The organism is Shewanella sp. DW31, from assembly GCF_015767295.1.
GTDB lineage: Bacteria > Pseudomonadota > Gammaproteobacteria > Enterobacterales > Shewanellaceae > Shewanella > Shewanella oncorhynchi.
This window is the reverse complement of record NZ_JADWMP020000001.1, coordinates 345,599-403,269: the sequence shown is the minus strand read 5'-3', so window position 1 is coordinate 403,269 and position 57,671 is coordinate 345,599. Positions and strand designations below refer to the sequence as shown.

The 57,671-nt window shown below is 46.6% G+C and carries 47 protein-coding genes (2 of these 47 running past the window's edge); 38 read left to right on the top strand and 9 right to left on the bottom strand.

Annotation, left to right across the window (positions count from 1 at the left end):
* The 23 genes from GWI56_RS01695 to GWI56_RS01585 form a co-directional block, all read left to right on the top strand.
* A protein-coding gene (locus tag GWI56_RS01695; protein WP_028761762.1) for a hypothetical protein crosses the window boundary here: on the top strand, nt 1-350 show its 3' portion. It extends 106 nt beyond the left edge of the window; the window shows 350 of its 456 coding nt (coding positions 107-456); the start codon falls outside the window, past its left edge; the stop codon is at nt 348-350.
* A gap of 268 nt (nt 351-618) precedes the next feature.
* A complete protein-coding gene (locus GWI56_RS01690) occupies nt 619-2,103 on the top strand; it encodes an NAD(P)H-hydrate dehydratase (RefSeq protein WP_198571957.1) in 1,485 nt (494 codons plus the stop codon).
* A 102-nt stretch (nt 2,104-2,205) separates the two neighbouring features.
* On the top strand, nt 2,206-2,664 hold the full coding sequence (gene tsaE, locus GWI56_RS01685; protein WP_198571956.1) for a tRNA (adenosine(37)-N6)-threonylcarbamoyltransferase complex ATPase subunit type 1 TsaE: 459 nt from the start codon (nt 2,206-2,208) through the stop codon (nt 2,662-2,664).
* A gap of 8 nt (nt 2,665-2,672) precedes the next feature.
* Entirely contained in the window at nt 2,673-4,130 is a 1,458-nt protein-coding gene (locus tag GWI56_RS01680) for an N-acetylmuramoyl-L-alanine amidase (protein WP_198571955.1), read from the top strand.
* 10 nt (nt 4,131-4,140) lie between these two features.
* Nucleotides 4,141-6,057 (top strand): DNA mismatch repair endonuclease MutL, encoded by a 1,917-nt coding sequence (mutL, locus tag GWI56_RS01675; RefSeq protein ID WP_198571954.1) that lies wholly within the window; start codon nt 4,141-4,143, stop codon nt 6,055-6,057.
* Nucleotides 6,050-6,976 (top strand): tRNA (adenosine(37)-N6)-dimethylallyltransferase MiaA, encoded by a 927-nt coding sequence (gene miaA, locus GWI56_RS01670; protein ID WP_198571953.1) that lies wholly within the window; start codon nt 6,050-6,052, stop codon nt 6,974-6,976. Before mutL ends, miaA begins: the two co-directional genes overlap by 8 nt.
* Before the next feature lie 92 nt (nt 6,977-7,068).
* Nucleotides 7,069-7,341 carry an RNA chaperone Hfq gene (gene hfq, locus GWI56_RS01665; protein WP_006084207.1) on the top strand — a complete coding sequence of 91 codons (273 nt, stop codon included), beginning with the start codon at nt 7,069-7,071 and terminating at the stop codon, nt 7,339-7,341.
* A 23-nt stretch (nt 7,342-7,364) separates the two neighbouring features.
* Complete coding sequence (hflX, locus tag GWI56_RS01660) at nt 7,365-8,672, top strand: ribosome rescue GTPase HflX (RefSeq protein ID WP_028761769.1); 1,308 nt, start codon at nt 7,365-7,367, stop codon at nt 8,670-8,672.
* A 36-nt stretch (nt 8,673-8,708) separates the two neighbouring features.
* Entirely contained in the window at nt 8,709-9,848 is a 1,140-nt protein-coding gene (gene hflK / locus GWI56_RS01655; protein ID WP_028761770.1) for an FtsH protease activity modulator HflK, read from the top strand.
* Between the two features lie 3 nt (nt 9,849-9,851).
* Entirely contained in the window at nt 9,852-10,745 is an 894-nt protein-coding gene (gene hflC / locus GWI56_RS01650) for a protease modulator HflC (protein WP_113939145.1), read from the top strand.
* A 370-nt stretch (nt 10,746-11,115) separates the two neighbouring features.
* Nucleotides 11,116-11,706, top strand: a complete 591-nt coding sequence (gene petA / locus GWI56_RS01645) for a ubiquinol-cytochrome c reductase iron-sulfur subunit (protein WP_006080059.1) — start codon at nt 11,116-11,118, stop codon at nt 11,704-11,706.
* Nucleotides 11,706-12,920 (top strand): cytochrome bc complex cytochrome b subunit, encoded by a 1,215-nt coding sequence (locus tag GWI56_RS01640; RefSeq protein WP_105250274.1) that lies wholly within the window; start codon nt 11,706-11,708, stop codon nt 12,918-12,920. Before petA ends, GWI56_RS01640 begins: the two co-directional genes overlap by 1 nt.
* Nucleotides 12,920-13,618 carry a cytochrome c1 gene (locus GWI56_RS01635; protein ID WP_198571952.1) on the top strand — a complete coding sequence of 233 codons (699 nt, stop codon included), beginning with the start codon at nt 12,920-12,922 and terminating at the stop codon, nt 13,616-13,618. The genes GWI56_RS01640 and GWI56_RS01635 overlap by 1 nt, the downstream gene beginning before the upstream one ends.
* 96 nt (nt 13,619-13,714) lie before the next feature.
* Nucleotides 13,715-14,344 (top strand): stringent starvation protein SspA, encoded by a 630-nt coding sequence (gene sspA, locus GWI56_RS01630; RefSeq protein ID WP_006080065.1) that lies wholly within the window; start codon nt 13,715-13,717, stop codon nt 14,342-14,344.
* Nucleotides 14,344-14,781, top strand: coding sequence for a ClpXP protease specificity-enhancing factor (locus GWI56_RS01625; protein ID WP_105250272.1), 438 nt, complete (start codon nt 14,344-14,346; stop codon nt 14,779-14,781). The genes sspA and GWI56_RS01625 overlap by 1 nt, the downstream gene beginning before the upstream one ends.
* Before the next feature lie 179 nt (nt 14,782-14,960).
* Nucleotides 14,961-15,545 (top strand): aminodeoxychorismate/anthranilate synthase component II, encoded by a 585-nt coding sequence (locus GWI56_RS01620; protein WP_198571951.1) that lies wholly within the window; start codon nt 14,961-14,963, stop codon nt 15,543-15,545.
* Between the two features lie 179 nt (nt 15,546-15,724).
* A complete protein-coding gene (locus tag GWI56_RS01615) occupies nt 15,725-18,205 on the top strand; it encodes a prolyl oligopeptidase family serine peptidase (protein ID WP_198571950.1) in 2,481 nt (826 codons plus the stop codon).
* A 205-nt stretch (nt 18,206-18,410) separates the two neighbouring features.
* Nucleotides 18,411-19,556 carry an HDOD domain-containing protein gene (locus GWI56_RS01610; RefSeq protein ID WP_198571949.1) on the top strand — a complete coding sequence of 382 codons (1,146 nt, stop codon included), beginning with the start codon at nt 18,411-18,413 and terminating at the stop codon, nt 19,554-19,556.
* 54 nt (nt 19,557-19,610) lie between these two features.
* Entirely contained in the window at nt 19,611-20,522 is a 912-nt protein-coding gene (locus GWI56_RS01605) for an alpha/beta hydrolase (protein WP_198571948.1), read from the top strand.
* 308 nt (nt 20,523-20,830) lie between these two features.
* Nucleotides 20,831-22,048 (top strand): aspartate aminotransferase family protein, encoded by a 1,218-nt coding sequence (locus GWI56_RS01600; RefSeq protein WP_105250267.1) that lies wholly within the window; start codon nt 20,831-20,833, stop codon nt 22,046-22,048.
* A gap of 127 nt (nt 22,049-22,175) precedes the next feature.
* The gene (gene astA / locus GWI56_RS01595) at nt 22,176-23,195 is read left to right on the top strand and encodes an arginine N-succinyltransferase (RefSeq protein ID WP_198571947.1); all 1,020 of its coding nucleotides are present in this window, start codon (nt 22,176-22,178) and stop codon (nt 23,193-23,195) included.
* Between the two features lie 9 nt (nt 23,196-23,204).
* Entirely contained in the window at nt 23,205-24,665 is a 1,461-nt protein-coding gene (gene astD, locus GWI56_RS01590; RefSeq protein ID WP_173247537.1) for a succinylglutamate-semialdehyde dehydrogenase, read from the top strand.
* A gap of 209 nt (nt 24,666-24,874) precedes the next feature.
* Complete coding sequence (locus GWI56_RS01585; RefSeq protein ID WP_173247534.1) at nt 24,875-25,678, top strand: DUF1338 domain-containing protein; 804 nt, start codon at nt 24,875-24,877, stop codon at nt 25,676-25,678.
* 103 nt (nt 25,679-25,781) lie between these two features.
* On the opposite strand, the gene GWI56_RS01580 is transcribed toward GWI56_RS01585, so the two are convergent.
* From GWI56_RS01580 to crp, 4 genes are all read right to left on the bottom strand, one after another.
* Nucleotides 25,782-27,110, bottom strand: a complete 1,329-nt coding sequence (locus GWI56_RS01580; protein ID WP_131523982.1) for an ATP-binding protein — start codon at nt 27,108-27,110, stop codon at nt 25,782-25,784.
* Entirely contained in the window at nt 27,107-27,781 is a 675-nt protein-coding gene (locus GWI56_RS01575; RefSeq protein WP_131523983.1) for a response regulator transcription factor, read from the bottom strand. Before GWI56_RS01575 ends, GWI56_RS01580 begins: the two co-directional genes overlap by 4 nt.
* Nucleotides 27,762-28,109 carry a hypothetical protein gene (locus GWI56_RS01570; protein WP_105250261.1) on the bottom strand — a complete coding sequence of 116 codons (348 nt, stop codon included), beginning with the start codon at nt 28,107-28,109 and terminating at the stop codon, nt 27,762-27,764. Before GWI56_RS01570 ends, GWI56_RS01575 begins: the two co-directional genes overlap by 20 nt.
* Nucleotides 28,110-28,191: 82 nt before the next feature.
* Nucleotides 28,192-28,827: a cAMP-activated global transcriptional regulator CRP gene (gene crp / locus GWI56_RS01565; protein WP_006080082.1), complete on the bottom strand. Its 636-nt coding sequence runs from the start codon at nt 28,825-28,827 to the stop codon at nt 28,192-28,194.
* A gap of 431 nt (nt 28,828-29,258) precedes the next feature.
* Between crp and GWI56_RS01560 the strand changes: the two genes are divergently transcribed.
* Entirely contained in the window at nt 29,259-30,038 is a 780-nt protein-coding gene (locus GWI56_RS01560) for a tetratricopeptide repeat protein (RefSeq protein ID WP_105250260.1), read from the top strand.
* Nucleotides 30,039-30,150: 112 nt separating this feature from the next.
* On the opposite strand, the gene thpR is transcribed toward GWI56_RS01560, so the two are convergent.
* Nucleotides 30,151-30,696 carry an RNA 2',3'-cyclic phosphodiesterase gene (gene thpR / locus GWI56_RS01555; protein ID WP_198571946.1) on the bottom strand — a complete coding sequence of 182 codons (546 nt, stop codon included), beginning with the start codon at nt 30,694-30,696 and terminating at the stop codon, nt 30,151-30,153.
* A 200-nt stretch (nt 30,697-30,896) separates the two neighbouring features.
* Between thpR and GWI56_RS01550 the strand changes: the two genes are divergently transcribed.
* From GWI56_RS01550 to GWI56_RS01520, 7 genes are all read left to right on the top strand, one after another.
* Nucleotides 30,897-33,116 (top strand): EAL domain-containing protein, encoded by a 2,220-nt coding sequence (locus GWI56_RS01550; protein ID WP_198571945.1) that lies wholly within the window; start codon nt 30,897-30,899, stop codon nt 33,114-33,116.
* 127 nt (nt 33,117-33,243) lie between these two features.
* The gene (gene hrpB / locus GWI56_RS01545) at nt 33,244-35,793 is read left to right on the top strand and encodes an ATP-dependent helicase HrpB (RefSeq protein ID WP_198571944.1); all 2,550 of its coding nucleotides are present in this window, start codon (nt 33,244-33,246) and stop codon (nt 35,791-35,793) included.
* A 91-nt stretch (nt 35,794-35,884) separates the two neighbouring features.
* Complete coding sequence (gene mrcB / locus GWI56_RS01540) at nt 35,885-38,203, top strand: penicillin-binding protein 1B (protein ID WP_198572030.1); 2,319 nt, start codon at nt 35,885-35,887, stop codon at nt 38,201-38,203.
* A gap of 159 nt (nt 38,204-38,362) precedes the next feature.
* Nucleotides 38,363-38,641, top strand: coding sequence for a peptidylprolyl isomerase (locus GWI56_RS01535; RefSeq protein WP_006084190.1), 279 nt, complete (start codon nt 38,363-38,365; stop codon nt 38,639-38,641).
* Between the two features lie 79 nt (nt 38,642-38,720).
* Nucleotides 38,721-39,116, top strand: coding sequence for a DUF2391 family protein (locus GWI56_RS01530; protein WP_105250257.1), 396 nt, complete (start codon nt 38,721-38,723; stop codon nt 39,114-39,116).
* 159 nt (nt 39,117-39,275) lie between these two features.
* Entirely contained in the window at nt 39,276-39,506 is a 231-nt protein-coding gene (locus GWI56_RS01525; RefSeq protein ID WP_105250256.1) for a hypothetical protein, read from the top strand.
* A gap of 424 nt (nt 39,507-39,930) precedes the next feature.
* On the top strand, nt 39,931-40,632 hold the full coding sequence (locus GWI56_RS01520; protein ID WP_198571943.1) for a DUF3581 domain-containing protein: 702 nt from the start codon (nt 39,931-39,933) through the stop codon (nt 40,630-40,632).
* A gap of 83 nt (nt 40,633-40,715) precedes the next feature.
* Here GWI56_RS01520 and GWI56_RS21780 read toward each other — a convergent pair whose 3' ends face one another.
* From GWI56_RS21780 to dsrO, 4 genes are all read right to left on the bottom strand, one after another.
* Entirely contained in the window at nt 40,716-42,020 is a 1,305-nt protein-coding gene (locus tag GWI56_RS21780) for a PAS domain-containing methyl-accepting chemotaxis protein (RefSeq protein ID WP_168827655.1), read from the bottom strand.
* A 303-nt stretch (nt 42,021-42,323) separates the two neighbouring features.
* Nucleotides 42,324-45,431 carry a tetrathionate reductase subunit A gene (locus tag GWI56_RS01510; RefSeq protein ID WP_198571942.1) on the bottom strand — a complete coding sequence of 1,036 codons (3,108 nt, stop codon included), beginning with the start codon at nt 45,429-45,431 and terminating at the stop codon, nt 42,324-42,326.
* A gap of 35 nt (nt 45,432-45,466) precedes the next feature.
* On the bottom strand, nt 45,467-46,549 hold the full coding sequence (gene nrfD, locus GWI56_RS01505) for an NrfD/PsrC family molybdoenzyme membrane anchor subunit (RefSeq protein WP_198571941.1): 1,083 nt from the start codon (nt 46,547-46,549) through the stop codon (nt 45,467-45,469).
* Nucleotides 46,539-47,321, bottom strand: a complete 783-nt coding sequence (dsrO, locus tag GWI56_RS01500; RefSeq protein WP_011790755.1) for a sulfate reduction electron transfer complex DsrMKJOP subunit DsrO — start codon at nt 47,319-47,321, stop codon at nt 46,539-46,541. Before dsrO ends, nrfD begins: the two co-directional genes overlap by 11 nt.
* Nucleotides 47,322-47,602: 281 nt before the next feature.
* Between dsrO and GWI56_RS01495 the strand changes: the two genes are divergently transcribed.
* From GWI56_RS01495 to GWI56_RS01465, 7 genes are all read left to right on the top strand, one after another.
* Nucleotides 47,603-49,621: a sensor histidine kinase gene (locus tag GWI56_RS01495; RefSeq protein ID WP_198571940.1), complete on the top strand. Its 2,019-nt coding sequence runs from the start codon at nt 47,603-47,605 to the stop codon at nt 49,619-49,621.
* A complete protein-coding gene (locus GWI56_RS01490) occupies nt 49,621-50,232 on the top strand; it encodes a response regulator (protein WP_198571939.1) in 612 nt (203 codons plus the stop codon). Before GWI56_RS01495 ends, GWI56_RS01490 begins: the two co-directional genes overlap by 1 nt.
* Before the next feature lie 367 nt (nt 50,233-50,599).
* On the top strand, nt 50,600-54,274 hold the full coding sequence (locus GWI56_RS01485; protein ID WP_113939125.1) for an ATP-binding protein: 3,675 nt from the start codon (nt 50,600-50,602) through the stop codon (nt 54,272-54,274).
* A complete protein-coding gene (locus GWI56_RS01480) occupies nt 54,274-54,927 on the top strand; it encodes a hypothetical protein (protein ID WP_006080105.1) in 654 nt (217 codons plus the stop codon). Before GWI56_RS01485 ends, GWI56_RS01480 begins: the two co-directional genes overlap by 1 nt.
* A 48-nt stretch (nt 54,928-54,975) precedes the next feature.
* On the top strand, nt 54,976-56,196 hold the full coding sequence (locus GWI56_RS01475) for a hypothetical protein (protein ID WP_011790750.1): 1,221 nt from the start codon (nt 54,976-54,978) through the stop codon (nt 56,194-56,196).
* Nucleotides 56,184-57,056: a Wadjet anti-phage system protein JetD domain-containing protein gene (locus GWI56_RS01470; RefSeq protein ID WP_173496285.1), complete on the top strand. Its 873-nt coding sequence runs from the start codon at nt 56,184-56,186 to the stop codon at nt 57,054-57,056. Before GWI56_RS01475 ends, GWI56_RS01470 begins: the two co-directional genes overlap by 13 nt.
* Before the next feature lie 401 nt (nt 57,057-57,457).
* Nucleotides 57,458-57,671, top strand: the 5' end (the start) of a protein-coding gene (locus GWI56_RS01465; protein WP_173496286.1) for a dicarboxylate/amino acid:cation symporter. Its footprint extends 1,031 nt past the window's final position; only the first 214 of its 1,245 coding nucleotides appear in the window; its start codon is at nt 57,458-57,460; its stop codon lies off the right edge, out of view.

The following is a 57,671-nucleotide window of genomic DNA, read 5'->3' as shown; positions in this document are numbered from 1 at the left end:
TGAAAATGATGTTGGAGTATTTTGAATCACACCAAAAAACCATGGCAGAAAAACTGCGTGATTATATGGATGAAGCACCACATCGTATTCTGGATACTTGGTATAAAGACTTCACTTTTGAAGACTTTACTAAGCGTTGCCAAGATACTATGTTGCCCGCAAACATGAATGAAGATGATGTGCTCAACTTACATTTAGACCTAGAGAATCGTCTGATTGGTTTGTTAGAAAAAACAGTTAACTCAACCACGGCGGAAGATGCGCGCAATGCGTTAGCCAATTTGATCCGAGTAGAGAAAACTCAGCAGCAACGTCTAGTCCATAGTACGATTCGGATGGACGATATCTAAACCGTCATTTCTTCTTGATTCTCAAAGCCAGCCCAGCGCTGGCTTTGGTTTTTATGTCGACTTTGTATCGGCAACTTTTACTCTACTTTGCTCCATTTGGGCGGGTTTCTGCGCCTGAACTGATTTACGTCATAATTTCTCGCTGCTTTTTTTGCTACTTTCTTGATCTATTGGCTGATTTTTATTGGCCTTGCTCAATTCTGCCAAGACTTCTATGGTGAGATTACTCATTGTGAAATGGAGTCATTGGTGTCTAAGGAGATCCTTCATGGCACAAGATCTATCGCAATTTCCCAAAGCTCTATACACCCAAACACAAGTTCGCGAAGCGGAACTGAGTGCAGTGTCTCAGGGAGTATCTAGTCTCTATGAATTGGTCGAGCGTGCTGGCGCGGCGGCTTTTGAGTGTTTAGCGAAACATAGCTCCAAAGTATTACCTGTGTTAATTCTTGCTGGCAGCGGTAACAATGGTGCCGATGCTTTAGTGTGCGCCCATCTAGCCCGTGCCAGTGGTATGGACGTTTCTGTGATGATGACGTCAGCGGCAGGTACACCTGAGTGTCAGCAAGCATTGACCCATTATCTTGCTGAAGGTGGAAAATTACTGCCGTTAGAGGTTGAACCTATTCTCGCTGCGAAAATCATAGTCGATGGTCTGTTAGGTACGGGTGTACGTGATGCTGTGCGCGACGATATGGCTAAATATATCCGTGCCATCAATGACAATTCGGCTTGGGTATTGAGCCTTGATTTACCCTCTGGAGTCATTGCTGATACAGGCGCCGTAGTAGGTGTTGCTGTGATGGCGGATATCACCTTATGTTTTGGTGGTGTAAAGCAAGGTGTGTTAACAGGTAAGGCGCGGCATTACAGTGGCGAGCTTGAATTTGCAGATTTAGGATTAACGCCTTTCTTTGCTGAAGCGAGCGCACAAAGAGTTGGAAGAGAGACTCTTAAGGACTATTTTGCCGCCCGAGCACGGGATAGCCATAAAGGCCAATCGGGAAAAGTCACTGTCATCGGCGGTGATATAGGCATGGCTGGTGCTGTGAGACTGGCAAGTGAGGCTTGCCTACGTGCAGGCGCGGGATTAGTCACTGTGATCAGTCGACCTGAGCATCAACTGACGGTGAATGTCTCCCGTCCTGAACTGATGTTTTGGGGTTGTGATTTAGTCGATATGGAAGTGTATCTGCGCCTTGGTTGGGCGCAGGTTATCGTGCTTGGCCCTGGTTTAGGTAAGCATGACTGGGGGTATAACTTGTTTAAAGCCGTGGGCTTGAGCGATAAGCCTTGTGTTTTAGATGCAGATGCGTTGAATCTGCTCAGTAACGAACCAAGGCGCCAAACGAATTGGGTATTAACACCACATCCGGGTGAGGCGGCGCGTTTACTTGGTTGTACCGTGGTCGATATTGAACAGGACAGATTTGCCGCTGTTCGCGCGATACAGCAAAAGTACGGCGGTGTTGTATTGCTAAAGGGCGCAGGAACGGTCATTTTTGATGGTCAGCAAATGGTAGTGGCACCAGTCGGCAACCCTGGGCTTGCCAGTGGTGGGTGTGGCGATGTGTTATCTGGTATTATAGGCGCGCTCATGGCTCAGGGAATGGATAATATGCAGGCAACTGTGCTTGGCGTAGTCGTACATGGTTGCGCCGCTGATCTTGCGGCAATACAGGGAGAACGTGGCATGTTAGCGAGCGATTTAATGCCTTTTATTCGCCAATTAGTGAATAGTGATTTACTCTAGGCGGAATGTGAGACTCAAGCGGGGCTGGACTTTGTTATGTGCCCTGTGCCTTTTTAGGATTGAGTCGCTTCTCCATCAATAACAGCAGTGATATAAGCGGATATGACAGAGTTAACTTTTTTCTTAGACAACGAAGACGACACTATTGCGGTTGGGCAAAAATTAGCCCGCCATGTCCAAGCGCCTTTGACTCTGTATCTTACGGGTGATTTAGGAGCCGGTAAAACGACGCTGAGTCGTGGCTTAATTCAGGGATTGGGCCATAAAGGTGCCGTTAAAAGCCCGACTTACACTTTAGTTGAACCATATGAGCTAGAAGATGTCGAAGTTTATCATTTTGATTTGTATCGTTTAAACGATCCAGAAGAACTCGAGTTTATGGGGATCCGTGATTACTTTACGGATAAGAGTCTGTGCATTGTTGAATGGCCAGATAAGGGAGAGGGTTTACTGCCCGCTGCCGATGTCCATATGCATTTAAGTTATCAAAATAGTGGGCGAGAAATACGTATAGAGGCCTTGTCTGAGCCAGGTGAAAAGTTATTAAAAGCGATAAAATAAAAACTAAAATGATAAAAAATAACCCGTATTTTCAAATTATTATTCTTTCTTTATGTTCTTTTTTCTCTGTGGCGGCCCATGCTGCTAATCAGTTAGAAAGCGTACGTATTTGGGCCGCGCCTGAGTCAACTCGAATCGTGTTTGACTTGAGTGGAGTGCCTGATTACACCTATTTCTCTTTAGATGGCCCTAATCGTTTAGTGGTGGATTTAAAAAAGACCACTGCTAAAGTTGTGCTTAAAAATCTTGAAAACAACAGTAAGTTGGTTAAGGGCGTGCGGGTCAGTAAGTCACCGACTAAAGGTGATTTGCGTTTAGTGATCGATCTCGTAAAACCATTGAATGCAAGCTTGTTTTCTTTGCCTGTTACTGCGCCCTATGGCAATCGTCTAGTGGTTGATTTAGAAGATAAAACGTTAACTACTGCAACGGCTATCGTGTCATCTACACCCGTCAAAACTGTCACCCAAGCGGCGCAATCATCCCGCGATATTGTCATTGCTATTGATGCGGGTCATGGTGGCGACGATCCTGGCTCCATTGGTCCTTCTGGTGTTTATGAAAAAAAGGTCGCCCTAGAAATCGCCAGACGTGTTTCCAGCAAAATCAATGACACGCCAGGCATGCGTGCTGTGATGATCCGTACTGGTGATTATTTTGTGAATTTAAATAAACGCTCTGAACTGGCGCGCAACAGTAAGGCAGATCTGCTGATTTCTATCCATGCGGATGCCTTTACCTCGCCCAATCCACGTGGCGCCTCCGTATGGGTGCTATCAATGCGTCGTGCTAATAGTGAAATTGGTCGTTGGTTAGAGCAAAAAGAGAAGCATTCTGAGTTGCTGGGCGGCGCGGGTGAGATTATCCAAAACACGGATAATGAACAGTATTTGGCTATGACGCTGCTCGATATGTCAATGAACAGTTCGATGGCAATTGGCCATTCTGTAGCGGGGGATATTTTAAAAGATTTAGGTGGCGTGACTCAATTGCATAAAAGTCGCCCTGAGTCCGCCAGTTTAGCTGTGCTGAAGTCACCGGATATTCCTTCCATCTTGGTTGAAACGGGCTTTATTTCAAACCCTAAAGAAGAGCGTTTACTGTCGAGTAGTCGTCATCAAGAGAGCATTGCCAATGCTATTTATAAGGGTGTGAGCCGTTACTATCACAACAATCCGCCAGCGGATACTTTGCTTGCCCAAAGAAGGGGAGGAAGCTCTAGCAGTGCTAAGCCAGCCAAAACCACAGCAAAAGCATCAGCAGAAAGAACCTCAACTGAAAGAACGCCTACAGCCTATGTTGGTGATGCAGTATCGACAAAGGTTAAACATAAGGTCCGTCGCGGAGAATCTTTATCTGCAATCGCGCAACGTTACAGTGTGCCTATGTCCAGCATCAAACAAGCGAATGGAATGAAGTCCGATGTGGTGCAGTTAGGGCAAACGCTAGTCATACCCCAGAGTTAAATAGGAAAGCATGATGGGCATTCAGATCCTGCCTCCGCAATTAGCCAACCAAATTGCGGCGGGGGAAGTGGTTGAGAGACCCGCTTCCGTAGTCAAAGAATTGGTCGAGAATAGCCTTGACGCAGGAGCGAGCCGAGTCGATATTGAAATCGACAAAGGCGGCAGCAAGCTGATTAAAATTCGCGATAACGGCTCTGGCATACCTAAAGATGAACTCGCGCTGGCCTTATCGCGCCATGCGACCTCAAAGCTGCACACTTTAGACGATCTCGAAGCGATCCTTAGTTTTGGTTTCCGTGGTGAAGCGCTAGCCAGTATCAGCTCAGTCTCACGTTTAACTTTAACGTCACGCACGGCTGAGCAAACCGAAGCGTGGCAAGCCCATGCTGAAGGTGCCGACATGGCAGTTAAAGTGATGCCCGCCGCGCATCCTGTTGGTTCGACGATTGAAGTGGTGGATTTATTCTTTAATACACCGGCTCGCAGACGCTTTTTAAAGAGTGACAAAACTGAATTTACCCATATCGATGAATGGTTAAAGCGCATTGCATTAGTGCGCGGCGATATCCATTTCACGCTGACGCATAACGGTAAGATAGTACGTAATTATCGTCCCGCCGTGAATGAAGCCCAGTATTTACAGCGTTTGACGCAAGTGTGTGGCCGTCCATTTGCCGAGCAAGCGCTTAAGATTGAATGCCAACACGATGATTTGCGCCTCAGTGGCTATTTGCAGTCACCTTGGTCACCGGTTATCAGTGATACCCATTACTTTTATGTCAATGGACGCCTTATCCGTGATCGCTTGGTCAATCATGCAGTGCGTCAAGCCTTTGCCCAAAAAGCAGAACTTGAACAACCCGGCTACGTGCTGATGTTGGATATCGATCCCCATCAAGTGGATGTTAACGTACATCCCGCTAAGCATGAGGTGCGATTCCATCAGAGTCGCTATGTGCATGATTATATTCTGCAAGCATTGCAATCGGCGCTGGAAGAAGCAGGAGAGCTCAACTTCGTTCACTCTAGTTCTTTGGATGAGGTTGAAGATGTGTTTGTGGATGCTCCAACAAGCGCAGCTGAAATATCTGCTCCTTTTGCACTTGGCGCTGATTCAGCTCAAGTTAATGCGCAAACTGATACACTTGAGTCTGCTCAAGATGCAGTTGCCCCTGCCGTTCAAGTAAAGTCTGTAGGCGCAGGACGAGAAGGCGCCAGTTTTGGCACTCAAACCAATGCTTTTGGCAGCATGACAACGCCAAAGGACAGCAGCCGTGGCAGTTATTCTGCAGGTGAATCTCGACAACGTACTGAATTACCGTCAAAGGCGGCAATAGCAAGTTATGGTGCTTTACTGCAAACCCCTTCTTACAGTGTAAAAGATCAAGATTATCAGTCTGTGTTACCTATGCCATCGATATTAGATGGGCAATATTGGGTGATGACGTCGGAAGATAAACTCAGTCTATTATCAATAAAATCAGTAGCATTGGCGACGCGATGCCAAGAGATTGAAGCTAAACTAGCGACTGGGTTAATTGGTCAGCCTTTATTGATGCCAGTGTCTGTCGCGGCTGATGCGGATTGGCAGGCTGTGCTCACTGAACACGACACGCTGATCCGCCAATTAGGTTTAGAACTAACAATTCGTTACCAGCAGTTGATTATTAAAAAAGTGCCCCCATATATCAGAGAGAGCCAGTTAGCCAAAGTGATCCCTGAATGGCTACAATCACTACGTTTTGAAACACCTGCGCCGAGCGCATTGGCGTTTTGGTTGACAAAACACAGTTTAACGGGATTCGTTTCGGCACCAGAAGTCTGGGCAGCATTTTCGCAGTTAGCTGAAGAGAAAAAACAGCTTATTGCCAACAAAGCGATATTCTTACCTTGGCAATCGTGGCTAGAAGAGCAAGCAAGTGAATAAAGAATTACAGCCTAAAGTGTTATTTTTGATGGGGCCAACGGCCTCAGGTAAGACAGCTTTAGCATTAGAATTGGCCGAAAAGCATAACTGTGAAATTATTTCGGTCGATTCGGCATTAATTTATCGTGGTATGGACATTGGCAGTGCCAAGCCTTCAGCAGACGAACTGGCTCGCGGGCCGCACAGATTAATTGATATTCGTGATCCCAGTGAAAGCTATTCGGCAGCCGACTTTAGAGCCGATGCCATAGCCCAGATAGAAGAGATTGTCAGCATGGGGAAAACGCCAGTATTAGTTGGCGGAACCATGATGTATTTCAAAGCGTTACTCGAAGGTTTGTCACCTTTGCCGAGTGCGGATGAGGCCATTAGGGCCGAGATCCAAGCGGAGGCGGATGAAAAGGGATGGGAAGCACTGCATGACCAATTAAGGGTGATAGATCCCGTGTCGGCAGAAAGAATTCATCCTAATGATCCACAAAGACTTTCAAGAGCGCTGGAAGTCTATAGAATAAGCGGCAAGAGCATGACTGAGTTGACTCAGACCAAGTCAGCTCCCTTGCCCTATGACGTAGTGCAGTTTGCTATTGCACCGCGCGAGCGCAAAGTGTTACATGACTTAATAGCGCAACGTTTTGCGATTATGCTCAAACAGGGCTTTATTGAGGAAGTCACAGAGCTAAAAGCCCGCGGAGACTTGCATTTAGACTTGCCTTCAATGCGTTGTGTCGGTTATCGACAGTGCTGGCAATACCTAGATGGTGAGTTTGACTATGATACTATGGTCGAAAAAGCGGTTGCTGCTACTAGGCAATTGGCTAAGCGTCAATTAACATGGTTGCGGAGTTGGCCAGAGTTGAATTGGCTTGAAAGTGGTGCTGAGGGGAATTTAGTTATACTTATGCGTCAATGCCGCTAGCTTATTAGCCCTTGCTGTATAATACTAAAACTAAACAAAAAACTATCACTGATATCGATTTATTTTATATAAATTAAAAAGGAAATAATAAAATGGCTAAGGGGCAATCTTTACAAGACCCATTTTTGAACGCATTGCGTCGCGAGCGCGTTCCTGTATCAATTTACTTGGTTAACGGCATTAAACTCCAAGGACAGGTAGAGTCGTTTGATCAATTTGTCATTCTGTTGAAAAATACAGTGAGCCAAATGGTTTATAAACACGCTATTTCTACTGTCGTGCCGGCACGCCCATTCAACGTTACTGGTCACCAAAATGCCCAAGGCGGATATGGTGCTCAAGATGATGCGCCTAGTGGCGAATAAGTATTATCTGAGGAGTTTGCTTCTTGTTTGATCGTTATGAGGCGGGAGAAACTGCGGTTCTTGTCCATATCGACTTTTCCGATGAGGAACGCCGAGAAGATTTAGTCGAGCTGCAGCTATTAGTAGAATCAGCTGGGGCAAGATCAGTCGGGGTGATTACTGGAAGTCGACGTTCACCGGATCGCAAATTTTTTGTGGGTTCTGGTAAAGCCGAAGAGTTAGCTGCATTAGTGGCGGCGACTGAAGCCAATGTGGTGATTTTTAATCATGCATTGAGTCCAGCCCAAGAGCGTAATCTTGAGCAAGTGTGTCAGTGTCGTGTGCTCGACCGTACGACACTTATTCTCGATATTTTTGCCCAAAGAGCGCGAACTCACGAAGGTAAGTTACAGGTGGAGCTAGCGCAATTGCGCCATATGTCGACTCGCCTGATCCGTGGTTGGACGCATCTTGAAAGGCAAAAGGGCGGTATTGGTTTACGTGGTCCAGGGGAAACCCAGCTCGAAACCGATAGACGTTTGCTCAGAGGACGAATTAAAAATATCAACAAACGCTTAGAGCGAGTTGATAAGCAACGTGAACAGAGTCGACGTGCACGTAAGCGTAGTGATTTGTCGACAGTTTCATTAGTCGGCTACACAAACGCGGGTAAATCAACGCTGTTTAATGCCCTAACATCATCTGATGTTTATGCTGCAGATCAGCTATTTGCCACACTCGATCCTACGCTAAGAAAGTTAGATTTACCTGATGGTGCCGTGATATTAGCGGATACTGTCGGGTTTATTCGTCATTTGCCCCATGATCTCGTTGCTGCATTTAAGGCAACCTTACAAGAGACAAGGCAAGCTGAGTTATTACTACACATAGTTGATTGTGCAGATGAAAACATGGCGGATAATTTTGATCAGGTTCAATCTGTACTGAAAGACATCCAAGCCGATGAAGTCATGCAACTCGTGGTCTGTAACAAAATCGATTTACTCGAAGATGTGACGCCAAGAATTGAATATAACGACATAGGCAAACCCGTTCGAGTTTGGGTTTCAGCACAGAAGCGTTTAGGATTTGATTTGCTATTGAAAGCCATCACTGAGCTTATTGGTGAGGTGATTAAAGAGCTAACACTTAGAATTCCGGCAACTGCTGGACATTATCTTGGCCAGTTTTATCGACTGGATGCGATACAGCAGAAAGAGTACGACGATCTGGGGAACTGTATTTTGTCTGTTCGTTTATCGGACGCCGATTGGCGCCGATTAACAAAACAGAGTCAGGGTGAGTTAGAAACCTTCATCTTCGAAGATTCGATAGATGAAGCTGTTTGTTAATAATCTAATTTATTTCATCCACTTATGGAGTGCTAAATGGCTTGGAACGAGCCCGGTAACAAGGGTAATGATCCTTGGGGAAATAAAGGTGGTAACGACAAAGGACCACCGGACCTTGACGAGGTTTTTCGTAATCTTTCAAAGCGCTTTGGCGGCAAAGGAAATGGCTCAGGCCAGTCTTTTAGTTCGTTTAGCCTAATCATCATTCTTGCTGTTGCTGTAGTTGTTTGGGGACTTTCGGGTTTTTATACAATTAAAGAAGCTGAGCGTGGTGTGGCACTGCGATTTGGTAAACACGCTGGCGAAATTGGCCCTGGACTTCATTGGAAAGCCACATTTATCGACCAAATTTATCCCGTCGACATTCAATCGGTTCGCTCTATTCCTGCGTCTGGTAGCATGCTGACATCCGATGAAAACGTCGTGAAAGTTGAGCTTGATGTTCAGTATCGTATTTTAGATGCTTACTCATATCTATTTAGTGCCGTCGATGCGAACGCCAGTTTGCGTGAAGCGACTGACAGTGCACTGCGTTATGTCATTGGACATAACAAGATGGATGATATTCTGACTACGGGCCGTGATGCTATTCGTCGCGATACGTGGAAAGAGTTAGAGCGCATTCTTGAACCGTACAAATTGGGTCTTGCTGTTGTTGACGTAAACTTCTTACCGGCACGTCCGCCAGAAGAAGTGAAAGACGCCTTCGATGATGCGATTTCTGCCCAAGAAGATGAACAACGTTTTATTCGTGAAGCTGAAGCTTATGCCCGTGAAATTGAACCAAAAGCTCGTGGTGAAGTTGAACGTATGGCACAACAAGCGAATGCTTACAAAGAGCGTGAAGTCTTAGAAGCTCGCGGTAAAGTGGCTCGTTTTGAGTTGTTATTACCAGAGTATCAAGCTGCGCCTGAAGTGACTCGTAAGCGTTTGTATCTTGATACAATGCAGCAAGTGATGACAGATACGAATAAAGTGCTGATTGATGCTAAGAACAACGGCAACTTAATGTACCTACCGCTAGATAAGTTAATTCAGCAGAAGCCTGCGACAAATGAGCTGGAAGCTAAGCCACAGCAAAATGTTAATTCTTCATCTGTATCAACGACTCGCGCGAATGAGCCTTTGAGTGGACGTCCATCCCGCGATGATCGTACTCGCCAAGGGAGGGAGTAATCCATGGGTAGATTAAGCGTTATTCTTATCGCCGTGCTCTTAGGTATTGGTTTGTCATCTTTAATGGTGGTGAATGAAGGCGAGCGCGCTATTGTGGCGCGTTTCGGTGAAATTTTAAAAGACGACGTTGACGGTAAGCAAGTCACCCGCGTCTACGGCCCAGGCCTGCACATGAAAGTGCCTGTGATCGATAAAGTAAAATTACTCGATGCCCGTATTCAAACACTTGATGGTGCAGCTGATCGTTTTGTAACTTCAGAGAAGAAAGACCTTATGGTCGATTCCTATGTGAAGTGGCGCATTATGGATTTCGAAAAATATTACCTGTCTACAAACGGTGGTATTAAGTCGAATGCAGAATCGCTATTACAACGTAAGATCAACAACGATTTACGCACAGAGTTTGGTCGTCGCACTATTAGAGAGATTGTTTCTGGTAAGCGTGATGAACTGCAAAATGATGCGTTATCCAATGCCTCAGAAAGTGCAAAAGACTTAGGTATTGAAGTTGTTGATGTGCGTGTAAAGCAAATCAATCTACCGGCTAACGTCAGTAACAGTATTTACCAGCGTATGCGTGCAGAGCGTCAAGCTGTGGCAAAAGAGCATAGAGCGCAAGGTAAAGAACAGTCTGAAATTATTCGTGCAACGATAGATGCCAATGTGACGGTGAAGATTGCCGAAGCTGAACGTAAAGCCTTAACCATTCGAGGTGAAGGAGATGCGTTAGCAGCGAAGATATATTCTGATGCTTACAACAAAGATGCTGAGTTCTTCGGTTTTGTTCGTAGCTTAGAGGCTTATCGAGCCAGCTTCTCAGGCAAGTCCGATATTATGGTGTTAGAGCCTGATAGCGAATTCTTCAAGTATATGAAGAGCACTGCACCTAAGAAGTAATGCATTAAAAGTATTGATTTAATAGGTCCTGTTACTCAGGGCCTATTTTTTTATCTGGCGATTGTTAACTTAGTTTGAAAAGTCTGGGCTAATTTATATTAGCGATGCATGCTTTATGCCGATGTCACAGACAAGAAGCTTAAAATATGATCCAAATGAATTAAAATGGGTTAATAGTTGGGTCTTTTTTAGGCTTTTTTTAAAAAACACGCAATCTCCCTAACTTACTTGCGTGTTTTCACTATGATCTGCTTCTAATTTTTAGCTATAATGAGCCCCGCTTCAAACTTCGATTTTTGACCCTAGTGATGACTAAGGGCTGAAAGTCTTTGAAATATAAAAATTCCAACACCCTCTGGGAGATAAGTGGATGAGCAATGCGCCAGTCGATACCGGACGTCGCAGATTCCTGACAGCCGCAACCGCCGTAGTAGGTGGTGCTGGTGCCGTCGCTGTAGCGGTTCCTTTCATCAAGTCATGGAATCCGAGTGCCAAAGCGAAAGCTGCAGGTGCACCGGTCGAAGTAAATATCAGTAAAGTAGAGCCAGGTCAGCTGATCCGTGTTGAGTGGCGTGGAAAACCTGTATGGGTTGTCCGTCGCACAGATGCTGTGATCAATGAACTGCCAACACATGATGATAAGTTAAGAGATCCTGCTTCTGCTGAGATGCAGCAGCCTGATTATGCAACAAATCCTTTGCGCTCAATTAAGCCAGAGTATTTTATTGCTGTCGGTATTTGTACCCACCTCGGATGTTCACCTACTTATTTGCCAGATTCATTTGGTGAGCAAGTTGAAGGTGTCACTTCTGGTTTCTTCTGTCCATGTCATGGCTCTAAGTTCGATATGGCTGGTCGCGTTTTCCAAGGCGTACCTGCTCCATTGAACCTAGTTATCCCTCCACATCAATACGTTGATGATGGCACCGTGATTATCGGTGTAGATAAAGGAGTGGCGTAATGGTTAAGAATTTAATTAATTGGATTGATGCGCGTATCCCAATGACGGCGACTTATAACCGTCACGTGGGCCAATACGCTACGCCAACTAACTTTAACTTTTGGTATTTTTTCGGTTCGCTAGCGATGTTGGTATTGGTTAACCAATTACTGACAGGTATCTGGTTGACGATGAACTATGTACCAACAGCAGAAGGCGCATTTGCCTCTGTTGAATACATAATGCGTGATGTTGAATACGGTTGGTTGCTGCGTTATATGCACTCAACGGGTGCATCAGCCTTCTTCGTTGTGATCTATCTGCACATGTTCCGTGGTTTAATTTACGGTTCATATCAGAAGCCTAGAGAACTACTGTGGCTGTTCGGTATGTTAATTTTCCTCGTGTTGATGGCCGAAGCCTTTATGGGTTATTTGCTGCCATGGGGTCAAATGTCATATTGGGGCGCGCAGGTAATTATCTCTCTGTTCGGTGCGATTCCAGTTATTGGTGACGACTTAACCCTGTGGATCCGTGGTGACTACGTGATCTCTGGCGCAACGCTGAACCGTTTCTTTGCGCTGCACGTTATTGCTCTGCCGCTAGTATTAGTCGTACTCGTGTTTTTACACTTAATTGCGTTGCATGAAGTGGGTTCTAACAACCCTGACGGTATCGAAATTAAGAAGAACAAAGACGAAAATGGCTGGCCAGTTGACGGTATTCCATTCCACCCATATTACACTGTAAAAGACATCATGGGTGTCGCGGGCTTCCTGATAGTGTTCTGCTATGTGTTGTTCTTTATTCCTGAAGGCGGTGGTTACTTCCTTGAAAAGCCAAACTTTGAAGCGGCTAACTCGATGAAGACTCCTGAACACATTGCACCCGTTTGGTACTTCACTCCTTTTTACGCCATTTTACGTGCTGTGCCTGATAAATTGGGTGGCGTGATAATGATGGGTCTATCGATTGCAGTACTGTTCGTATTGCCTTGGTTAGATCGCTGTAAAGTGAAGTCAGTTCGCTACCGTAGTACGCTACATAAGCTGAACATTGCTCAATTTGCTATATCTTTCATAGTATTGGGTTATTTAGGGGTAGTGCCTGCCACGCCGACACTGACGATAGTTGCACAGGTGTTTACTTTCACTTACTTTGGTTTCTTTGTGGCGCTGTGGGTATACAGCAAGAATGAAAAAACTAAACCTGTTCCAGCGAGGTTGACACACTAATGAAAAAATTATTGATTGCATTAGTTACCTTGTTGCCGACGTTGGCTATGGCCGCGAGCGGACATAAAATTCATTTAGAAGATGCCAATGTTGATCTGCATGATAAAGCTTCTTTAGAGCGTGGTGTGGACCTGTTCCAACATTACTGTTCTGGTTGCCACAGCACTCAGTATCAACGTTATGAACGTGTAGCGACCGATATCGGTATCTCTGCGGATGATATGCGTAATAAGTATATGTTCACCGATGCTAAAATTGGTGAGTTGATGCAAAACGCTATTCCACCTAAAGATGCTGCTAAATGGTTTGGTGCTACACCGCCAGACTTAACTTTAGTTGCTCGCGTGCGTGGTGAAGATTGGGTTTATTCCTATCTGAAAGGCTTCTATAAAGATCCAAGTCGCCCATTTGGTGTGAATAACACAGTATTCCCATCTGTTGGTATGCCACATGTACTCGAAGAGTTACAAGGCACACCAGTTAAACAAGAAGATGGCACTATTGTGGTGACTGGCGGTAAATTGAGTGCGGAAGAATACGACCAAGCAGTACGTGATATCACTGGCTTCTTAGTTTATTCGGCTGAACCTGTTAAGCTAGAGCGTCAAGCTATGGGCTGGTGGGTACTCGGATTCCTATTTATATTCTTTATTGTGGCCTACCTCTTGAAGAAAGAGTATTGGAAAGATGTACACTAGGCACCAATAACGGGTAAAATGTAATATCCGCATAGTGTAAACGGGGGGCTTTGCCCCTCGTTTACTTTTGTTTTATTTCGATTCTGGAGGGTATCAATGGCTGTTGCTGCCAACAAACGCTCTATCATGACACTGTTTTCAGGTGCTGATGATCTGTATAGCCATCAAGTACGTATCGTGTTAGCTGAGAAAGGGGTTACTGTTGATGTTTTACAGGTCGACCCTAACGAAATGCCTGAGGATTTGCTCGAAGTAAATCCATATAACTCAGTGCCAACTTTGGTAGACCGTGAACTCGTTTTATACGAATCACGCATTATCATGGAATATTTGGATGAGCGTTTTCCTCATCCGCCTTTGATGCCAGTTTATCCAGTGTCTCGCGGCCAAAGCCGTTTGATGATGCATCGCATCGATACTGACTGGTATTCGCTCGTTGACCGTATCCGTAAAGGTGATCGTGTTGAAGCGGCTCGTAAAGAGTTGACTGAAAGCCTGATCGCAATTGCGCCTATCTTCGGTGAAGTGCCTTACTTCATGAGCGAAGAATTTGGTCTAGCGGATTGCTACCTTGGCCCATTGTTGTGGCGCTTACCTGTATTAGGTATTGAGCTAGATAGCCGTGTAGCTAAAGATATCAAAGCGTATATGACACGTATTTTTGAGCGTGAATCGTTTAAAGCTTCTTTAACTGAAGCCGAACGCGAAATGCGCATGGGTATGTAATGAAACCTTTGACTCCAAATCGTCCTTATTTACTAAGGGCTTACTATGATTGGTTGATGGACAACCAATTGACTCCTCACGTTGTGGTTGATGCCTTTGTTGAAGGCACTCAAGTACCGCAGCAATACGTGAAGGATGGCCAGATAGTGTTGAATATTGCTGCTGGCGCAGTGGGCAATTTGCAAATTAGCAATGAGTGTGTGGAGTTCAATGCGCGTTTTGGTGGTGTTCCTCAGCAGGTGATGTTGCCAATGGCGTCGATTGTCGCTATTTATGCCCGTGAAAACGGTGCTGGCACTGTCTTCGATATCGAAGATGCTTATCTGATGGACGATGAAGTCGATTCATCTTTATCTGTTGTTGAAACAACAGATAAAGCGTTTGAACCGACAGATGAGCCCCCTAAACGTCGCAGTCATTTAACTGTGGTTAAATAACTGTGGTGAAATGCCCAAGTCGTTTAAAAACTAAGCCAGTCTAATGACTGGCTTTTTTGTCGCTGTATTTTAATCCCCACAATTGGTTAAACCTTAAGTACAAGGTGTGATAGCATTTGCGCCCGCATTCATCCGTTAGATATGCGTTACCTTTACCCATTTAGACCAATGGATCTTGTATGTTGCTAATGATCGATAATTACGACTCTTTCACCTTTAACTTAGTGCAGTATTTTCAGCAGCTAGGGCAAGAGATAGTGGTTAAGCGTAATGACGAAATTAGCCTAGCCGACATAGAAGCACTTGCGCCGACTCATCTGGTGATTTCGCCCGGCCCTTGCACTCCCAATGAGGCGGGAATTTCCCTTGCGGCGATTGAGCATTTTGCTGCGCGCATGCCAATCTTAGGTGTCTGTTTAGGGCATCAGGCGATGGCGCAGGTTTTTGGTGCCAATGTGGTGCGTGCCGAACGGGTGATGCACGGCAAGGTCAGTGCCATTACGCACACTGGACAGCGGTTATTTAAGGGATTAAATCAGCCTTTAACCGTGACACGTTATCACTCGTTACTGGTTGATGCTGTGCCTGAAGGTTTTGTACTCGATGCTTGGTTTGACGATGCAATTCACGGCCGAGAAATCATGGCCATGAGCCATCAAGACTTACCGCTTTATGGAGTGCAATTTCATCCCGAATCAATTCTCACCGAGCAAGGTCTCGAACTGTTAGCCAATTTTTTAGCGCAACCGGCTGTGCCCGTATAATTTCCTCGCCTTAAAAACTCTCCACACTATCAATTTCTGTTACAAGATTTATCCTTCTTTTAAGCAAGTTTAGCGATTAACTATGCTATAACTGCCGCAAAACTACGCGAATAGGCGAAACCAGCAGATAAGTAGACTGGGTCATTTAGTCATTGCGATAACAATAAAAGGAAGGATAAATGAGAAGCGTAATGCGAAATTTGGGTTTTAGTGCGTTAGCGGTTGCCGTATTGGCAGGGTGCGCAGCGACATCGACTGAAACTGCAACTCCCGTAATAGCTCCGCCAGCATTCCAAGTTCCCTTAGCCCAACCGCCACAAGTTTCACAGGCGCTTACGCTTAATCAAATTATGGCAAATCCTGATTGGATGGGGATCTTTGCCAAAGAGGCTTACTGGAGCGACGATAGCCAAAGCGTGCTATTTGCCCGCCAAGCGAGTGCTTCACCTCTGCGTAGCTATTATCAGCAAGGCATCAATGACAGTCGCGCCGTCGAGCTAGCGCTCGATAAGTTACATGCAGCAGATCAGCAGTTTGGCGTGTTCGATCGCATTAAGTCCCACAAGGCTTACCTATATCAAGGCAACATTTTTGTTAAGCAATTAAGCACGGGTAAGATCAGCCAATTGACTCGCCAGCGCACCGCCATCGATGGTGTGCGTTATCTCAATAATGGCGATATTGCCTATTGGCAGGGCGACAATGTTTTCCAAATTCATCAAGATTCAGGCTTAGTCGAGCAACTTGCTGAAATTAAAATGGCGAAAGCACCAGAAGCGGTAAAAGAGCCGACGTCTTATATTGCAAAACAACAGCACAGATTGATTCAGTATGTAGCGCTGCAGCAAGAAAATGCTAAAGCTAAAGCGCAGTACCAAGATGAATTACAAAAAAACGATCCAACGCTCGCCGCCAGCACTTGGTATTTAGGTGATAGCGAAGTGGTGTCAGAGCTGAGTTTATCACCCGATGGCCGCTATATTTTAGTCGCGCTTACAGATAAAAATTACACAGGTAGCAGCGAACACGACATCATGCCTAATTACTTAGGTAGCGAAGGTTATATCGACCCTGTGCCAGTGCGTGCGCGCGTGGCTGAAGATACGCCACCAGGGCAACGTTTTGCTGTGCTTGATTTAAACCAACATAAAAAAGTCGATATCACAATCGAGGGCCTTACTGGTTTTGATGAAGATGTGCTAGCCAAAGTGAAAGCTGAAAATGCTAAAGCGAAAGGCGAAACTTATCAAAGTACTAAATCGCCACGTAAAATTCAGTTGATGCAGGATTGGGGCTGGACTCAGAGTGCGATTCAATGGCATGAGTCGGAAAATAAATTAGCCCTGATGCTAGAAGCAACTGATAACAAAGATCGCTGGATCGCCAGTGTCGATCTTGCTAAGGGTAAATTCATTACCGAACATCGTTTGCATGATGATGCATGGGTGAATTACGACTACAACCAATTCGGTTGGTTACTGGATACGGATACCTTGTATTACTTGTCAGAAGAGTCCGGTTATTCGCAGCTTTATATTAAAGCTCAAGGCGAAAAGCCGCGTGCGTTAACCCAAGGCAAGTTTGTGGTGAGTGATATTACGCTGTCACCAGATGCCAATTACATCTATTACAAAGCGAACCAGAGTCACCCCGGCATTTATAACGTTCACCGCGTGAATCTTGCCACAGGTAAAAATGAGCAACTAACCCAGTGGGATGGCAACTTAGATTACAGCTTAAGCCCCGATGGCACTCAGCTATTACTCAATGCTTCACGCCGTACTCAGCCAAATGAGCTTTATGTTCAACCCATTGGCGGCGAGTTAAAGCAGCTGACGTCTTATACCAGTGATGCCTTCAAAAATTACCCATGGCAAGCGCCAGAAGTGGTAGCAGTACCTTCAAATCATGGTGCTGGCAATGTGTACGCTCGAGTTTATCTGCCGCAAGGCTATGATAAGTCCCGCGCTGAGAAATATCCTGCGGTGATTTTCAATCACGGCGCAGGTTATCTGCAGAATGCCGATTATGGTTTTAGCGGTTATTTTCGCGAGTTTATGTTCCACAACCTGCTGACTCAACAAGGTTATGTTGTGATGGACATGGATTACCGTGGCTCTAAAGGTTACGGCCGAGATTGGCGCACCGCTATTTATCGCAATATGGGTCATCCAGAAGTGGAAGACTTAAAGGATGGCGTTACGTGGATGGCGACTCATACCCATGTCGATACTAAGCGTGTCGGGACTTATGGTGGCTCTTACGGTGGGTTCTTAACCTTCATGTCTTTGCTTACCGCGCCAGACTTGTTCCAAGCTGGAGCGGCATTGCGTCCTGTGGCGGACTGGGCACATTATAATGCGCCTTATACCTCTAATATCTTAAATACGCCTGATGTCGATCCTATCGCCTATGAGCGCAGCTCTCCTATTGAGCATGCCCAAGGATTAACGAAACCACTGCTTATCATGAGTGGCGTAATGGACGACAACGTTTTCTTCCAAGACAGTGTGCGTATGGTACAGCGCCTCATTGAACTGGAAAAACCAACCTTTGAAATGGCGATTTATCCTGTTGAGCCCCATGGTTTCCGTCAACCTTCTAGCTGGTTAGATGAATACCGCCGCATCTATAAGTTATTTGAACAAGAACTCAAATAATTCAGTTCGATTTCTTTTAAAGGTCTCCTAGTCGAGGCCTTTTTATTGGGTAACTGACTAGGAAATATCCGATATAACTCTTTGTTTGCGTTCTGCGACTTTGCATTATTGCTAAGATTAAGTGTATGTGCTGAAATTGTAATGATTTTGAGAGTTTGATTGTGTTGACGTCACTCGGGCATTAGCGATATAGGAAAGATTTATAGTGGCGATTTCGGTTGCGGGCGGTGTAAGACCCGGCAAAATTATAGAGATAGAGCATAGACTCTATCAACAATTGATCCTCGGAAAGCAAAAAGCGAGCCCGACTCTTTTGGATGAACTCGACCTTGAATTAGAGGCCGATGCAAATAAGTTAGATGTTGAACGCGAAGCGATTTTGGTGCGTTTGATGAAACAAATTAAAGCTAAAGAAGTGTTTGAAGCCGTATCGAGCCAGTTGCATGAAACTGTCATTAACGCCATCGAGCATCAACTCGCGTCCCCTGAATCTGTTCTGGCTAAGTCAGATATCAATGAGTCGCAAATCCTCTTGCTGGAATTATTGCTGGCAAAAAATCTCGATGCAACGCGATTAAGACCACTGATCAGTAACTTAAGTTGGTTGTGCCGCGACTTAACCAACATGGTCAACAGCCCATCTTTTCGCGCTCGCCGGTCTCAGAGCTCAGATGTGCGGGTCACTGATATCAAATTAGTGATGAATTACATCGGTATCGAAAACCTTCGCACCATTATCCCTTACTTTTGTTTGCGAAATTGGCTTCCTAGTGGCAATGCTAAGTTGTTATGGACTACCCGTAAATTATGGCGCTACAGCATAGTCAGTGGCATAGCTGCAAATGCTTTAGCTCAGCTTCATAATACTGACTCAGCCTTGGTTTATAGTAGTGCCTTACTTAATCAGTTAGGCACATCCGTTGTATTGAGTTTAAGTGCCCGTTTATTTGATCAAACATGGGGATCTTGGATAAGAGAAGCCAGTAGCAGCCGTGATAAGGAAGTGTATGATGCGGTGATTGCCACTGAGTTTCCTGCTAAGGCCGTGTTTGAACAAGTGTTAAGCCATGGTCTTAAACTTAATTGGCAATTATTAGAGTTACTTAAGTTTGAAGCGAGTCCCTTAACTCGGTTGTTAAAGGAGTTAGATCAAACCTTAAGTTATCGAGAATTGTCGCCTCAGTCGGCATTAGTCGCACGGGCAAACTGTTATGCTAAAGTGGTATTGCTCGAAGAAATGCGTCAAATCGATCCCCAAGAAAAGCACTTAATGTTTGATTATTATGAGTTAACTGAGCAAGAAGTACTGCGCTTAAAAGCACAAAACTATAGGAAGTTAGATCTGCTGTAATCCACGGTCTGCTACGTAGCGCCATGATTGCGGCGTTTAAGTAGAGGAAGGGATATGCCAAGCTGGCAAGCATCTGTACTAAATACCATTTTATCCTATGTCGCTAGGCCATCCATCAGTCGTGGACAGGCCAAAATGCCCTTAGCGCAAGTGCGTGAAAAGTTGCTTGAGCTTGATAGACGTTGGCTCCCTTGGCCGGATAAGTTAGTCAGCGCTACCATCCCCTTACAACACTCAAACTTGTTACATTATGTGCTTCTCAACGAACCTCCTCACCTTGGAAGTCTGTTTTATATCCGTGGCGGAGGCTTCTGTTTTAAAACGCCCCATGCCCATGCAAGACTGGTCGCAGATATCTGCCAGCGTTGTCAATTAGATGCTTATATTCCTGATTATCGTCTCGCACCTGAGCATCCTTTCCCTGCGCCATTTGATGATGTGCTTGAAGCCTATAGGCGGTTAATTGAGCTGAAAGGCACGGAGAATTTGATCCTCATGGGTGACTCGGCGGGCGGCAATTTAGCACTGAGTTTGTTGCTGGAATTAAAGCGTTTAGGCCTGCCTTTACCGACCGCCTGTATCTTACTATCGCCCGCGTTAGACTTAGCTCTTACGGGGGATACTGAGTTGATACTCGCAGCCGACGATCCCTTCTTCACCATAGAGGCATTGCTGCGCTTACGTGGCGCTTATCTTGCGGGGGCCGATCCTATGTCGGCAAAAGTTTCCCCCTTACAGGGGAACTTGGCAGACCTGCCGCCTATCTTAGTGATTGCGGGTACGCGGGAGTTATTATTACAGGATTCTGAACGTTTAGTCGCCCAAATAAAAGCCTGTGGTGGTGAGATAACGGGCTGCTTTTACCCTAACATGCCCCATGTGTTTCCTCTGTTCAATTTATTACCCGAAGCCCTTGAAGTGAGGTCGAAAATTGGCCATTTTGTGCTTTCACACTTGATTCGTTAAAATGGTGTAGTTATTCACATTCAGTGAATAGCTAGCAAAATGAGGGGTAAATAACTTTTTTTCTGACTAATTATGCTGTAAGCCACGGGCTTAACCGCTTGTATAGTTCTTAAACTGCAATCTTTATGCACTTTGGGTGGAAGTGCGTGGATTGATGTTTGTGAAAAACTGGTATTTTGATCACATTTTCGCTAATAATGGTTATTAATAGACACAAGCAATCCCAGTATCACTAACTCTAGATAAAGATACCTATGGGACTCTGACGGTGCAAGGCGCCGTTAAACAAACACAAAGGACGAAGAAGAATGAGCGTTGATATGAAGTTGGACCGTGCCCAGTTTGACGCAGTGATGGTGCCTAATTATGCGCCTGCTGCTGTGATCCCTGTTCGTGGCGAAGGAAGCCGAGTTTGGGACCAAGAGGGTAACGAGTTTATCGATTTTGCTGGCGGTATTGCGGTAAATTGCTTAGGTCACTGTCATCCAGCCCTTGTGAATGCCCTTAAGACACAAGGTGAAAAATTATGGCATCTGTCAAACGTAATGACGAATGAGCCAGCCTTGGCATTAGCGACTAAATTAGTTAATAGCACGTTTGCCGACAAAGTGTATTTTGCCAACTCTGGCGCCGAAGCCAACGAAGCCGCATTAAAACTTGCCCGTCGTTATGCCTTAGAAAAACATGGCGTTGAGAAAGATGAAATCATAGCGTTCGATAAAGCTTTCCACGGCCGTACATTCTTCACCGTCAGTGTCGGTGGACAAGCTGCCTATTCCGATGGTTTTGGTCCTAAGCCGCAGAGCATTACTCACCTGCCATTTAACGATGTTGCCGCCTTAGAAGCCGCAGTGACGGACAAGACTTGCGCCATCATGCTTGAGCCGCTGCAAGGCGAGGGCGGTATTATCGATGCCGATCCTGCATTCCTAAAAGCCGTGCGTGAATTGGCTAATAAGCACAATGCACTAGTGATTTTTGATGAAGTCCAAACGGGTGTGGGCCGTACTGGTGAACTGTACGCTTACATGGGTACTGAAATCGTGCCTGACATCTTAACCACAGCTAAAGCGCTCGGCGGTGGTTTTCCTATCGCAGCTATGCTGACAACGGCTGAGATTGCCGAGCATTTAAAAGTGGGCACTCACGGTTCTACCTACGGTGGTAACCCATTAGCCTGCGCTATCGGTAATGCTGTGTTAGATGTAGTGAACACACCTGAAGTGTTAGATGGCGTAAAACATCGCGAGCAGTTATTGCGTGATGGTTTGAACAAAATCAATGAAAAATATCATGTTTTTTCAGAAGTACGCGGTAAAGGTTTACTCTTAGGGGCCGTTCTTAATGAACAATACCAAGGTCGTTCACGCGACTTTTTGGTGGCCTCTGTCGCTGAAGGCTTAATGAGCCTGATGGCGGGTGCTAACGTGGTGCGTTTTGCTCCTTCTCTGGTGATCCCTGAGGCAGATATTGCTGAAGGTCTAGCTCGTTTTGAACGTGCTGTGGCGAGCATAGCTGCCGCCTAAATGACCAAAGGAGTGCTGAATTTATTCGCACTCCTTTTTTGTCAGGGAATACTTACCTGCATCACTGCCTGTCTTTTTAAAGAGAGGTGCCTTGATGCACGGTAAGCTAAAGTGAGGAGACACTAAGATGTTAATCATACGTCCTATTCAGGCTGGTGATTTTGAGGCCTTATATCAAATTGCCGAAGAGTCTGGTCATGGTTTTACGTCATTACCTGTGAATGCGGATTTACTCAGGCATAAGATTGCTCGGGCCGAAGCCTCATTCGTCAAAGCCGTAGAGACTCCCTTCGATGAAGGTTATCTGATGGTGCTGGAAGATACCGACAGCCGTGAAGTGGTGGGAACGTGCGCCATCGAAGCGGCGGTGGGAATGGAAGATGCGTTCTACCATTATCGACTCGGTACCGAAGTCTATCATTCTGAGCAAATTGACGTGCGTAACGAGGTCGAAACCCTCACCCTTTGCCATGACTACACGGGGGCTGCTGAGATGTGCACGCTGTTTTTGCGTGAAGCGTATCGCAAGGGCAACAATGGCCGTATGTTATCCCGCAGTCGCTTTCTGTTTTTAGCGCAACATGCGAAGCGTTTTGGCGAAACTGTGATTGCCGAAATGCGCGGTGTAAGCGACGCCGAGGGGCATTCACCTTTCTATGGTTGGTTGCAAAAACACTTTTTGGGCATAGATTTTATTCAGGCGGATTATCTTTCTGGCTTAGGTAAAAAGGCATTTATGGCCGAAATGATGCCACGAAATCCTGTCTACGTTTGTCTGTTGCCGGAAGAAGCGCAGAAAGTGATTGGCGAAGTGCATACCAATACCCGTCCCGCATTAAGTCTACTGCAGGCCGAAGGCTTTCGATGCCGCGGTTACGTGGATATTTTCGATGGTGGTCCAACGGTTGAGTGTCGTTTATCGGACATTCGCGGCGTGCGTGAAAGCCGTTTATTGACCGTCGATATTGGTGACATGGTCGAAGCCGACACTCAATTTATTATCTCAAATACCCAATTAGCCAATTATCGAGCGACGTCTGCTGCACTGGCCGTGGACGACAAATCCGAACATATCATCATTAGCCCTGAGCTGGCCGCGGGTTTGTTACTCGCAAAAGGCGATCAAATCCGTATTTTGGCAATGTAGGAATAACCAATGACACATTATATTCAAGGCCAGTGGCATGCTGGCAAAGGTCATGACGTGACCTCAATTAACCCTGCCAATGCACAATCTATTTGGACCGGTAAAACGGCCACTGCAGAACAAGTTAATGCCGCCGTTGATGCCGCGCGCGCCGCACAGTTTGATTGGTTTATGTTAGGTTTTGATGCGCGTTTAGCCATAGTTGAAGCGTATCGCAGCCAACTCGAAGCCAATAAAGCGGAACTGGCTGAAACAATTGCCCAAGAAACCGGTAAACCTCAGTGGGAAACCGCGACTGAAGTCGGCGCCATGATAGGCAAAATTGCTTTATCGGCTGCGGCTTACAATAAACGTACGGGCACAGAAGCCAACGATACGCCAGCAGGACGTGCGGTTATCCGCCATAAGCCCCACGGTGTTGTGGCTGTCTTCGGCCCTTACAACTTCCCTGGTCATTTGCCGAACGGCCACATAGTCCCTGCGCTGTTGGCTGGGAATACCGTGATTTTCAAACCTTCAGAGCTCACGCCTAAAGTCGCCGAGTTGATGGTCAGCCTATGGGATAAAGCAGGTCTGCCTGCTGGCGTGCTCAACTTAGTCCAAGGTGAGGTGGATACGGGTAAAGCGCTGGCTTCACACCCGCAGCTCGATGGTCTGTTCTTTACCGGTAGCTCACGCACGGGTCATTTTTTACATCAACAATATGCGGGTCATCCGGGCAAGATTTTAGCACTTGAGATGGGGGGTAATAACCCACTGATCATCAAAGGTGTGCAGGATATTAAGGCCGCAGTGCACGATATTTTGCAGTCGGCTTATATTTCATCTGGCCAACGTTGTACTTGTGCGCGCCGTTTATATGTCGAGCAAGGCGAGCAGGGCGATGCGCTGATTGCCATGTTAGTCGATGCGGTTAAACAGATTAAAGTCGGTCCTTGGAATGCGCAGCCACAACCTTTTATGGGCTCAATGATTTCTGAAACTGCCGCTAAGGGTATGGTTGCGGCGCAGGCGAATCTGTTGAACTTAGGCGGCGTGTCTTTGGTCGAGTTGACCCATCTAGAAGCGGGTACAGGCTTAGTGTCTCCTGGCCTTATCGATGTGACAGCGATCGATGCATTGCCGGACGAAGAATACTTCGGACCTCTGCTACAGCTGGTGCGTTATAGTGATTTCGATCAAGCGATCAAATTGGCTAACCAAACGCGTTACGGCTTGTCTGCGGGATTACTTGCCGATAGCCGTGAAGATTATGATTATTTCCTCGCGCGTATTCGTGCTGGGATTGTTAACTGGAACAAACAAATCACTGGCGCATCGGGCGCGGCACCTTTTGGTGGTGTTGGGGCTTCGGGTAACCACAGAGCGAGTGCTTTCTATGCCGCCGATTACTGTGCTTATCCGGTCGCTTCGGTCGAGGCTGATGCCGTGAGTTTACCCGCGACATTAAGCCCAGGTTTGAGCTTGTAAGCGGGTAGGGATTTGACTTTTATGCGGTAAAGAATATGTGGGAAAGAGGAGGAAGGACTAATGTTCTTCCTTTTTAATAACAAGCAGTGACGTTACTTAAGTTTCTACTGTGGGTATGTGTGACGCTGCAACAGTGGCATTTAGGTCGTTACATTTAGTGTTTGCGGCAAAATAACAGCAATAACCGCAGCACAATAAAAGGAGTTTTTATGCATACCGACATCAACGCGTTATTTGCCGCTCTGTGGCAAGACTATATTCAAATGACCCCTTCAGCGGCAAAAGTGCACGCTTTGTTGGGTCATGGTAAGCCGATCATCAACGACCATATTGCCCTGCGTACTTTCAATATCGCTAAGGTGAATTTGGACGTACTGGCTAAGCATTTCACTTCATTAGGTTATGTACCTTGCGGTGATTATAAGTTTGAACAGAAAAAACTGATCGCTAAGCATTTTGAACATCCAGACTCGACTCAGCCTAAAGTGTTTATCTCTGAGCTGTTAGTTGAAGAATTTAGCCCTGCGCTGCAAGACACCATTCGAGGCTTAATCGCCCAAGTGGATGCTGCAGCGACGACCGCTGACAACTTTATTTACTCAGGCCGTCATTGGTCTTTAGATGCTAAAACCTATCAGGACTTATTAACTGAGAGTGAATATGCAGCTTGGGTAGCGGCTTTTGGTTATCGCGCTAACCATTTCACTGTGTCTATCAATCACCTCGACGGTTTTGAGACTTTAGAGTCAGTGAATGATGCTCTGAAGCAAGCTGGCTTTTTGCTCAATAGTTCAGGTGGCGAGATCAAAGGTTCGCCAGAAGTCTTGTTAGAACAGTCTTCGACTATGGCCGATAAGATTGGTGTTGAATTTACTGACGCGACAGTGGAAATCCCAAGCTGTTTCTATGAGTTTGCACTACGTTATCCTATGGCTAATGGCGAGCTCTACACCGGCTTTGTGGCGGCGTCTGCCGACAAGATTTTTGAAAGCACCAATGTGAATAAAGTCTAACGTCCTCAAATTGCTTTCTGCATAAAAAAAACGCCATCAATTCGATGGCGTTTTTTATGGATATTTCAAACAAGGCATTAAATACGATTGGCATAACCCGGGGCTAGCTAAAGGTCAGCTCGATCCTCAATCCACCTAAGCGAGTGCTGTGATTAAACTGCAGTTCAATCTCGTATTGCTCGGCAATTTCTTTTACTATTGATAATCCTAAACCGTGACCCATCACAGACTCATCAAGCCTTGTTCCTCTTTGTGTGAGCTTATCTAGCTCATCATCAGCAACCCCTGGACCATCATCATCGATACAAAGGCAGAGACGCTCTTGCTGACGCGATAGCTGAATGCTGACTCGGCTCTGGGCCCATTTAAAGGCGTTGTCTAGCAGGTTGCCTAAGAGCTCCATGCCATCTTCCCTGTGAATAGGCAGTCTGAGAATATTGGGATCGAGTTCGAAATCGCATTCAATGGATTTGTTGCGGTGAACCTTATTTAGCGTGTTGGCTAGGCTATGTAAATCCCTAGGGATCACCAATTGCGCAGCAGGAAGCATATCGCCTGTGATCCTTGCCGCCGCCAGTTTGCGCTCGACCATCTTGTGGATAGAATCCAGCTGTTGCTGCAAGGCAATGGCAGTTTCAGGATCTTTGAGGCCAAGAGCTTCAACCTGTTGCTGCATCACGGCAAGTGGCGTTTTGAGCCCATGGCTCAAATTACCTAAGTTATTGCGGCTACGTTCAATTTGCTTGGCTGTGTACTCAAGTAGTTCATTATAGGTTTTTGCTAATGGTTGTACTTCAGGGGGAATATTATTGAGCTCCAGTGCGTTAATTTCCCCTTGTCTTAGCCGAGAAAGTGCGTGCTGTATGTGCTTAACTGGCTTAAAGGATTGACGTAGGATCAAGAATATCCCCGCGATCATAGCAACTAACATCGCCAGATTGACACCAAGCTTAGTGCCATAAACCTCGCTAAACACGCGTCTACCGATACTCAAATCTTGCGCAACGGTTAAGGTGGCGCTAACATTGGCACTGCTGGAATTTAATCCTAGTGATAACAACTGCATATCGTTATTTTTTGGCCCTTTAGCTTGCCAGACGCGGGTTTGATTCGGTGCCAGTGGCTCGATATCTAACTGCATATCCCACAGGGAGCGTGAGCGAATCACTTCATTTGGCAGGTTAAGCTGAAAATAACGGCCTGAATAGGCGGGCTTGTAGAAACTGGAAAGCTGGCTTTGATCTATGCTGATCTCCCCATCGTGGATATGGGTTGCCAGCATGATATGTTCGAGATCTTCTTCTAAGCGATTGATAATAGAGTCGTGGAAGGCCTGACGTAGCATGGACTCAAACAGTATCAGTCCAATTACAGTACCTAACACGAGTAAGCCAGTTAACCATAAACTGAGCTTAGTGCGGATCGAGATCATTCAATAATGCCGTGGAAGATGTAACCTTGGCCGCGACGGGTTTCGATCGTGGTTTTACCCAGTTTCTTGCGTAGATGGGTGACATAAACCTCGACCACATTACTCTCTTTTTCATCGTCAAACTGATAGAGCTTATCGGTTAGCTGCGTCTTAGATAGCAGCTTCTTAGGTGACATGAGGAAGATTTTTAACAGCCTGAATTCCATTGCTGTGAGTTCATACAGTTGCTCGGCCACTTTTACCGTTTGTTCTGCTTCATCTAAAACCACGCCACCATAACTCAATTGTTTACTTGAGGTGTTTAGACGACCATGTGCACGGTGGATTAAAGCTTGGATTCGGGCCAATAATTCCTGTGCGTGGAAAGGTTTACCTAAGTAATCGTCGGCGCCAGCATTAAAACCTTCTACTTTTTCATGCCATTGGCTGCGGGCAGTCAGCATGATAACTGGAGTGCTGATCCCTTGATTTCGCCAGCCTTCGAGCAGTTCGAGGCCGTTGCCATCGGGCAAACCTATGTCTAAGATTACGCAATCGTATTGGGTTTCTTTGATCAGATAATCGGCTTCAAGCGCTTTGTCTGTAATATCGGTTACATAGCCAGCGAGTTTGAGTTGTTTCTCCAGCTCGGTGACTAGCATTGGGTTATCTTCAACGAGTAACAGTTTCATGTTTTCGACATTCGCTCGGTAGTGCTATTGATTGATCGGCTTGACCATTAGTTGCATCAATACTGAGATTAACGATTTGGCCACGCTGAACTTTGATTTGCAAATCATAGCGCCATTTATGATCTTCTTGATAGAGATGAGCATCAATTAGTTCACCTTGGCAAAATTGGTTCACTACGGCGAGTGTACCGTTTAAGGACAATATTTGCCCAGAGTTAACTAACGCCTTGGCTTGATAATGTTCTAATTCAATAGGTTCGGCATGCAAGATTATTGGATGCACCAGCGTGAATAGGCTGAAAAAACAGATTAAAAACAGCCGTTTCATTTGAGCTCCCCAATAAAAAATGGCCTAGAATTTATTCTAGGCCACTTTAATAAGGCAGGCTTAAATCAAGCTGAAGACTAACTTAACGGGTACCGTATACCACGATTGTCTTACCATGAGCTTGGATCAAATTCTGTTCTTCTAACATCTTCAAGATACGACCCACAGTTTCCCGTGAACAGCCAACGATTTGGCCTATCTCTTGACGAGTGATCTTAATCTGCATGCCATCAGGGTGTGTCATAGCATCAGGTTGTTTAGCCAGATGTAATAGAGTTTGAGCAATACGGCCTGCAACGTCTAAGAATGCAAGGTTACCCACTTTCTGGCTGGTACTTTGTAGGCGATAGGCCATTTGTGCAGACAGCTTCATCAGAATTTCAGGGTTAACTTGAATTAACTGTCTGAATTTCTTATATGAAATCTCAGCGATTTCACAAGCTTGCTTAGCACGAACCCAAGCGGTACGTTCGGCTTGTTCTTCAAACAAACCTAGTTCACCGATAAAGTCACCTTGATTCAGATAAGAAAGGATCATCTCCTTACCTTCTTCATCTTTAATCAATACCGCTACAGAACCTTTTACTATGTAATAAAGGGTATCTGAGTCTTCACCAGCATGGATAAGAGTGCTCTTTGCAGGGTACTTATGAATGTGACAGTGTGATAAAAACCATTCCAAAGTTGGATCAGGTTTTGGCTTACCAATCAGAGCCATGTTGGTGTTCCTCGATTGATTAAAACGAAAGTAAGAGTATTCTAAATAAGCATTTTACGTCAATTAAACTCACAAAAACTTGATGGAAGTCTTAGTTTAGAATAAGTGAATAAATGCAATTAACCATCTAAAATTAGAGCTTATTTTGCTACTTTAGTGATTTAAGTCAACTAAATCGGTATGAAACTCGCTGGATTCACTTAACTCTGTCGAGTTAATCACATCTTACCAGTCTATTTCAGCAGTTTTATTATAGATTATGAATAAAATATGCCACTAAATTACACAATAACATGTTTCACTTTTTAAATTTGACATTCCATTTGGCTTAGCTTCCCCCATTATCCTGAGGTTTGTGTGTATTTAGGCTCGACTTATGGGGTTAATTCTGGCTAACTTTGAGGGCAGTTGTTTTTAAGAGAGGTAAGCAAGTGAAATACAGATTATGGGTTTTAGGTGCAGGTTTAAGCTTAACAATAGGGCTGAGCTCTGCGGCGCACGCATTTTCTATCCCGCAGCCAGCAGCTGAACTTGCGGCCAGTAAGTTTGTGCATATTCAGGTGACGGCAGAGCAAGGTGATGCCGATGCCCAATTTTTGCTGGGATTAATGTATCTCTCCGGACGTTTTGTGTCGCAAGAAGTGCCGACTGGATTGCACTGGATCTCACTTGCCGCCGAACAACAACATGAAAAAGCGCAGCAAACCTTAGCGGATCTGTCATTTGAAGGCCAATTGATCAAGCGTGACTTGTCAGTCGCTGAGCATTGGTATAAAGCGTTGAGTGAGCAGGGCAGTCGTTGGGCTCAATTCCGTTTAGGCTTTATTTATGCGTCTGGCGGTGACGGTGTGCAGCGCAACTGCGGTAAAGCGGTCGAGCAATTTTCCCAAGTGGGTGATGATGTTGCTTTGGGCAATGTGGCGTGGATTTTAGCAACTTGTCCCGAAGCAGAATATCGTGATGGCAATAAAGCGGTCGAGTTGTCCTTAAAATTACTCAAAGTGAATGAAAACGATCCTACAAATCTTGATAATTTAGCCGCGGCTTATGCGGAGTTAGGCGATTTTGGTGCTGCTATTTCGACGCAGCAGAAAGCGATCGAAGCGTTGAAAATGAATGCTGAAATGACTAAGACTGATGAGTTTATGCTGCGGTTACAAACCTACGAGCAAAAGCGTGCCTATCGCGAAACCTTACGTTTACTCGAATAGGTATTTCTTCATCATCGCTCTCTAGTTAACTGCTATTTTTATTTTAGTATTGATTCATAAGTTTAAAAATAAAGCCTGAGTGGATACTCGGGCTTTTTGTTTTTGATTAAGGTTAACCGAGTGTCCAAGAATCCAGAATGTGATATTCGACACCCGTGCTTGTGCTTTTTGAATGATATAAATGCAAATTATCGGGCGTTAACGTCAGCGTATTCATACCTTTGAGTTGCAATAAAGCCGACTCATCTAGTGTCCATTGTTTTGCTTTTCTAAATAAACTGATGTGCGGGCAAAAGCTGTGCTCACTCCGATGTAATTGCAGTAGGTCGGCAATTTCTTGCGTCTGTTTAGCTAATTGCGCTAACGGCGGCTCAATATCATCGCCTTTCAAGCAAGATACTTGCGCATTGGGCCATACATCGAGCTGGTTAAGCCGAACGCTAAATCTTGGTTTCACTAAGCGGTCAACCGCATCAAGGAGGGCGATTTTTTGCTCGTTGTTAGCTTGACCCATAAAGCAGAGTGTTAAATGCAGATTGCTGACACTCACCGCTTTCGCCTCTGGATTAAGGTGGCATATCAATTGCTGCTGCAATTCACTTAGATATACCCTTTGACTATCTGTGGGAGCGAAGCCGAGAAATAGCCTTTGTTGCATCGGTTTATCATCCTTTTGGAGCGCTTAATATGGATTATCTCAGCGAACACTTTGACGTTAAGCGCATTTGAGCGTTAATCTAGCTGTTGAATTTATCAGCTAATTTGTGACTCAAGCAGACGTTTAATTTACTGTGAGCCTATACTTAATGCACGTCGATAATACCTTAAATGGATTTTTAGGTAAGGAAGAGACTTTTCATGTCAGTAGGTTTAGCTAATCCACTCCAACAGGCTTTGGTCAGTATTTTTAGTGAATCCCCGCTAGAAACCTTAGAGCAGAATGTTGACAGAGCGCTTGAGACTATTACTTTGCAACTGCATTGTGACGGGGTATTTGTATTAACCGGAAGCCAGTCACTGGATCGTTTACGCACGCGTAATCTGTATTTAAAACCTCAATTTGCCCAAGGCCAACAAACCCGAGTCTGGCCCTTGGCACGAATGCCATTTTTTCGCTCTCTTGTCCGTACTCCGCGTCTATTAAATCTGGCTGATGTGAATACCTTACCTGCCGATGCTCAGGCTGAGCGGGCTTTATTAAGGGATTGGGACGTCAAGAGTCTATTAGTATTGCCGCCAGTCGTGTTTGGCGAAACTCGTATTGCCTTGGGGGCCGTTAATTGCTCCGAATGTTGTGAATGGAGCGAAGAGTTTATAAGTGAGTTTAATCACGCCGCTGTGATGATTGGCTCTGCGATGGAATTGACGCGTATTGCTTTAAGCATGCTTGCCAGTGAACATAAATACTGTGAAGTATTCAACCAGTTGCCCTTAGCCTGCGCCTTGTTAGATAAGCATGATCAATTGACTATGCTGAATAAAGTCGCTCTGCAAACCCTGCCAATTCAACATGGCTATGATTTATTCGACATGGTGCGTGAGGAAGAGCACGCCATGCTAACCGATACCTTACATGTGGTACGAGAAGGCGTGCTCGGCCAAGCTTGGTGTGAATTACCTTTAAAATCAATTCATCAATTAACTTGGTTGAAACTGAGTTTTAGCCAGATTAGCGGCGATAAAGATACTTTAGTCATGATTGCCGAAGATGTCAGTGAAAAGTACCGCTTAGCCGATGAGTTATCCTTCCATGCCAATTATGATGCACTTACGGGTTTACCTAATCGGCTACATTTCGAAGCCCTATTAGAAAACCTACTACATGCCCACGACGATATGCCTATTTGCGTGGCATTTCTCGATTTAGACCAATTCCAAGTCATTAACAATATCAGTGGCCATCAGGCGGGCGATAAGCTGCTTTGCCAAGTCGCATTACGTTTGAAACAGCTCGTACGTAAAGGCGATATTGTTGCCCGTTTAGGGGGCGATGAGTTTGGTATCCTGATGCATTACTGCAATGTGGACTCTGCGAAACAGATTGCTAAGCGGATTTGTACCCAGTTAGCAAATCATGAGTTTATTTGGGAAAGTCGTAGTCACAATGTCAGTGTTAGTATGGGGATTGCTAGGCTAGATAAAAAATCCGCCGATATTTATACCGTCATGAGTCAAGCTGACGCTGCTTGTCGATTAGCGAAGGATCAAGGCCGAAATGGCTGGCATTTATACAGTGCGAGCGATCCTAAAATGAACCGTCTCTACACCGAGATGATGGCCTCTGTTGATATCGTCGGCGCACTCGCGTTAAACCAATTCGAGCTTTATTTTCAAAGCATAGTGCCGTTAAACCGCGAGGAAACTGGCTTACATTTAGAGATCCTACTGCGTATGGTGCAGACTAACGGCACTATAGTGTCTCCAGCTATCTTCTTACCCGCCGCCGAGCGATACAACTTGGCTTCTAAGGTTGATCTTTGGGTGATCGATAATTTGCTCAAGTGGGGTGGTAGTCATTTAGATATTTGGCAGCAATTGGATCTTGTGTCTGTGAATCTGTCGGCAACTTCTTTGGGCGATCATGAGTTTATGAATTGGCTAGAAATGCGCTTGATGGCCGAACCTGAGCTGGTGGATAAGCTTTGCATCGAGATCACAGAAACCGCGGCTGTGAGTCAGCTCGATCAAGCGACAAAGCTACTCGAGATACTTCGTCCGCTCAATTGTAAATTAGCCCTCGATGATTTTGGTGCAGGCTTTTCTAGCTTTGCTTACCTTAAGCGCCTCAATGTGGATTTTGTAAAGGTTGATGGCCAATTTGTCGTCAATATTTGCGAAGACTCTGCGGATCAGGCGATCGTAAAATCCATCTGCCAACTTGGTCAAGATATGGGGTTTGATGTGGTTGCTGAATTTGTCGAATCCCAAGAAATAGGGTGGAAATTGCAAGCCTTAGGCGTCGACTATGCTCAAGGTTACGCCATCAATAAACCGATACGCTTAGCTGAACTACAGTCAGGGCTCAGTCAACCTTGGCTCGAAAAGCGTGAGATTTTTGCTCCCTATCCACAGCTGTAATCTTGGGCATGGCAGCCTTTAGCTGTTACTTATGTCAGCACTGACTTGATAATGTTTGCTGTGAAATGGTACTCAAAGCCGATTGTTAGTACACTGACGCCCTGTCTTGGCCGCTGATGTCTTTTTCTTGAACTCTCTACCTATTCATAGCTTATTAGCACCGCTGCGCGCGGCTTTTTCTCGTCACGCTCAAGTGATCCTCGAGGCACCGACAGGTGCGGGTAAATCAACGGCGTTACCTTTGGCTATGTTGGATTGGCCAGAAATCAGCGGACGCATTTTAATGCTCGAACCGCGGCGTGTCGCGGCGCGTAGTGTGGCGCACTATATTGCCAGCTGTCGCCAGCAAAAGGTGGGGCAAGAAGTCGGCTATCGCGTCCGCGGTGAAGCTAAAATCAGCGCTAATACCCGTTTAGAAATTGTCACCGAAGGCATACTGACGCGAATGATCCAACAAGATCCCGAGTTAACTGGGATTGGAATGATCATCTTCGATGAAATTCATGAACGTCACCTCACCACAGATTTAGGTCTTGCCCTAGCGCTCGAAGTGCAAGCTTCACTGCGGGACGATTTAAAGATATTAGCTATGTCAGCGACTCTATCTGGTCTTGCCTTAGCTGAACTCATGCCAGAAGCGGTGACCTTGCACTGCGAAGGCCGGAGTTTTCCTGTCGACATCGAATATCGCCCTGTGCCAACTCAGCAGCATTGGATCGATCACCTCGGCCGCTGCGTGCTCGAACTGGTCTCGGCCAGCAGCAGTGCCAGTGTTGATAAAACGGCTGCCAATAATGCCGTGCTTGTGTTTTTACCCGGTAAAGGGGAGATCTTACGATTACAGCAGTTTTTGCGCGAGCGCTTAGCGGACGATGCCTTTTTGATTTGCCCTCTTTATGGTGAACTTTCAGGTGCCGAGCAAGATAGCGCGATCGCTGCAACTATAGATGGCAGGCGCAAAATCGTGCTAGCGACTAACGTGGCGGAATCGAGTTTAACTATTGAAGACATAGGGTTTGTCATCGACTGTGGCTATAAACGACAAGCGAGTTTTAACCCTAAAACCGGTGTCACTCGCTTAGGCTTGAAACGTATAAGCCAAGCCTCCGCAACTCAGCGCAGTGGTCGCGCCGGGCGTTTATCAGCGGGCGTGTGCGTGCGTTTGTGGAGCCAAGAAGAACATGGCCGCATGCTCAGGGCTGATGAACCCGAGATCAGCCAAGCGGATCTGGTGGCTATGGCCCACGATTGTGCTTACTGGGGCGCAAAATCCTTTAGCGACTTGATGTTGTTAACGCCGCCACCAAGTGTGCATGAGGCGCTGGCGTGGAAACTGTTACAAGATTTAGGCATGGTCGATACTCAAAATAAACTCACTCCCCACGGTAAAGCGGCCTACGAGCTAGGGTGTCACCCAAGGCTTGCACATATGTTATTGGGCGCAAAAAGTTTGGGCGCAAACAATGGGGGAGTCAATAATGCTAACGAACAAGCAACGCAATTGGGCAGTTTGGCCTGCTTGTTGTCGGGGGTTTTAGAGGCGCGCGGTTTGCCTAAAAAGGGCGCCGATATCATGAATTACCTGCACTTTACCTGTCATGGACAAGCTGGGCAACAGGCAAAACAGTGGCAGAAAAAACTAGGATTAGCGGCGGATTTGTCTAAGATAGCGACCCATGCACACCACAGCGATGTGGGGTTGTTATTAGCACTTGCTTATCCGGATCGTATCGCTAAAGCCCGCGGTGTTGAGGGCTACCAATTAGCCAATGGTACTGGCGTCGTGCTCGCAGCCGAAGATGCATTGGCACAAACTCCGTGGATGGTGGTGGCGGATTTTCAAGAAACTGAAGGCAGAAACGCTGGGCGGATTTACTTAGCGAGTCAGCTTCAGCCAAGCTTGTTCGACGGCGAGCTCAAAGGTTTGCTGGACATTCATGAGATATGTGGCTGGGATGAAGCTAAAGGTCGAGTGATTGCGCAGCGCCAATACAAGGTCGGACAAATTTTAGTAAAAACCGAGACGATTGCTAAGCCTGAACGTAAGCAAATTGTCGCGGCCTTACTGGGCTATATTCGCCAGCAAGGATTACAAATCCTCAATTGGAACGCTAACTTAGAACAGTTTCAACACAGGATCAAACTGGCAACTGAGTTCGACGTGGGCAGTGACTGGCCCAAGGTTGATGATGAAGCATTATTAGCGAGCCTAGAAACTTGGCTGGCGCCTTACCTCGAAAATGTGAATAATCTGCCGCAATTAGTTAAGCTTGATTACTTTGGTTTTGTGGCAAACTGTTTGAGCTGGCAGCAGAAACAGCGACTTGACGAGTTATTGCCAACCTCTTGGCCGTTAGTGACCGGTACCTCTGCGCCAATAGCATACGACGAGTCTGGGCGTGCGCTACTGCGTGTACGTCTGCAAGAAACCTTTGGCATGGCGCAGAGTCCTATGTTGGCGCAGGGTAAACTAAAGGTGACGATGGAATTACTCTCTCCGGCCCAGCGCCCATTAGCCTTGACGGCAGATTTAGCCAGCTTTTGGCAGGGACCTTATGTGGAAGTTAAGAAGGAAATGCGCGGTCGATATCCAAAACATCTGTGGCCAGACGATCCTGTGAATACACTGCCGACAAAATTTACCAAGAAGAAAACCTTGGGTTTAGCTCAGCCCTAGCACCACGCCGCTGGTTTTATAACATTTTGTTATGAAGCACTTTGATTCGCACCACGTTAGCTTTGTGCCTATGGCTGATGTCTTTAAATGCATGAATGATGAAGTAGATATGACAACTAAGACGACAAAAAAATCACCCGCTTCCCGTCGGGCTAATCATGGCCGCGGTTTATTTCGACGAATTTGGTCTATCAGTTGGAAATTAGGCTTGGCTGGATTAGCTGTAGTGACTTTCTACAGCATTTATCTTGATCAAATTATTGCGCAAAAATTTGAAGGCCAAAAATGGCATTTGCCAGCGCAGGTGTTTAGTCGTTCTATGGCGCTGTACCCCGGTGCGGCAGTCAGCCATCCGCAAATGATGGCTGAGCTTAAGTTGCTCGGCTATCGCAAAGTCGCTAACCCACGCCAAGTGGGAGAGTTTTCGGCATCGAGCACTCGTATTGAATTGTGGCGTCGGCCGTTTTTGCATCCAGAAGGCGATCAAGTCGAACAAAGAGTCATGATCAGCTTTGACAGCAATGGCATCAGTTCGGTCACTCGAGTCTCAGACAAGCGTCAACTCGCCATATTCCACCTTGAGCCTGTATTGCTCGACCGCATTATTACTGGCGATGGTGAAGACAGGCTGTTTGTGCCGACCGAAGAAATGCCGAAGTCGATTGTGCAGGCGTTACTGCTGGTGGAAGATCGTAGTTTTTATGAACACCATGGTGTGAATCCCTTCGCGATTGCGCGCGCGGCTTTTGTGAACATCAGCGCCGGTCGCACTGTGCAAGGTGGCTCGACGTTAACTCAGCAGTTAGCGAAAAACTTTTTCCTTTCGAGTGAGCGTTCCTTGCTGCGTAAGGTTCGCGAAGCCTTAATGGCGGTCATTATTGATTTTCGTTACAGCAAAGACGAAATCCTCGAAGCGTATCTTAACGAAGTGTATATGGGGCAGGATAAATCCCGCGCCGTCCATGGTATGGGGTTGGCCTCACGTTTCTATTTCGGCCGTCCTATCAGTGAGTTGACTATCTCCCAGCAGGCATTCTTAGTGGCTGCGATTAAGGGACCGTCTTACTACAATCCATGGAAATATCCGGATCGTATTCAAGAACGCCGTGATCTGGTATTGCGCTTGTTAATGGATGCGGGGGATTTAACCACGGCGGAGTACAAGGTGGCGGTAGAGTCACCCTTAGGGATCCGTAATCTGAATAAACCAGCACATCAAAAATTACCTTCTTTCTTCGCCTTGGTAAAACAGGAAGTGAACGAGCGTTATGGCGATGCGCTATTGAAGCAATCTGGGGTGAAAATCTATACCACGCTTGATCCTATGGCCCAAGAAGCCGCCGAAATTGCGGTGACTCAAACCCTCAAGAGCTTAGATAAGAGCAATAAATCATTGCAGATTGGTATGGTCGTGACCGACAAATACACGGGCGGTATCGCGGCTATGGTCGGCGATAAAACCCCAGGATTTGATGGCTTTAACCGCGCAGTTGAAATTCGTCGTCCTATTGGCTCGTTAATTAAGCCTTTTGTGTATGCTACGGCTTTGGCACCTAATAGCCAATTTACCTTAGCGACTCCTCTTAAAGATCAACCTATTACCTTAAAAAGCGAGCAAGGTAAGACATGGTCACCACAAAACTTTGATAAGAAGTTCAGTGGTCAGGTGCCTTTGTTAACGGCATTGAAAAAGTCGATGAACGTACCGACGGTAAATCTTGGAATTGCTGTGGGTGTGGATGCGGTCGCCACAACATTGGCTAAATCGGGTTGGCAGGAGCCGTTAAACGAGTATCCCTCCATGTTACTCGGCGCCGTCAATGGCTCGCCATTAATGGTAGCGCAAGTGTACCAAACCTTAGCTGATAGCGGTGTTTACCGTAAGTTAACCACAGTGACCGCTGTGCTAGATTCTGATAAGAACCCATTGCCAGTGACGCGATTGCCTAAAGAGCAAGCTATAGCACCTGAGACAGATTTCTTAATTCAATTTGCTATGCAGCAAGTGGTGAATACGGGAACGGCGACGCGTTTAGGTAATGCTTTCCCTGGCGTTGGACTTGCGGGTAAGACTGGCACCAGTAACGACAGCCGCGACTCTTGGTTTGCGGGCTTTGATGAGCGTAATGTCGCCGCCATTTGGGTTGGTCGTGACGATAACGGCAAAACCAGTTTGTATGGTAGCAGTGGCGCCATGGCCGTATATCTTGCCTTCTTAAAGGAACGTCCACCTATTAGTCTGCGCTCAATTCCAGTGAACGGCGTAGTGAAGGGCTTTTTTGACCGAGATACAGGTGTGGCTAAGGAATCCACTTGCAGCAATGTCGATGCGCTTCCGGCATTAGCTGCGACCTATCGTCCAGTGAATAACTGCGGCGACCCTTTGCAGTGGTGGCAGAAAATTTTCTAGGTTAATAGGGTCGATAATGGGCCAATAACGCACTTATGCGTTGGATATAAAACCTTTTAGTCAGTAGAACCTGTGCCGATGGAAGTGGTGTGATCGAGGGCAAACTCGGGGCGCCAATCTTCCCTTTGCACGGGACGTTAATCCAAAGTGAGAAATGACATGTTTAAAACCGCTGCCGCTGTGCATATTTTAGTGAAACACAAAGAACAGGCTGAGGATATTGTTAAGCAGCTGAATAATGGTGCTAATTTTGCTGTGCTCGCTAAGCGTTTTTCCTCTTGCCCTTCGGCCAAAAAAGGTGGCGATTTAGGCGAGTTCAAAAAAGGCCAAATGGTGCCACAGTTCGATAAGGTTGCATTTTCAGGTGAATTACTGGTGCCACATATAGTGAAAACTAAGTTTGGCTGGCATGTGGTTAAAGTGCTGTATCGCACTTAATACCCCAGTAATAAGCGCATCTTCACCGAACGTTATTTTCGACTAATCAAATAGATTGGAAGATTAGGGAGCGATCAGCATGAAATTTAGTTTTAACACCGAAGATGCGAGTCAAGTTTGCGTAGGAGCTTTTGCCCTTGCGGTCCCCGTTGCATTTTCTGAGGAAGCGTGGCATCTCGGTGAGACTTTACCTTTATTGAATATCGGTATGCTTTTTAGTTTATCGCTGCTCTTTCTTGGGGTATTCACCTATCACAGCGTGTTCCAACAGAATATTGCTTCCCGCGTTCCTGTGTTTATTTTTCGTATCGTGGTGGCGTATTTGCTCACTGCCCTCGTGGTTTTCCTCGTGCTACTTTGCCTCGATAAAGTGCCATTTTTTGAGGACCCACTAACCTCTATAAAACGGATCATAGTGATCACTATGCCAGCCTCTATGGGCGCTATTGTTGTGGATAGTTTTGATAAAGAATGACACTGTTTCGCTAAATCTCATGACTTTTGTCACTGGTTGATTGCGGTTGTCTTGCGCATACTTATTTCCATGTTCTGACTTTGACATTGATTAAGCGTCATAAGCAGATCTAAATTTTGAGCTTGATAACGATAACGCCAATAGATAAAGGAAATGACTATGAACACTGGTGCCCTCGCTTTACTTATCCCAATATTTGCAATTGTTGGCGGATATGTGGTCGCTATAATGAAAATTCGCAACAAACAAGGTGTGTCGACGCGTGAGCAAGTGGCCGAAAACCAAGCTTTTCAGACCGAGTTAGCCATCCTTCGTCAGCGTATCGAAGTGCTAGAGCAGTTAGCCACTGACGATGGTTTTCAGTTAAAGCGTGAATTTAAAAAGGTCTAACGATTTATTCCTTGGCTTATCGGTGGCTAGGCAATACTTACGTTTTAGATGTTATTTGTTCTGACAAGGTATTGCTCGCCAAACGATAAATGATGTTGAGTTATTTTAAATGAGTCACGAGTGATGAAAACGGCCTTATTTTGCTAACATTTCTGCGGCATTATCGGCTGTTATATGTCGCGTCATCATGCTATACAGGCTCTATCTTGCATAAAATTCCGCCTAATATCTGCAGAATAAACCTGAAACGTCAACAGATCCTGATACCCCTGTCATTTGTTTGGCTTTACAAATGTGGGCAGGGTGTTACTTTGTACGCCTTACGTGGGTCAAGTCATCGGGTGAGTTAAATACCTATTTTAAGGTAGACTCGTGATAATTTTGTTATCCATCCCTGTATTGAGTTATTACAAATAGAGTTTATATGTTTCTAGCGCCTTATTTTTCTAAGCAAAATCAAGCTATTTCCGTTTCAGCACAACAAGCCAGTGACTTCGCGAAGAAAATTGCGCAGGACTTTAATCCTATCCACGATGTGGGGGCAAAACGCTTTTGCGTACCGGGAGATTTACTGTTTGCCCTAGTATTGACTCAATATGGTTTGAGCCAGAGTATGAAGTTTAGCTTTGCGGGTATGGTGGGTGATAGCGTCGAACTGCAATTCCCTGAACAAGTGAGCGAGAGTTTTTCGATTCGCGATAGTCGTGAAAAAACCTATCTTAATGTTAGCCGTCATGGCGATGTGAGTTGTTGCGATGCGCAGACCGAATCCTTTATTCGTCAATATGTTGCTTTCTCTGGGCATAACTTTATCGATATTCTGATCCCTTTGATGAAACAACATCAAGTGATGATCAACCCAGAACGGCCTTTAGTGATTTACGAAAGTATGTCGTTTGACTTAACCACCCTCGATTTTGTACAAGTGATCTTATCACTCGTTGGTCAAGATTTAAAAATCGACGGTAAACGTGGCGATGTGACATTGCACTTTGAATTACACAGTGGCGACACTTTAGTTGGCACAGGTATCAAAACCTTAGTGATGAGTGGATTACGTGCTTACGATGAGGTTCTTGTACAGCAAATGCGCGCCACTTATGAAGGTCGTAAAACTGATTATTGATTGACGTAAAAGCAATAGGTTGGCGTTTTGTCTTTTAGATAAAGCGCCATGCAATCCCTGATAGCGCGATTAAATGTTAGCAATTAATTGTTATTGACTGATAGCTGCGACACGATTGCTGAGACGTTTTCCGCGCCGCTACGTATTTCTCCCATCACCAATGTTACCTCCGCTAACTGTTGTTTTCCTTCCAGTGCAATACCTTCAACTTCGTTCATCATGCTAGTTGCACTTGTGGTGAGTTGTGTATTTTTAGTGACGACGGCGGCAATCTCACTGGTTGATTTACTGGTTCTGGAAGCAAGCTGCCTCACTTCATCGGCGACAACGGCAAAACCTCGGCCTTGTTCCCCCGCTCGTGCGGCCTCAATTGCGGCATTTAATGCCAGTAAATTAGTTTGATCGGCAATCGAACTAATGGTCGCGACTATGGCTTGAATACTTTGAGATTGTTCATTGAGTTGAGTTATCGCCAAGGTCGCTTTATGGGTTTGCTCGGCAATAGCATTAGAGGTATTTACCGTCGCATTGAGTAAATGTACGCCTTGTTCTGCTTGCTCGACGGTACGTTGTGACGTGGTCAGTGCAATATTGGCGGCTTCACGTACAGCGTGGCTTTGCTCGATCCGCTTGCTGATATCGCTCGCAAATTTAATTACTTTAACCACTTTACCTTGCTCATCCATAATAGGATTGTATGCCGCTTCTAACCAAATCGAATCGCCATAAGCATTTTTACGTTCAAAGAGACCGCTGCTATATCGACCTTGCTTTAGATCGTCCCAAAAGTGTGGATTTTGTCGATAAAACTCATCAAAACAGAAAATACGATGGTGTTTACCAATAATCTGCTCTTTGCTAAAGCCCATTGTCTTTAAGAAGTTAGTATTGGCTTTCAAAATCGTGCCATCGGTAGTGAATTCAATAATGGCTTGCGAGCGATTCAAGGCATTAAAAATGGCCGCTTGGTCGTCAAGTTGGTGCTTATCTTGGGTGATATCAGAGGCTGTTTTCATTATTTTAACGACTTTACCTGCCTGTTTTATGGGGAAGTAAGTGGCTCTAAGCCAGATCTCTTGGCCATTTTTATTCACTCGTGCAAAATTGCCTTCCTGTGGATGACCTGCTTTTAGACTGCTCCAAAATTGCTGGTAGGTAGCAGAATTACCATAAGCCGCCGAGCAAAACAGCTTGTGATGTTGGCCTACGACTTCATTAAGTGAATAACCTACCGTTTTTAAAAACAACGCATTAGCATCGAGAATTATTCCATCAGGCGTAAATTCTACTGTGGCAATACTGTGTTTAATCGAGTCGATGATCGACTCTGCCTCTTGGCGTTTGCTTTCGCTCACTTCAAGGCTTTTACGTAATGAAGAGTTGAACACTGAGATACTCCTGATGAGTCTAACTGACTCAAAAACTGCAGTTCTTTATTGAAAGCTCGATATTTCGAGCTAGATATACTGATAAATATAGCTGTGATTTTAATATGTGGTTTATTTCTATGAAACGCGTGATCGGGATCTATATACCTAAATTGAGTAAAAAAGATCACTATTCCTCGGTTTATTCGCGAATAGGCATAGCTAGAAAGCATTAATGAGGCGATTAGGCTTAATCAGATTGAATTGACGCCAAAGAAAAAGCTGCCAAAGGGCAGCTTCTTAAGTGTCATCTATGCTCTGCGGTTAGCTTAGTTTTTCAATCTTAGCTGGTAGCCCTTGTCTGGCCGAAGCGCCACTTGCCCAATCCACCAGCGGGTAACGGCCGTGGCGACTCGGATCAAACAGATTCAAGTCGTTCATATTGATGCCGACTCGGATCAGCGGATTGGCGGCGATTTTAAGGTTGTCGATCACTACGTCCCGCGCGCCGAGTTCCTTATGGCCATAACCGTGTTCGATAGCGATGCAGTCAGGGTGCACTCCGGCAACACATTCCACTAAGGCAATCACGCTGCCGTTGGGCGTGCTGATCTTGACCGTGTCACCAGTGCTGATCCCAAGGCGACTGGCGGTCTTCTCGTTCAGCCGCACCGGATTATTAGGGTGCACTTGGCGCAAACGATCCGAGCCAATACTCATAGAGCTCATGGTGTGGGATTTGTAACTACTGATCAGCAAAGGCCATTGTGATTTATTAAACGCCTTATCGAGCGGTGTGCCATTGGCCAAGGCGGGTTGATATAAGCGCGGACAGCCACTCATAAATTCCCCTGTGAGACTGTTACGGCGACTGCCCACTTCAGGATTCCACAGCATCATAGGTTTTGGCCAAACCTTGGTTGGATTACCCACTTCATCCCGTGCACCGCTCATATTCTCAAAGCGGCCGCCGCGGGCAAATAAGTAGCTGACTTTTTTGACTTCATCTGGCTTGAGTCTGGCGTTGAGCTCACTTTGAATACGACTCACACCGCTAAGATACATGTCCTCAGCGTTAATATCGGCAACGGCTTTACCCAAATAGGCCACGTTGGCGGCGCCGTAAAGTGAGTAATCTGCTGCGCGCGTTAACGGATGTAAGCTGCCATCGGCGGCCTTAACGGCATTTTCGCCAAAGCCAGGTAGTTGCAGTTTCATCGCCACTTGGCTCAAGAAAGATTCCATGCACACCACATCACCACTGGCCATCTTTGTGACCCTTGGTTCGACAATCGGCCAGCGACCTGTCGTTTCCTTCGTCAGGGTCCCATGCCAAGAAGGGCTCCAACCCCATGACTCGTAAGTTAATGTGTCGGGCACGATATAATCCGATAGCGCCGAGGTTTCGTTAATAAAACTGTCGATACTGATAAACAGTGGCAGCACTTTGGGATCTTTCAGTTGTTCACCAATGGCTTCACCTAGGCCCGCTTGACCATAAATCGGATTGCCCATGTGGTTAATCCATGCTTTGAGTCGATAGGGATAACCGTGCACGGCCGCCGTTAAATGTTCGCCAAGCAAGGGCGATGAAATCGGAAACCAAGGCTCCTTTGCAGGATAAGGCGATTCGCCCGCTTCGACTTTACGGCGATACTCTGAGGTTTTCTCGTAGGGGAATTTAGATCGTGATAGGAATACGCCCTTAGGCTCGACCATGCCGTCAAACTCCTGCAGATTATACCTTGGGCCTTTACCAAAGGCGGGAAAGGAACCGCCGGAAGCTAATGCGCCACCTTTTAAATTGATGTTACCTATCATGGCGTTGAGCATCATGATTGCCCAAGCGCTATAAAAACCATTGGCGCTCATTGTGCCGCCGTGGGAGATCACTGCGGCCTTAGTGCCATGGCTGGTAAATTTATCCGCGAGGGCAATGATCTGCGCCTCGCTGATATCGCACTCCTTGGCATAGTGTGCCATCTCGAAGCTCTGCGCCGCTTCACTTAACAGTTGGAAGCTAGATTTAACCGCAATCGCCCCCTTAGGTGTGTCGACGTTTTGGTCAACGTCGAGCATGGCTTTCAAGCTTTGGCTCGCCAAAACTATCTTGCCACTCGCGGCATCGACAACCAACTGCGAGTCTTGCTCGCCGTAGGCTTTGCCCTCGAAAGGTAAGCCAAGATCGCTGGCAAAGAGATATTGGCCATATCTTGGATGGGTAGGTTCGCTGACGATCAAGAAGCCTGCGTTACTAAAACCACGGTAACCTGATGCTTTTGCGGCATCGACATTGGGCGCACTCAAAAAATCGGTGGCGTAGCGCTGGTTATCAATAATCCAGCGCAACATGCCCATGGCGAGTGCCGAGTCGGTGGCGGGGCGGATCGGCAGCCAAGTATTATTGCCCGCGCAAGGTTGATTCGAGGTATTGGGTAGCATGGGCGACACCACCACATAACTGAAATTAGTGTTATTCACCCGCGCGTTAGCCAATTGTCTTGCTTGGCGTTTAAAGGGATTGCCCGATTGCTGCGGTGAAGTGCCGATAAAGAGTAAAAATTCGCTATGGTCCCAATCGGGTTTCAAGTGGGCGTATTTTTTCAAATCATCCAATAAGGCGCCTGCTCCGGCGCGGTAGGTAAATCCACAGTAAGCGCCGTGGTTGGCAAAGTTTCGGGTGCCAAAGCTGTTGAAGGTAAAGCGTTTGATAATGGCATCGCGGCCCTCATCGGAGGCGTTTGAGACCAGTAACTGGTTGGCCTTAGGGCCGTATTCTGGATTATTGGTATCGAGCGGCGTGGCGATATCTCGAATCGCTCTTAGTCCTTCGACTTGCCCCTCACCAAATAAATCACCGCCTTCGACGACTTCATTTAGCAATTGCTCAAAGCTAATGCTCTGCCATTGGCCGCTGCCGCGCTTACCCACGCGTTTAAGACATTGGGTGACGCGATGTGGGCTATCCAATTGTTCTAGCATGGCATTACCGCGGGCGCAGGCGGTGGAACGTCCTTGTAGACCCTGTTCTTGAAAGGCGCTAAGCCCAACAAAGGCGGTTTTGATCGGCGTATCGAAATCGATATGTTCCCGCGATGACAACGGATGATAAGGATTACCGCTGATACGGATGATTTTATCGGTTTTTTGATCGATACGAGCGCGCACGCCGCATTTGGTCCAGCAACCTAAGCACATAGTATTGGCGATGCGTTGATCGTCATTGCTGATTAACTGGCCTGACTGTAAATCTACTTTGTATTCAGGTGCTAAGGAATTGCCGTGCAGCGGATCTTGGGTCGGTTTTCCTGAAGTACCATTGACGACACCTTTACCTATTTGCGCTAATGTATGGCTATAACCCGCAGCAAATAATCCCACACCACCCGTTACAGCGGCCCCTTTGATAAAACGACGTTTACTCTTATCCATGATGGACTCCTTAATTCTGTAAACTAATTGGGTGCTCAGCGAGCAAGTTTTGCCGCAGGCGTGTGGCGAATAAGTTCGGAGACCAGCGCCATTAATGCTAACCAGAGGCCGAAGGTACCGGCTATTCCTAATAGCCCTTCGGGTCCCCAAGGCAGTTGATAGAGATAAGTCCCTGCGCCGTATTTAGGATCGGTTTGCGCTTGAATTAGCACTATCCAGCGAACCCCCCACGCGAGATGAATAGCTGTGAGGCTGACGACGAGCATTGCCACATTGGGTAAGTGACGAATGGCGAGCATCAGTGCCAGCACGGCGAGTGTGACCAGTACCCAAATCGCAGCAAGTTGCCAGCTTGGGCTGGTTTCAAGCAATAATGCGGCTTCGGGGGCCGAGCTCTTATCGAATAACGCCCAGCCGATAAGGCATAGGGCGAATAGACCAAAACTTGCTCTTACCCAGAGTAATAGGCTGTCTTGGGTGCGCTGTTGGTAGCCCTTTAATAGTCGATTCAGTATCACCAAAGTGCCGCAGGCGGCGAGCAGGGCACTCATTGCCATCAAAGGTGGTAGCCAATAGGTATGCCACAATGGCCGCGCCTTAATGGCCATGGTTTCCATGCCAGTGTAGAGGGCGATACTGCAGGCACTCAGGGCCGTGATCAGTGCGATCGGCTTGATGAATTTGTCACTGTTCCAATCACCGAATCTCAGTAATTGGCCTATTTTATTCACCCAATCTGAGTCTTGATTCGTGGTGCGCTTAGGCAGATATTGACGCAATAGCAGCCAAGCAAACACTGCGCTGGTGCCCGAGAATACGGGCAGTAAAAAGGCGCCATACCACATCCAAGAATCAGGGCGAACTTGCGCATAAAAATGCCAAGCCCGCAGCGGTTGGTGTAAATCGGCGAGTAAGGCGATAGGGGCGACTATGCCTGCTGTTAACATTAAACAGGCGCAGAGCTTCAGCAATCTGTCATCGGGTTTGGGTTGGCTGAACAAATGTATTGTCGCTACCCATACGCTGGCGTAGGCGAGCCCCATCATAAAAAAGTATTGCACTGCCCAAGGTAGCCAAGTAATAGCGATATCTGGGGTAAAGATTTCTTTAATGACCATGGTGGATCTCCTCGCCAGTATCGGTAAGTAAGGTTCTAACGGGGGCTTGGCCGCTAATCTTGTCCTCAAAAGCGCTGCTCATGCCGATGTAGAACACCCGTGGCGCAGTGTTGGCCGTCGGTTTGAGCACCTTGATATCGGTTTTGTTGGCGGCGAGCAGTTGGCTTATCTGGCTGTTGGGATTATTTAGATCGCCAATCACACGGGCTTCTCCTACGCAGGTTTCGACACAGGCGGGCAGTAACCCTGCATCTAACCTGTGGGCGCAGAAGGTACATTTGTCGGCGGTATTGGTGTCGTGGTTGATAAAGCGCGCATCATAGGGGCAGGCTTGTACGCAATAGCCACAGCCAACACACCATTCATTATTGACGACCACTATGCCGTCCTTGCGCTGGAAGGTCGCACCCGTAGGACAAACTGGGATGCAGGGTGGGTTTTCGCAGTGATTACAAAGTCTTGGTAGCATTAAAAACGCAGGCGGAGTGGTATCTTCCTGCTGCGAGACTTCATACTGCTGCACTGTGGTGCGAAATTGCCCGAGGGGCGGTTGATTCTCGATAGTGCAAGCGACGGTACAGGCTTGGCAGCCCACACAGCGGCGTAGATCGATCACCATACCGTAACGTTTACCCACTTGGCCTTCGCTGGCACTGTGCATTTGAGGGCTGCGCTTATCATCCTGTGCATACACTTGCACGACAGGGATGAGTGCGGCGCCAACACTGACGCTGGCCATTTTGCCGAGAAACTGACGTTTACTCTTGTCCATACAGATTTCCTTCACTACTTGCAGATGGCGAATAAACTGGCTCATAGACCTAGAGTTAAGGTTTATGGCGAGGTTTACAGGCATTCTGTAAAAGGGGAGGCGGCATAACTATAGTGGTTTTCCACATATCGGGTGTGGACTTGATCTAGCGCAACAAATATCCGTTAGAATAGCCTTCAAAATGCTAGGGTTTTATTTTTTGTTACTTGAGTTTGGCCTTTTCTTAGCTTGAGTTGGACTTGATTTTAGTGTGAGTGACTGGGGATAAAGGATTGCACTTCATGTTATTGAGGATGATGAAAACGGTGTTTCGCTTAGCTCTATCGGTCAAGTGGCCGTTATCGATTCTGAGCACTCCACATTCCGTGGCAATACCGAGAAAAAAGCCAAGGAACGCAGTGTTATTCCTATGTTTGCTGGCTTCAGTTAAGGTGTTTGCTGCGGAGCCACTGAATCAAAGTGCGCATTCGGGATTAACTGACCCTGAGGTTGTTGCTCAAGTTGCTATCGAAGAGCCCAGTTATCAAGTAGTCGATGTTGGCGTGTTAGCCATCCGCGGTTATAAGGCAACCATCAACCGCTGGCAACCTTTGATGGGGTGGCTCGAAACCCAAATTCCCAACAGTTACTTTAGGTTACATCCTCTCACCCTCGATGAGCTAGCTAAGGGCGTTGAAACCCAAGGGCTCGATTTTGTGATCACAAACCCAGGGCAATCCGTGTTGCTGGCGCGGCAATATTCCCTTACTTGGTTGGCGACCCTGCGCAGTCCGTTAAATAATGGCGCGGCAATGCAAGTGGGCTCGGCGCTGGTGGTGCGCGCCGATTCACCCTATCACACCTTAAGTGATCTTAAGGGACGTCGCCTCGGGATCGTATCGAAAAATGCCTTTGGTGGTTACTTGACCTTAGTGTACGAAGCGCAGCTAAAGGGCATAGATTTGCCTCGCTTTGTGGGTGAGATCATTCCGCTGGGGTTCCCGCTAGATAATTTGTTGTATCAGTTAGATGATCAAAAAAGTGGTGATGATGCGGCGAAAGATAATCGACTGGATGCGGCTGTGGTGCCTGTGTGTCAGCTTGAGCAGATGCAAACGGAAGGTCTTATTAATATCGCCCATTATCGAGTGCTCGATAATCAAGCGCCTGCGGGATTTAATTGCCAAGTCTCGACTCACCTTTATCCCAACTGGTCTATGGCAAAGACCAATCGCGCCTCCCAGTCTCTGGCTAAAAGTGTGACTCAAGCTTTGCTAGCGCTGCCTGAAGATCATCTCGCCGCTAAGTCTGCTGATTCTGCGGGCTGGACCACGGCCGTGAGTCAGCTTGCGATCGATCAACTGCTTAAAGATCTCGATATGCATCCTTTGCAGGCACCATGGTGGCAAAGGGCGTGGCAGTGGATCAAGTTACATCAACAATGGGCTTGGCTTGTTTTAGGGATTTTGGTTTTACTCAATGTGTATCATTTTTGGCTTGAATACCGCTTTAGTCGCCGCGGCCGTGAGTTGATTAACACTCAGCGCCAGCTCAATGAAAACCGTGCGTTACTGGAACATGCCCAACGTATTGCTATCGCGGGTGAGCTTGGCGCGAGTCTCTCCCATGAACTCAATCAACCTTTGGCGGCGATTGGCCATTATTGTCATGGCGCCGAAGTGCGATTACAGCGGGGGACGAGCCCTGAGGAGTTGCAATCGGTATTGGCGCTGATCCAGCAGGAAGTCACGCGCGCCGACAATATTATCAGTCGCTTACGTAATTTACTGAAGAAGCGACCTGTGTCGAAACAGCCTTTGTATCTGCATGAGTTGGTCAATGATACTGTGCCGCTGCTCGCCTATGAGTTTGAACAACATCAGATAAACCATGCTGTCAATGTGAATGGTGAACCCTATTTACAGTCCCTCGATGAAGTTGGCATGCAGCAGTTGTTGCTTAACTTGCTGAAAAACGCCTTTGACGCCTGCGTTCAGCGGTTAGAGCTTGAATCCAGTGGCACCGAACAGATCATCACGCAAAAGCCATACACACCCACGATCGATATCGATCTTCGCTATCAAGAATGTACGCTCTTGCTGACAGTCACAGATAATGGCACAGGGTTAACCGAAGAGACCAGTCTGCTGATGCAAGCATTTTATTCCACTAAATCAGAGGGGTTAGGTTTAGGCTTAGTGATTTGCCGTGATATTGCCGAGAGCCATGGTGGGACGTTTAGCCTAGAAAGCGCTATGGGTGGCGGTTGCCAAGCGCAGGTAGCTATACCGCGTAAACCTGAACCCAATGGAGCACAATAATGAGCCTTGAGTTACCTGTGTATTTAATCGATGACGATGACTCAGTGCGTCGTTCTTTGCGTTTTATGCTTGAAAGTTATGGCCTTAAGATCATCGATTTTGATAGCGCCGAAGCCTTTTTTACCACAGTTGACTTAACACTACCGGGTTGTGCGCTAGTCGATGTGCGTATGCCGGGTTTGAGTGGCCCACAGTTGCACCTTGAATTAGTGGCAAAAAATAGTCCACTAGCGGTGATTTATCTCACTGGCCATGGCGATGTGCCAATGGCGGTAGATGCGCTTAAATTAGGTGCGGTGGATTTTTTCCAAAAGCCCGCCGATGGCGCTAAGTTAGCCGAAGCGGTTGTCAAAGCGTTGGAACATACCAAGGCGCATCATCAAGACAATCAGTATCTTGAGACTTATCAAGCGCTCACGCCAAGAGAGCGGGAAATACTCAACCTGATTGCCCAAGGCCTGAAGAACCAAGAGATCGCCGATAGTCTCTGTATTGCCATGCGCACGGTTGAGATCCACCGTGCCAATTTGATGAAAGGCATGCAAGTGGGATCGCTGGCGGAAATGATGCTGATCTACAGTCGGATTGCCGAACGCTTGCGTCTCGAATAAATCCGCTGGAATTTACCTTTTATCGCGCTAATTGCCGCTTTGTTAGCCGCCTATTTTGGCTAAGTTGTCGTATCATTGGCCGTTTGATTTGAGCCTAGCTATAGGGTTATGTTTTTGCTGAGCAATGGGCTGAGATGTGAGCCAAGGCATTAGTGCATCGCCGCTTAATTGCCAATACACTGTGATTGCCTTATTTTAGGGGCACTATTTTTAGGCCACGATTTTTAACATCACTTTTAGTCACTTTTTTAAAGTGTTTATTTACAGTGACGATTTTAACGTCAGTGGCCCTCTTGGATTGTTTTCTCTTATTGTGTAGAAGCTTCTGCAGCTTAGATAAGACTCTCCTGTTTGCATAAGGAATGAAATGGCAAGCTTGATTCGTATTGTGCTGATTGATACGCACCTTCCGGGCGTGGTGGAACTCGCCCTCAATGGTCATACCAACATTTGTGGTACTAACGCCTCGGGTAAAACGACATTACAACGTCTAGTCCCTGTTTTTTATGGTGAATACCCAAGCCGCGTGGTGCCTTCGACCCGCGACAGTTTCGAGCGTTGGTATTTACCACACGATTCAAGCTACATCATTTACGAATATCAAAAGGCCGATGGCTTACTGTACCAAGCTGTGCTGGCCTCGGCGGGTGATGGTAAGGGCGTTAACTATCGTTTTATCGCCAAAGGTTTTGAGCTAAGCGATTATATTAAATCGCAAAATGGCGACACTATTCTGTGCCACACCATGGCGGAATTAGGCCGTGATTTAAAACGTGCCGGCATCGCCACCACTAATTTGCTTAATACCCGTGAATATCGCGCCATTATTCAAAACGATCGCACCCTATTAAGCACGGGCAGCAACCGCAGCGAACTACGCGGTTATGCACGCCAATTTGCTCTGTGTGAGGGCGAGCATTCCCTGCGTCACATCGAAAAACTCGCTAAAGCGGTGCACTCCAAAGAAGGCAAGATGGAGACGGTCAAATCCATGATCGCCGCCATTTTAGAGGAAGATGGGGTTAATCCGCCCAGCTCACGTTTGAATCCGCAGCGCGTTGAAGCGTGGATCCGTGAAAGCCAACTTATCCAAGGCTTTGAAGTCATTCGCCCTGAGTTTGAAAAACTCGAGCAAGAATTTAACCAACTGCTCAGCGCCGAACTGCGTTTATCGAGTCTGTCCCGCGGTTATCGCAACGATGAAACCTTAGAAGCCGATCGCCAAGATATTCAGCAAACCTTATCTAAAGAGCTGAATTTAAAACTCAGATTGCTTGATGATGAATGGAAAGAGCAGCGCGATGAGCTCAATCTCGATTTATCGGCAGCTAAGGGCGATGTGGCAAAGTGCGAGTATGAGCTCGATGCCATTGAAGATCAGCATGCTGCCTTTTTAGATGCGAACATAGAGCAAGCCAAGGCCGATCTTGAGATGCTGCCGAACTGGCGCACCGATGTTGAAAACCTAAGTGAACGCCATAAGCTGCAAACCGAGAAGCACCAAGACATTGAGGCGGCGTACAATGCCCGTCGCAGTAAGATTGGCGAGCAGTTAAACCGCGAGCTTGAAGGTTTGCATGCCGACCAAGACAAGCAGCGTGAAGCCCGCGATAAACAACGTGAAGTGGCGCGCACCGATATTGACGCCCTAGAGCTGCAATGGCGCAACCAAATGGATGCGGGCAAGGCTAGCTTTAGCGAGCAGGAATACCAATTCAAACTCACTGCCGCCGAGCTTAAATTGCGTGTTGATGGCGTGACTTACACCGAAGAAGAAAAGCTGAGTCTCGCGATTTTCGACGAACGTATTCACCGCGCCGACGAAGAACAAGAAAGCTGCAATGCCAAGGTTGAACGCTTAAGCAGCGATGAACGCAAGCTCAGAGCCAAACGTGACCAAGCCAACGAAGCCTTGCGTATTGCCACCTTAAGGGTGAATGAGCGTCAAACTGCGCTGGATGAACTGCACCACATGCTGTTCCCGCAATCCCACACCCTATTGGAGTTTCTGCGTAAAGAATCCCAAGGTTGGGAGCAAAGTTTAGGGAAAGTGATCGCACCTGAACTACTGCATCGCACTGATTTACATCCAAGCTTAGTGACTGAATCGAGCGAAGCTTTCTTTGGCGTGCATTTAGATCTTAAAGCGATCGATGTGCCTGAATATGCCGCCTCCGAACAGGAGCTGCGTATTCGGTTAAGCAAAGCCGAAGAAGCCCACACTAGTGCCCAAGAAATGCAAGCCGAGGCCGAATCTCAGCTGGTGGCCATTAATGGCGAGTTGGATAATCTCAGCCGTGAACTGACTTTTGCCCGCACGGCGTACAAAAATAGCCGTGACGATCTGCGTCGCCTATTTGATGAAAAGCGCAGCGAGCAAGAGAAAATTAACAAAGCATTGAGCGAGCGCAAAGCCCATGCGGGACAAAGACTGACTCAACTCGATGGTGAGCTAAAACAACTTAAACATCAGCACGAACTCTGGCTCGAAGATCAAAAAGAGCAAGCGCTAGAAGCGCGCATGGAAAAGAATGCCTATTGGCAGGAAGTTATCGGCGCGCTCGACAATCAACTCGGCCAAATTAAAGCGACCATTGAAGGACGCCGCGAAAGTGCCAAAATCGAGCAGAAAGCCTGTGAGACTTGGTACAAAAACGAGCTTAAATCCCGCGGTGTGGATGAGGATAATATCCTCAAACTCAAGCAACAAATTCGTGATTTAGAAACTAAAATTAGCCGCGCCGAGCAGCGTCGCAGCGACGTACTGCGCTTCGACGATTGGTATCAGCACACTTGGCTTGCGCGCAAACCTAAACTGCAAACTCAGCTTAGCGATGTGAAGCGCGCGGTATCGGAAATCGATCAACAGCTTAAGGCGAAAACTCAGGATGTTAAGACTCGCCGTCAACAACTTGAAACCGAGCGTAAAGCGTCCGATGCGGCGCAGGTTGAAGCTTCTGAAAACTTAACTAAGTTACGTGCCGTAATGCGTAAACTCGCCGAGCTTAAGTTACCGACCAATAACGAAGAAGCCCAAGGCAGCCTAGGCGAGCGTCTGCGCCAAGGTGAGGATTTGCTGCTAAAACGCGATTACCTGATGGGTTCGGTGAAGCAATATGTAGAGCATTTCGACTCAGTGATCGCCAGCAAGTCAGGTTCGGGCCTTGCCGAAACCTGGGAGCGTGCCCGTGAGGAATCGAGCTTTATCAATGACAAAGGTATTCGTCTGCTGGATTACCGCAAGTTAGTGCCTCAGCTTGAGCAATTGCTGAATGTAATAGTGCCGCAATCGATTACAGCGCTGCGTGAGCAAGGACGGATTTTTGGTGTCGACTTAACCGCCTTCTACGATGTGTTAGCCGATATCGACCGCCGCATTGCCTCCCAAAGTGCGCGTATTACCCGCGAAGTGGGCGAAGAGTTATTCCTCGATGGCGTGTCTGAATCGGCTGTGCGTATTCGCTCGCGCATCAGTGAGTTAGAGTTCTGGCCTGAGCTTGAGCAGTTCGTCAAAGCCTTTAAACATTGGAAAGCCGATGGCTTTAATGGCTTGCCCGATGAGGATTACACCAACAGCATGCGCCGCGCCTTAGACATTATCGGCCGCGCCGCATTAACGGGGGGAATCTCTAAGTTACTGGAAATCGAGCTGCGCCTTAAAGAAGGTAACAGCGACTTAATTATCCGCACCGACAGACAGCTTAACGAATCCTCAAGTCACGGTATGGCGTATCTGATTTTGTGTAAGTTCTTGTTGGCATTCACGCGCTTGCTGCGTGGACGCGCCGATGTGACCATTCACTGGCCAATTGATGAGTTGGGCACTTTGCACCATACCAACGTGAAGAAGATTTTCGACGCCTGCGAAAACAATAATATTTGTGTGCTGGGCGCCTTCCCGAACCCTGAGTCTGAGGTGCTGAACTTGTTCGCCAACCGTTACATTATCAACAAACAAACTAAGAAGTTGCAGGTGGTGAAGCCTAAGGTCAACCCAATTGCCGACATGTTGAATAAGCGTTTGTCGAAGGAGGCCATCTAATGAGTGATGCAACCCAAACCGTATTAGTTGGCACTGGCGCTTTGATTGAGCTGTTACTCAAGGGCGAGTTTATTTGTCGCACCACCAATGAAGAAGGCTGGCGCGCCCTTAAAAATAGCAGCACCCGCGAGCGGGTTGAAGCCTACTTAAACCAGATCAACCGTACCGTGGCGTCTGCCGCCGAAGGTGATGTGTTCTTCTGCGGTTATTTGCAGCTCGGCGATAGCGAACGTAAAGTGATTTCATCGCAGTTTAAAGATATCTGTCAGGCATTGATCCCGCTGGTGGAATGGTTGGTATTAGTGCAAGAAGCCAGTGGCCAAGATGCGCCGCTGAGCGAAGGTGCGCCCGTGCGTTTGACCGAGCTGCAAAGCCGTATCGAAGACACGCCAGCGTTCCGTGAGCAGTTAGCCAAACTCAGCCAATATCGTCTATTTGGCTCGACTAGTACCAACAGCGATGCGCAAATCAAATTAGTCTTCAAACGCTTAGTCGAACTCGGCTATTTAGTACGACCCAATGCGGAGAAGCAAATTTATATCGCCACGGGCAAGCTGGATTATCTGTATGAAGTTATTCGTTTTATCGATGAAACCGAAGGTTTAAGCCTAGAAGCGCAGGCGGAAACGGCGACCCAGCGGGACTTAATCTAATGTTGGCACGATTAAACCTAGGTAAAAGCTGCGACCAAGGAGGCCGTGATGAGCAGTAACTTACATCAGGCGGGGGTTAAGCTGCTCAAGCAGTTAGGTCGCCATGCTGACATCATTATGGACACCTATTTGGCGGGCTCTCTTAACGAGGATGCGCACGATCCAAGCGTGGTTGAAAAGCTTAAACAGGCAGGGATTTTATGGCGGCCAGAGCCAGATCAGGAACTGCGGCTTAAGCGTTCTGTGCGTGCCTTACTCGAAGAAGGTTTAAGTGATGAGCGCAATCGTCAAATCGACTCTAATGTCGGTTCGGCCTTAGCCACGATTAAAACCTTGGCCGATCATTATAAAGAGGCGCGTCATAGCTCAGATTACAGCGCCGCCGAGGCCTATTTATCAGATTTAAGCGAACATGTTTATAGTTTCGCCGACAGTCTGCGATATTCGATCCGTGTGCTCTGGGGCCGCATTAATAACGAGTTTGGTTACGTAGGTACGATCAACGCTAAGATCCGCGAAAACGAATTAGCCCAAAGCCAAGTGTCTGAATTGCTTAATGGCTTAGAGATGTTCCAGTTTAGTGAGCTAGGCGAAATTGCTGGCGATATCCGTGAACTGCGCAAGCTCTTAGTGACGACTTTGCAGGAAACCATGAGCGACTGCGCCCAGGAACTGAGCGTAGTGCAGGGACGTTTACTCGAACTCTTAGGCCGTTTTAGGCAAATCCGTGGGCGTACCCGTTTGCTCAAGGGCTGGTTGCTCTACACAGACTTGCATCCGGATTATCGGCCTGCGGACCATGTGTCCCACAAGGAAATCCCGAGTCTATTCAATCGCGCCGAAATCTTGCTCGCCCCTGCTTCGGTGGACGTGCACAACGCCAGCCAAGAGCTGGAGTTGATGGGGATAGTCGCGCACATTAAAGCCATCAGCCGTCATCCTGTGATTGCGGCGGTGCGTGAGCATGATGTGTCCGTTTCTATCACCCAAAGTGAAGACTTCGATGTGCCGGATAATCCGCTCAAACAAGCGGTGGATGAGTATTTCGTCGATGTGATTGAGTCTGGCCTGCGTCAATCGGCGCTGGAATATCTGGCGGATAAAGCGCTGCCTTGGGACGCCGAAAGCTGGATTTATCAAGTGATTGGTGGCTACGAAGGTCTGCCCGATGAACACAAAGCGTATTTTGAGCTTGAGCCATTGGGTGAACCGCATCCCATCTATAGCGGCAACTTTATTATTCGCGATGTTGAGTTATGGCTCGCCTAGGCCAGCAACAATTACAACTGTTGGAGAACGCTTTTATTAAGCGTTCTCCCAAGGTTAAGCTCACGGCTAACTGGCGCGCTATTTACCGCGAGTTAGAAGTGGGTGAGTTAGACGAGTCTGAAAAGTATTTGTGTTTTGCGCCCAAAGATTTTGAACTGCTAAGGCAAAGCGTGTTGGCGTTAATGGGGCTTGATTTAAGGCAGCTTGATTTTAATGTCGATCGCATGACTATGTCTGCCAAAAGTCACGATGAAAAGCTCGCTAAGATCCGTCCTGAAGCCGAATACGTTTTGATGAAGTACCTAGGTTTAGAATCTTCACCAACTGGGATTTCAACTCGCACATCACTGCGTATTCCTTTGGATGAAGCACAAAAGCATTGCCATGAACTCAATGTCGCAGCCATCCTAGTGATTGAAAACTTAGATGTATTTGATGTTATCCATCAAGCGCGTTTGCCACAGAATTTAACTCATGTGATGGTTATCTACCGAGGTAGCGGTCATCATTCCCCGATTGGCGTGCGGCATTTTTTGCAAGCGATGGCAGATAAATTACCGATCATTGCCTTTACCGACTTAGATCCCGCAGGGCTACAAATCGCCCATACCTTAATGGGTGTGACCCATTGCCTTGTGCCACAACTTGCGCTGACAGCACCTGCTGAGTTATTGGCAATAGCACAAATTAATTCTACTGATGATTTCGACAAGCAAGCGAAACAGGCTAAATATTTGCAAAATGCCGAGTTAAAGCATTGGCAAAAATTAGCCGTTTGGCTAAATCAACACCGTATTAGTATCAAACAGCAACACCTGCTGGCTCGCGGACTTGAACTAGTGTTAGTGCCATATATTTAGCTGTCATCCCTTTCATCTCTCTGCCTTATAATAATTAACTGGTTTTAAATACTGTTATAAATTTAAATTCAGTTATTAAGTCTGGGTTTTATCTGGCTGTTGTTTCTTATATGTTCAATTTGATGTTATTTGGTGTTTATTTTGTTTATTTATACTGGTTTAAATATATTTTGTTAGCGCTCAAATATTGTGCTTATAAATTTTTTATGGTTTAAAATCAGGTTATTACTATTTTTCTGTGATGGTGTTAACTTAATTCAAGATGAAAAAATGAAATTTATTCATTGAATTAACGGCTAGCATGTTTCACTATCCCCGCCTGAGCCAAAAATGGATTGGCAATTGTGCTCATCATGGAAGATGAATAACAAATAAATGACCTTTCTGGGGAAATCACAAGCATGATGAAATCACTTTCGACGCGGATCTTTATTGGTCTGTTTGCCGGCCTTATTTTCGGCACAATAGTGCAATACTTCTTAAACGATATCGGTTTTTTCTCGGGTAATTTAGTCGAGCTTGCCGGTGGCGTTGGTACTATGTTCGTCAATATGATTATGATGCTGGTGGTGCCACTCGTGTTTGTGAGCATCGTTTGTGGTGTCTGTGAGCTGC

What these genes read in the sequence shown, in the direction of transcription:
- GWI56_RS01690 (WP_198571957.1), top strand. Translation starts at nt 619, where the DNA reads ATGGCACAAGATCTATCGCAATTTCCCAAAGCTCTATACACCCAAACA.
- tsaE (WP_198571956.1), top strand. Translation starts at nt 2,206, where the DNA reads ATGACAGAGTTAACTTTTTTCTTAGACAACGAAGACGACACTATTGCG.
- GWI56_RS01680 (WP_198571955.1), top strand. Translation starts at nt 2,673, where the DNA reads ATGATAAAAAATAACCCGTATTTTCAAATTATTATTCTTTCTTTATGT.
- mutL (WP_198571954.1), top strand. Translation starts at nt 4,141, where the DNA reads ATGATGGGCATTCAGATCCTGCCTCCGCAATTAGCCAACCAAATTGCG.
- hfq (WP_006084207.1), top strand. Translation starts at nt 7,069, where the DNA reads ATGGCTAAGGGGCAATCTTTACAAGACCCATTTTTGAACGCATTGCGT.
- hflK (WP_028761770.1), top strand. Translation starts at nt 8,709, where the DNA reads ATGGCTTGGAACGAGCCCGGTAACAAGGGTAATGATCCTTGGGGAAAT.
- hflC (WP_113939145.1), top strand. Translation starts at nt 9,852, where the DNA reads ATGGGTAGATTAAGCGTTATTCTTATCGCCGTGCTCTTAGGTATTGGT.
- petA (WP_006080059.1), top strand. Translation starts at nt 11,116, where the DNA reads ATGAGCAATGCGCCAGTCGATACCGGACGTCGCAGATTCCTGACAGCC.
- GWI56_RS01640 (WP_105250274.1), top strand. Translation starts at nt 11,706, where the DNA reads ATGGTTAAGAATTTAATTAATTGGATTGATGCGCGTATCCCAATGACG.
- GWI56_RS01635 (WP_198571952.1), top strand. Translation starts at nt 12,920, where the DNA reads ATGAAAAAATTATTGATTGCATTAGTTACCTTGTTGCCGACGTTGGCT.
- sspA (WP_006080065.1), top strand. Translation starts at nt 13,715, where the DNA reads ATGGCTGTTGCTGCCAACAAACGCTCTATCATGACACTGTTTTCAGGT.
- GWI56_RS01625 (WP_105250272.1), top strand. Translation starts at nt 14,344, where the DNA reads ATGAAACCTTTGACTCCAAATCGTCCTTATTTACTAAGGGCTTACTAT.
- GWI56_RS01620 (WP_198571951.1), top strand. Translation starts at nt 14,961, where the DNA reads ATGTTGCTAATGATCGATAATTACGACTCTTTCACCTTTAACTTAGTG.
- GWI56_RS01615 (WP_198571950.1), top strand. Translation starts at nt 15,725, where the DNA reads ATGAGAAGCGTAATGCGAAATTTGGGTTTTAGTGCGTTAGCGGTTGCC.
- GWI56_RS01605 (WP_198571948.1), top strand. Translation starts at nt 19,611, where the DNA reads ATGCCAAGCTGGCAAGCATCTGTACTAAATACCATTTTATCCTATGTC.
- GWI56_RS01600 (WP_105250267.1), top strand. Translation starts at nt 20,831, where the DNA reads ATGAGCGTTGATATGAAGTTGGACCGTGCCCAGTTTGACGCAGTGATG.
- astA (WP_198571947.1), top strand. Translation starts at nt 22,176, where the DNA reads ATGTTAATCATACGTCCTATTCAGGCTGGTGATTTTGAGGCCTTATAT.
- astD (WP_173247537.1), top strand. Translation starts at nt 23,205, where the DNA reads ATGACACATTATATTCAAGGCCAGTGGCATGCTGGCAAAGGTCATGAC.
- GWI56_RS01585 (WP_173247534.1), top strand. Translation starts at nt 24,875, where the DNA reads ATGCATACCGACATCAACGCGTTATTTGCCGCTCTGTGGCAAGACTAT.
- GWI56_RS01580 (WP_131523982.1), bottom strand. Translation starts at nt 27,110, where the DNA reads ATGATCTCGATCCGCACTAAGCTCAGTTTATGGTTAACTGGCTTACTC.
- GWI56_RS01575 (WP_131523983.1), bottom strand. Translation starts at nt 27,781, where the DNA reads ATGAAACTGTTACTCGTTGAAGATAACCCAATGCTAGTCACCGAGCTG.
- GWI56_RS01570 (WP_105250261.1), bottom strand. Translation starts at nt 28,109, where the DNA reads ATGAAACGGCTGTTTTTAATCTGTTTTTTCAGCCTATTCACGCTGGTG.
- crp (WP_006080082.1), bottom strand. Translation starts at nt 28,827, where the DNA reads ATGGCTCTGATTGGTAAGCCAAAACCTGATCCAACTTTGGAATGGTTT.
- thpR (WP_198571946.1), bottom strand. Translation starts at nt 30,696, where the DNA reads ATGCAACAAAGGCTATTTCTCGGCTTCGCTCCCACAGATAGTCAAAGG.
- GWI56_RS01550 (WP_198571945.1), top strand. Translation starts at nt 30,897, where the DNA reads ATGTCAGTAGGTTTAGCTAATCCACTCCAACAGGCTTTGGTCAGTATT.
- mrcB (WP_198572030.1), top strand. Translation starts at nt 35,885, where the DNA reads ATGAATGATGAAGTAGATATGACAACTAAGACGACAAAAAAATCACCC.
- GWI56_RS01535 (WP_006084190.1), top strand. Translation starts at nt 38,363, where the DNA reads ATGTTTAAAACCGCTGCCGCTGTGCATATTTTAGTGAAACACAAAGAA.
- GWI56_RS01530 (WP_105250257.1), top strand. Translation starts at nt 38,721, where the DNA reads ATGAAATTTAGTTTTAACACCGAAGATGCGAGTCAAGTTTGCGTAGGA.
- GWI56_RS01525 (WP_105250256.1), top strand. Translation starts at nt 39,276, where the DNA reads ATGAACACTGGTGCCCTCGCTTTACTTATCCCAATATTTGCAATTGTT.
- GWI56_RS01520 (WP_198571943.1), top strand. Translation starts at nt 39,931, where the DNA reads ATGTTTCTAGCGCCTTATTTTTCTAAGCAAAATCAAGCTATTTCCGTT.
- GWI56_RS01510 (WP_198571942.1), bottom strand. Translation starts at nt 45,431, where the DNA reads ATGGATAAGAGTAAACGTCGTTTTATCAAAGGGGCCGCTGTAACGGGT.
- nrfD (WP_198571941.1), bottom strand. Translation starts at nt 46,549, where the DNA reads ATGGTCATTAAAGAAATCTTTACCCCAGATATCGCTATTACTTGGCTA.
- dsrO (WP_011790755.1), bottom strand. Translation starts at nt 47,321, where the DNA reads ATGGACAAGAGTAAACGTCAGTTTCTCGGCAAAATGGCCAGCGTCAGT.
- GWI56_RS01495 (WP_198571940.1), top strand. Translation starts at nt 47,603, where the DNA reads ATGTTATTGAGGATGATGAAAACGGTGTTTCGCTTAGCTCTATCGGTC.
- GWI56_RS01490 (WP_198571939.1), top strand. Translation starts at nt 49,621, where the DNA reads ATGAGCCTTGAGTTACCTGTGTATTTAATCGATGACGATGACTCAGTG.
- GWI56_RS01485 (WP_113939125.1), top strand. Translation starts at nt 50,600, where the DNA reads ATGGCAAGCTTGATTCGTATTGTGCTGATTGATACGCACCTTCCGGGC.
- GWI56_RS01480 (WP_006080105.1), top strand. Translation starts at nt 54,274, where the DNA reads ATGAGTGATGCAACCCAAACCGTATTAGTTGGCACTGGCGCTTTGATT.
- GWI56_RS01475 (WP_011790750.1), top strand. Translation starts at nt 54,976, where the DNA reads ATGAGCAGTAACTTACATCAGGCGGGGGTTAAGCTGCTCAAGCAGTTA.
- GWI56_RS01470 (WP_173496285.1), top strand. Translation starts at nt 56,184, where the DNA reads ATGGCTCGCCTAGGCCAGCAACAATTACAACTGTTGGAGAACGCTTTT.